63 protein-coding genes, 2 tRNA genes and 1 pseudogene (1 of these 66 running past the window's edge) are annotated in these 56,876 nt (G+C 43.7%); 14 read left to right on the forward strand and 52 right to left on the reverse strand.

The genetic code is table 11. The features are described 5' to 3' along the window. Positions 1-1,332, reverse strand: a pseudogene (locus ICN48_RS13875) (DUF4158 domain-containing protein); the annotation flags it as partial. A 190-nt stretch (positions 1,333-1,522) separates the two neighbouring features. Between ICN48_RS13875 and ICN48_RS08710 the strand changes: the two are divergent. The 3 genes from ICN48_RS08710 to ICN48_RS08720 all read left to right on the forward strand — a co-directional run bounded on the left by ICN48_RS08710 (position 1,523) and on the right by ICN48_RS08720 (position 5,535). Beyond that, positions 1,523-3,232, forward strand: a complete 1,710-nt coding sequence (locus tag ICN48_RS08710; RefSeq protein ID WP_216153317.1) for a phage integrase family protein — start codon at positions 1,523-1,525, stop codon at positions 3,230-3,232. Between the two features lie 128 nt (positions 3,233-3,360). Next, entirely contained in the window at positions 3,361-3,729 is a 369-nt protein-coding gene (locus ICN48_RS08715; protein ID WP_216153318.1) for a hypothetical protein, read from the forward strand. Positions 3,730-4,146: 417 nt separating this feature from the next. Beyond that, positions 4,147-5,535 (forward strand): SEC-C metal-binding domain-containing protein, encoded by a 1,389-nt coding sequence (locus ICN48_RS08720; protein ID WP_216153319.1) that lies wholly within the window; start codon positions 4,147-4,149, stop codon positions 5,533-5,535. Positions 5,536-5,644: 109 nt separating this feature from the next. On the opposite strand, the gene ICN48_RS08725 is transcribed toward ICN48_RS08720, so the two are convergent. From ICN48_RS08725 to ICN48_RS08750, 6 genes are all read right to left on the reverse strand, one after another. Next, positions 5,645-5,968: a DNA-binding transcriptional regulator gene (locus ICN48_RS08725; RefSeq protein WP_216153320.1), complete on the reverse strand. Its 324-nt coding sequence runs from the start codon at positions 5,966-5,968 to the stop codon at positions 5,645-5,647. Beyond that, entirely contained in the window at positions 5,958-6,335 is a 378-nt protein-coding gene (locus tag ICN48_RS08730) for a type II toxin-antitoxin system RelE/ParE family toxin (RefSeq protein ID WP_216153321.1), read from the reverse strand. Before ICN48_RS08730 ends, ICN48_RS08725 begins: the two co-directional genes overlap by 11 nt. A gap of 58 nt (positions 6,336-6,393) precedes the next feature. Continuing rightward, positions 6,394-7,005 (reverse strand): DUF3313 domain-containing protein, encoded by a 612-nt coding sequence (locus ICN48_RS08735; protein ID WP_255539516.1) that lies wholly within the window; start codon positions 7,003-7,005, stop codon positions 6,394-6,396. Positions 7,006-7,085: 80 nt separating this feature from the next. Further along, positions 7,086-7,481, reverse strand: coding sequence for a hypothetical protein (locus tag ICN48_RS08740; RefSeq protein WP_216153322.1), 396 nt, complete (start codon positions 7,479-7,481; stop codon positions 7,086-7,088). A gap of 115 nt (positions 7,482-7,596) precedes the next feature. Beyond that, entirely contained in the window at positions 7,597-7,977 is a 381-nt protein-coding gene (locus tag ICN48_RS08745) for a HEPN domain-containing protein (RefSeq protein WP_216153323.1), read from the reverse strand. Next, on the reverse strand, positions 7,974-8,306 hold the full coding sequence (locus tag ICN48_RS08750; RefSeq protein WP_255539517.1) for a nucleotidyltransferase domain-containing protein: 333 nt from the start codon (positions 8,304-8,306) through the stop codon (positions 7,974-7,976). Before ICN48_RS08750 ends, ICN48_RS08745 begins: the two co-directional genes overlap by 4 nt. A 333-nt stretch (positions 8,307-8,639) precedes the next feature. Between ICN48_RS08750 and ICN48_RS08755 the strand changes: the two genes are divergently transcribed. Beyond that, on the forward strand, positions 8,640-9,302 hold the full coding sequence (locus ICN48_RS08755) for a hypothetical protein (RefSeq protein ID WP_216153325.1): 663 nt from the start codon (positions 8,640-8,642) through the stop codon (positions 9,300-9,302). Here ICN48_RS08755 and ICN48_RS08760 read toward each other — a convergent pair. The 7 genes from ICN48_RS08760 to ICN48_RS08790 form a co-directional block, all read right to left on the reverse strand. Then, complete coding sequence (locus ICN48_RS08760; protein WP_216153326.1) at positions 9,213-9,710, reverse strand: hypothetical protein; 498 nt, start codon at positions 9,708-9,710, stop codon at positions 9,213-9,215. The genes ICN48_RS08755 and ICN48_RS08760 overlap by 90 nt on opposite strands. Positions 9,711-10,015: 305 nt before the next feature. Next, positions 10,016-11,470, reverse strand: a complete 1,455-nt coding sequence (locus tag ICN48_RS08765) for a glycosyltransferase (protein ID WP_216153327.1) — start codon at positions 11,468-11,470, stop codon at positions 10,016-10,018. Continuing rightward, positions 11,467-12,504, reverse strand: a complete 1,038-nt coding sequence (locus ICN48_RS08770) for a HEAT repeat domain-containing protein (RefSeq protein WP_216153328.1) — start codon at positions 12,502-12,504, stop codon at positions 11,467-11,469. Before ICN48_RS08770 ends, ICN48_RS08765 begins: the two co-directional genes overlap by 4 nt. A gap of 54 nt (positions 12,505-12,558) precedes the next feature. Then, positions 12,559-13,545: an NAD(P)-dependent oxidoreductase gene (locus tag ICN48_RS08775; RefSeq protein WP_216153329.1), complete on the reverse strand. Its 987-nt coding sequence runs from the start codon at positions 13,543-13,545 to the stop codon at positions 12,559-12,561. A 6-nt stretch (positions 13,546-13,551) separates the two neighbouring features. Then, the gene (locus ICN48_RS08780; protein ID WP_216153330.1) at positions 13,552-14,469 is read right to left on the reverse strand and encodes a YaiO family outer membrane beta-barrel protein; all 918 of its coding nucleotides are present in this window, start codon (positions 14,467-14,469) and stop codon (positions 13,552-13,554) included. Between the two features lie 45 nt (positions 14,470-14,514). Next, positions 14,515-15,795 (reverse strand): nucleotide sugar dehydrogenase, encoded by a 1,281-nt coding sequence (locus ICN48_RS08785; RefSeq protein ID WP_216153331.1) that lies wholly within the window; start codon positions 15,793-15,795, stop codon positions 14,515-14,517. Positions 15,796-15,966: 171 nt separating this feature from the next. Beyond that, positions 15,967-16,449, reverse strand: a complete 483-nt coding sequence (locus tag ICN48_RS08790; protein WP_216153332.1) for a hypothetical protein — start codon at positions 16,447-16,449, stop codon at positions 15,967-15,969. 121 nt (positions 16,450-16,570) lie between these two features. On the opposite strand from ICN48_RS08790, the gene ICN48_RS08795 reads away from it, so the two are divergent. Then, on the forward strand, positions 16,571-18,142 hold the full coding sequence (locus ICN48_RS08795; RefSeq protein WP_216153333.1) for a diguanylate cyclase domain-containing protein: 1,572 nt from the start codon (positions 16,571-16,573) through the stop codon (positions 18,140-18,142). Between the two features lie 362 nt (positions 18,143-18,504). Here ICN48_RS08795 and ICN48_RS08800 read toward each other — a convergent pair whose 3' ends face one another. The 15 genes from ICN48_RS08800 to urtA form a co-directional block, all read right to left on the reverse strand. Further along, on the reverse strand, positions 18,505-18,861 hold the full coding sequence (locus ICN48_RS08800; protein ID WP_216153334.1) for a DUF86 domain-containing protein: 357 nt from the start codon (positions 18,859-18,861) through the stop codon (positions 18,505-18,507). Beyond that, the gene (locus ICN48_RS08805) at positions 18,858-19,148 is read right to left on the reverse strand and encodes a nucleotidyltransferase family protein (RefSeq protein WP_216153335.1); all 291 of its coding nucleotides are present in this window, start codon (positions 19,146-19,148) and stop codon (positions 18,858-18,860) included. The genes ICN48_RS08800 and ICN48_RS08805 overlap by 4 nt, the downstream gene beginning before the upstream one ends. A gap of 567 nt (positions 19,149-19,715) precedes the next feature. Continuing rightward, a complete protein-coding gene (ureG, locus tag ICN48_RS08810; protein WP_216153336.1) occupies positions 19,716-20,336 on the reverse strand; it encodes an urease accessory protein UreG in 621 nt (206 codons plus the stop codon). A 12-nt stretch (positions 20,337-20,348) separates the two neighbouring features. Further along, complete coding sequence (locus ICN48_RS08815) at positions 20,349-21,041, reverse strand: urease accessory protein UreF (protein ID WP_076024350.1); 693 nt, start codon at positions 21,039-21,041, stop codon at positions 20,349-20,351. After that, positions 21,031-21,627 (reverse strand): urease accessory protein UreE, encoded by a 597-nt coding sequence (gene ureE, locus ICN48_RS08820; protein ID WP_076024339.1) that lies wholly within the window; start codon positions 21,625-21,627, stop codon positions 21,031-21,033. Before ureE ends, ICN48_RS08815 begins: the two co-directional genes overlap by 11 nt. A gap of 8 nt (positions 21,628-21,635) precedes the next feature. Continuing rightward, positions 21,636-23,339 (reverse strand): urease subunit alpha, encoded by a 1,704-nt coding sequence (gene ureC, locus ICN48_RS08825; RefSeq protein WP_216153337.1) that lies wholly within the window; start codon positions 23,337-23,339, stop codon positions 21,636-21,638. Next, positions 23,339-23,677, reverse strand: a complete 339-nt coding sequence (locus ICN48_RS08830) for an urease subunit beta (RefSeq protein WP_216121060.1) — start codon at positions 23,675-23,677, stop codon at positions 23,339-23,341. The genes ureC and ICN48_RS08830 overlap by 1 nt, the downstream gene beginning before the upstream one ends. Continuing rightward, positions 23,674-24,306 carry a HupE/UreJ family protein gene (locus ICN48_RS08835; RefSeq protein WP_216153338.1) on the reverse strand — a complete coding sequence of 211 codons (633 nt, stop codon included), beginning with the start codon at positions 24,304-24,306 and terminating at the stop codon, positions 23,674-23,676. The genes ICN48_RS08830 and ICN48_RS08835 overlap by 4 nt, the downstream gene beginning before the upstream one ends. A gap of 11 nt (positions 24,307-24,317) precedes the next feature. Further along, positions 24,318-24,620 (reverse strand): urease subunit gamma, encoded by a 303-nt coding sequence (locus ICN48_RS08840; RefSeq protein ID WP_076024343.1) that lies wholly within the window; start codon positions 24,618-24,620, stop codon positions 24,318-24,320. Between the two features lie 18 nt (positions 24,621-24,638). Continuing rightward, a complete protein-coding gene (locus tag ICN48_RS08845; RefSeq protein ID WP_216153339.1) occupies positions 24,639-25,544 on the reverse strand; it encodes an urease accessory protein UreD in 906 nt (301 codons plus the stop codon). Between the two features lie 5 nt (positions 25,545-25,549). Next, a complete protein-coding gene (urtE, locus tag ICN48_RS08850; RefSeq protein WP_011903038.1) occupies positions 25,550-26,242 on the reverse strand; it encodes an urea ABC transporter ATP-binding subunit UrtE in 693 nt (230 codons plus the stop codon). Positions 26,243-26,244: 2 nt separating this feature from the next. Further along, positions 26,245-27,042 (reverse strand): urea ABC transporter ATP-binding protein UrtD, encoded by a 798-nt coding sequence (gene urtD, locus ICN48_RS08855; protein WP_215361610.1) that lies wholly within the window; start codon positions 27,040-27,042, stop codon positions 26,245-26,247. Continuing rightward, positions 27,039-28,181: an urea ABC transporter permease subunit UrtC gene (urtC, locus tag ICN48_RS08860; protein ID WP_216153340.1), complete on the reverse strand. Its 1,143-nt coding sequence runs from the start codon at positions 28,179-28,181 to the stop codon at positions 27,039-27,041. Before urtC ends, urtD begins: the two co-directional genes overlap by 4 nt. Before the next feature lies 1 nt (position 28,182). Then, on the reverse strand, positions 28,183-29,766 hold the full coding sequence (urtB, locus tag ICN48_RS08865) for an urea ABC transporter permease subunit UrtB (protein ID WP_216153341.1): 1,584 nt from the start codon (positions 29,764-29,766) through the stop codon (positions 28,183-28,185). Between the two features lie 51 nt (positions 29,767-29,817). Continuing rightward, on the reverse strand, positions 29,818-31,077 hold the full coding sequence (urtA, locus tag ICN48_RS08870) for an urea ABC transporter substrate-binding protein (RefSeq protein ID WP_076024347.1): 1,260 nt from the start codon (positions 31,075-31,077) through the stop codon (positions 29,818-29,820). Between the two features lie 395 nt (positions 31,078-31,472). Between urtA and ICN48_RS08875 the strand changes: the two genes are divergently transcribed. Both ICN48_RS08875 and ICN48_RS14085 read left to right on the forward strand, forming a co-directional pair. Further along, entirely contained in the window at positions 31,473-31,769 is a 297-nt protein-coding gene (locus ICN48_RS08875) for a GIY-YIG nuclease family protein (RefSeq protein WP_216153342.1), read from the forward strand. Position 31,770: 1 nt separating this feature from the next. Beyond that, positions 31,771-32,178, forward strand: a complete 408-nt coding sequence (locus ICN48_RS14085; RefSeq protein WP_370624192.1) for a 4-fold beta flower protein — start codon at positions 31,771-31,773, stop codon at positions 32,176-32,178. Here ICN48_RS14085 and ICN48_RS08880 read toward each other — a convergent pair. From ICN48_RS08880 to ICN48_RS08895, 4 genes are all read right to left on the reverse strand, one after another. Continuing rightward, positions 32,117-32,302, reverse strand: a complete 186-nt coding sequence (locus tag ICN48_RS08880; RefSeq protein ID WP_216153343.1) for a hypothetical protein — start codon at positions 32,300-32,302, stop codon at positions 32,117-32,119. The genes ICN48_RS14085 and ICN48_RS08880 overlap by 62 nt on opposite strands. 2 nt (positions 32,303-32,304) lie before the next feature. Continuing rightward, positions 32,305-32,451 (reverse strand): hypothetical protein, encoded by a 147-nt coding sequence (locus ICN48_RS08885; protein WP_216153344.1) that lies wholly within the window; start codon positions 32,449-32,451, stop codon positions 32,305-32,307. A 62-nt stretch (positions 32,452-32,513) separates the two neighbouring features. Next, entirely contained in the window at positions 32,514-33,083 is a 570-nt protein-coding gene (locus tag ICN48_RS08890; protein WP_216153345.1) for an MltR family transcriptional regulator, read from the reverse strand. A gap of 74 nt (positions 33,084-33,157) precedes the next feature. Continuing rightward, positions 33,158-33,598, reverse strand: a complete 441-nt coding sequence (locus tag ICN48_RS08895; RefSeq protein ID WP_216153346.1) for a DUF6641 family protein — start codon at positions 33,596-33,598, stop codon at positions 33,158-33,160. A gap of 343 nt (positions 33,599-33,941) precedes the next feature. On the opposite strand from ICN48_RS08895, the gene ICN48_RS08900 reads away from it, so the two are divergent. Both ICN48_RS08900 and ICN48_RS08905 read left to right on the forward strand, forming a co-directional pair. Further along, positions 33,942-34,475, forward strand: coding sequence for a hypothetical protein (locus ICN48_RS08900; RefSeq protein WP_216153347.1), 534 nt, complete (start codon positions 33,942-33,944; stop codon positions 34,473-34,475). Between the two features lie 241 nt (positions 34,476-34,716). Further along, positions 34,717-35,283, forward strand: a complete 567-nt coding sequence (locus ICN48_RS08905; protein ID WP_216153348.1) for a site-specific integrase — start codon at positions 34,717-34,719, stop codon at positions 35,281-35,283. 14 nt (positions 35,284-35,297) lie between these two features. Here the strand turns inward: ICN48_RS08905 and ICN48_RS08910 are convergent, their stop codons facing one another. Continuing rightward, positions 35,298-35,831: a DUF6036 family nucleotidyltransferase gene (locus ICN48_RS08910; protein WP_216153349.1), complete on the reverse strand. Its 534-nt coding sequence runs from the start codon at positions 35,829-35,831 to the stop codon at positions 35,298-35,300. After that, complete coding sequence (locus tag ICN48_RS08915; protein WP_216153350.1) at positions 35,828-36,160, reverse strand: hypothetical protein; 333 nt, start codon at positions 36,158-36,160, stop codon at positions 35,828-35,830. Before ICN48_RS08915 ends, ICN48_RS08910 begins: the two co-directional genes overlap by 4 nt. A 500-nt stretch (positions 36,161-36,660) precedes the next feature. On the opposite strand from ICN48_RS08915, the gene ICN48_RS08920 reads away from it, so the two are divergent. Both ICN48_RS08920 and ICN48_RS08925 read left to right on the forward strand, forming a co-directional pair. Beyond that, positions 36,661-37,437 (forward strand): hypothetical protein, encoded by a 777-nt coding sequence (locus ICN48_RS08920; RefSeq protein WP_216153351.1) that lies wholly within the window; start codon positions 36,661-36,663, stop codon positions 37,435-37,437. Between the two features lie 76 nt (positions 37,438-37,513). Beyond that, positions 37,514-38,227 (forward strand): AAA family ATPase, encoded by a 714-nt coding sequence (locus tag ICN48_RS08925; protein ID WP_216153352.1) that lies wholly within the window; start codon positions 37,514-37,516, stop codon positions 38,225-38,227. Here the strand turns inward: ICN48_RS08925 and ICN48_RS08930 are convergent. The 6 genes from ICN48_RS08930 to ICN48_RS13880 all read right to left on the reverse strand — a co-directional run bounded on the left by ICN48_RS08930 (position 38,224) and on the right by ICN48_RS13880 (position 44,711). Further along, entirely contained in the window at positions 38,224-39,432 is a 1,209-nt protein-coding gene (locus ICN48_RS08930; RefSeq protein WP_216153353.1) for an integrase, read from the reverse strand. The genes ICN48_RS08925 and ICN48_RS08930 overlap by 4 nt on opposite strands. 218 nt (positions 39,433-39,650) lie before the next feature. Continuing rightward, entirely contained in the window at positions 39,651-40,802 is a 1,152-nt protein-coding gene (locus ICN48_RS08935; protein WP_216153354.1) for an HD domain-containing phosphohydrolase, read from the reverse strand. A 3-nt stretch (positions 40,803-40,805) separates the two neighbouring features. Beyond that, positions 40,806-41,153 (reverse strand): circadian clock KaiB family protein, encoded by a 348-nt coding sequence (locus tag ICN48_RS08940; RefSeq protein WP_216153355.1) that lies wholly within the window; start codon positions 41,151-41,153, stop codon positions 40,806-40,808. Next, complete coding sequence (locus ICN48_RS08945; RefSeq protein ID WP_370624193.1) at positions 41,150-41,464, reverse strand: circadian clock KaiB family protein; 315 nt, start codon at positions 41,462-41,464, stop codon at positions 41,150-41,152. Before ICN48_RS08945 ends, ICN48_RS08940 begins: the two co-directional genes overlap by 4 nt. After that, a complete protein-coding gene (gene kaiC / locus ICN48_RS08950) occupies positions 41,461-43,248 on the reverse strand; it encodes a circadian clock protein KaiC (RefSeq protein ID WP_216153356.1) in 1,788 nt (595 codons plus the stop codon). Before kaiC ends, ICN48_RS08945 begins: the two co-directional genes overlap by 4 nt. Positions 43,249-43,478: 230 nt before the next feature. Continuing rightward, on the reverse strand, positions 43,479-44,711 hold the full coding sequence (locus ICN48_RS13880) for an HD-GYP domain-containing protein (protein ID WP_255539518.1): 1,233 nt from the start codon (positions 44,709-44,711) through the stop codon (positions 43,479-43,481). A gap of 241 nt (positions 44,712-44,952) precedes the next feature. On the opposite strand from ICN48_RS13880, the gene ICN48_RS08960 reads away from it, so the two are divergent. Then, positions 44,953-45,684 carry a GGDEF domain-containing protein gene (locus tag ICN48_RS08960; protein ID WP_216153357.1) on the forward strand — a complete coding sequence of 244 codons (732 nt, stop codon included), beginning with the start codon at positions 44,953-44,955 and terminating at the stop codon, positions 45,682-45,684. Between the two features lie 8 nt (positions 45,685-45,692). Here the strand turns inward: ICN48_RS08960 and ICN48_RS08965 are convergent, their stop codons facing one another. The 3 genes from ICN48_RS08965 to ICN48_RS08975 form a co-directional block, all read right to left on the reverse strand. Then, on the reverse strand, positions 45,693-45,941 hold the full coding sequence (locus tag ICN48_RS08965; protein ID WP_216153358.1) for a hypothetical protein: 249 nt from the start codon (positions 45,939-45,941) through the stop codon (positions 45,693-45,695). A gap of 313 nt (positions 45,942-46,254) precedes the next feature. Then, a tRNA-Arg gene (locus tag ICN48_RS08970) sits at positions 46,255-46,331 on the reverse strand. Between the two features lie 35 nt (positions 46,332-46,366). After that, positions 46,367-46,443: transfer RNA gene (locus ICN48_RS08975), tRNA-Pro, on the reverse strand. A gap of 490 nt (positions 46,444-46,933) precedes the next feature. Between ICN48_RS08975 and ICN48_RS08980 the strand changes: the two genes are divergently transcribed. Further along, entirely contained in the window at positions 46,934-49,030 is a 2,097-nt protein-coding gene (locus ICN48_RS08980) for a TonB-dependent receptor (RefSeq protein WP_255539519.1), read from the forward strand. Positions 49,031-49,042: 12 nt separating this feature from the next. Here ICN48_RS08980 and ICN48_RS08985 read toward each other — a convergent pair whose 3' ends face one another. The 7 genes from ICN48_RS08985 to ICN48_RS09015 all read right to left on the reverse strand — a co-directional run bounded on the left by ICN48_RS08985 (position 49,043) and on the right by ICN48_RS09015 (position 55,994). Next, positions 49,043-49,567, reverse strand: coding sequence for a chromate transporter (locus ICN48_RS08985; protein ID WP_216153359.1), 525 nt, complete (start codon positions 49,565-49,567; stop codon positions 49,043-49,045). Beyond that, positions 49,564-50,130, reverse strand: coding sequence for a chromate transporter (locus ICN48_RS08990; RefSeq protein ID WP_216153360.1), 567 nt, complete (start codon positions 50,128-50,130; stop codon positions 49,564-49,566). Before ICN48_RS08990 ends, ICN48_RS08985 begins: the two co-directional genes overlap by 4 nt. After that, a complete protein-coding gene (locus tag ICN48_RS08995; protein ID WP_216153361.1) occupies positions 50,127-50,954 on the reverse strand; it encodes a hypothetical protein in 828 nt (275 codons plus the stop codon). Before ICN48_RS08995 ends, ICN48_RS08990 begins: the two co-directional genes overlap by 4 nt. Before the next feature lie 83 nt (positions 50,955-51,037). Continuing rightward, positions 51,038-52,381, reverse strand: coding sequence for a phosphoglucosamine mutase (gene glmM / locus ICN48_RS09000; RefSeq protein WP_216153362.1), 1,344 nt, complete (start codon positions 52,379-52,381; stop codon positions 51,038-51,040). 29 nt (positions 52,382-52,410) lie between these two features. After that, positions 52,411-53,256: a dihydropteroate synthase gene (gene folP, locus ICN48_RS09005; protein ID WP_370624194.1), complete on the reverse strand. Its 846-nt coding sequence runs from the start codon at positions 53,254-53,256 to the stop codon at positions 52,411-52,413. 41 nt (positions 53,257-53,297) lie between these two features. Further along, positions 53,298-55,175: an ATP-dependent zinc metalloprotease FtsH gene (gene ftsH / locus ICN48_RS09010; RefSeq protein WP_216153363.1), complete on the reverse strand. Its 1,878-nt coding sequence runs from the start codon at positions 55,173-55,175 to the stop codon at positions 53,298-53,300. Between the two features lie 144 nt (positions 55,176-55,319). After that, positions 55,320-55,994, reverse strand: coding sequence for an RlmE family RNA methyltransferase (locus ICN48_RS09015; protein ID WP_216153364.1), 675 nt, complete (start codon positions 55,992-55,994; stop codon positions 55,320-55,322). Between the two features lie 126 nt (positions 55,995-56,120). Between ICN48_RS09015 and ICN48_RS14090 the strand changes: the two genes are divergently transcribed. Then, a complete protein-coding gene (locus ICN48_RS14090; protein ID WP_216153365.1) occupies positions 56,121-56,747 on the forward strand; it encodes a YhbY family RNA-binding protein in 627 nt (208 codons plus the stop codon). A 39-nt stretch (positions 56,748-56,786) separates the two neighbouring features. On the opposite strand, the gene ICN48_RS09025 is transcribed toward ICN48_RS14090, so the two are convergent. Continuing rightward, positions 56,787-56,876: the final stretch of a DUF4149 domain-containing protein gene (locus ICN48_RS09025; RefSeq protein ID WP_216153366.1), read on the reverse strand. It continues 384 nt past the right edge of the window; 90 of the gene's 474 nt are visible here — the last part of the coding sequence; the start codon falls outside the window, past its right edge — the gene reads right to left on this strand; the stop codon is at positions 56,787-56,789.

Raw genomic sequence — 56,876 nt, forward strand, 5'->3', positions numbered from 1 at the left:
CCAGCGACGCTTCACAAAACCTAGAGGCGCCTTATTGGAGATTTTGCGTATGCTATCTCGATTTAATGTACGCATTAGGTCAATGCCTTTCATGACCTCTTTAGCTGCCGGCGCCGCTTTAAACTGCAACACCTGCAAGAACTCAGGGGTATAGCGCCTTAACATGGCATAGCTATCGTTAACGCGGTGCAGAAAATCAAAATCATCAGGTTGGGCCAGTTGCTGCGCTTCCTGCACGCTACACACAAAATCATCTCAATTGATGATTGATTCAATTGCTTTAAATGGATCTTGTTTCTGCTCTCGGGCATCGACCAGGGCCTTGCCAATGCGACCATAAAGTTGAACCTTCTTATTTATTGCTCTACCTGATTCTTGAAACTGCTGGTGGTGCTTATTTTTTGCCGCATTAAAAATACGTCCTAAGATCTTGTCATGCAAATCAATGATTTCATCAATCACGGTTGCCGTGCTTTCAATGGCGATAGCTACCAAGGTGGCATAACGTCTGGCAGGTTCAAATTTTGCTAAATCGGCTGAACTCATTTGACCGCCTTCGCGCGCTATCTTGAGCAACCTATTTTGATGCACCTGCTTTTCAATTCCCTCGGGAAGACCCAGAAACTGCCAGGCATGCAAGCGCTCAATATGCTATATCATCTGACGCGAATTGCTTCTTCCTGGCGATTGGCGCATCCACGTGAGCCAAGTGACAGTTGATTGGGTGCGACGCTCTAGAAGATGGTCAAGGCGTTCTTTGTGGGTAGCGGTGAGAGAGGAATGTAAGACCTTGAAAATTTGACGATTAGCCTGCGTTAGGGCTTGAGCGCAGGCCCTCTCAATGACATCAATATTTGGAACAATAATGCTGTTATTTCTCAGGTGGGTTACTGCATATTCTGCCAATACAATGCCTTTATCAGATTGACTGGCAAGATTTGTTAGCGCCAAGACTAACTGTCGGCGCTCACTGATCCCAAATGCCGCAATCTTCAAATAAGCTCTTAAGACAAGTAAATGTTCGCGCCTAGTTTCCGACCTTAAAGCGTAACCGTCCCATTGGTCTGGATCAATATTAAGTTGCTTGGCAACCCAAGTTACCAATTCATTGGGGACTTGGGTGGGTGAATTTGGCAATAAACCCTGCCCAGGGTATAGCAATAAGCAAATTTGAATTGCCATTCCCAATCTATTTTGATCGCCACGTCTTTGATTCACCCAGGAAATATCTTTCTCACACAATGTGTAGCGCTCAATTAGGCCTTCCTTGTCAATGGGGATTGCTATTAACCCCTCTTTTTCTACTGCGGATAATATTGAGCGACGTGGCATCGAAGTTTTCCTTTAGAGAAATAGCCTGCTTTTATGCTTGCAATGAAACTACTTTTGCATATTAAGTTGAAAAATATTTAAAACTAATTCTATAATCGTTATTATGGACATAACTATAAAATAATCATAAACTCACTTTTATGAAAACATCTTTAACAACCATTCACCTCCTTTGGCAACCTTCGAATCTATGACCGATTTCCCCAATGAACCGCAATTAGCTGCTTTGCGGGCATGGTACGCTGGTGTAAGCTCACGGGAAGCGGTAGAGCGCTATCTCCCAGAGCAAAAGCAAAGGGGGCAATCAGCCAGAGGGATGATTGGGCAAATCCGCGCGCAACTGATTGCCATCGCCAAAGAAAAACACCAGGCTGCTTTGCTGATAGTCATCGCCCATCCAGAAAAAGACAAGCGCAAGATGGCCGGTAAGGTGATAAATGCCATTGATCAGCTGAAGATTGCCGTAGTGCCGCAGCCCTTAATCAGTGATGCGATTGGGATGTGGTTTTCGCAGCGAATTGCCAGAACTCTCAAGGAGCATGGCATTGCTACCTTGGCGGATTTAACGGTGCGCATCCCAAGACGCAAACGCTGGTGGCTTGCGTTGCCAGGATTGGGCGCAGCCAGCGCTAAAAAGATTGAAGCTTTTTTTGCCAACCATCCCCAGCTCACCGCCAAGGCTAGAGCGCTAATCATACAAACTAGTCCAGAGATTGTTCCTTGGGAAAATCTACCGACCATGGTGTTGCCTGGCGACCTTAATGGTGCACGCGGCACCTTTAGAGCGCCTCGTGCGCACTGCACTTTAGATGCCGGTAATGACTATGAAGCGGTGCAAGCTTGGTTGTCCTTACATGAAAACAAAGTCACGCACGACTCGTACCGCAAGGAAGTAGAGCGCCTGATTCTGTGGTCTATTAAAGAACGGGGGCGGGCTTTATCGTCTTTGACCACGGAAGATGCCGTCGCTTATCGACAGTTCCTGCGCCATCCCTCGCCAAGATCACGCTGGATTGGTCCAGCGCGTCCCAGGTTGTCATCTGAATGGAAACCTTTTGTAGGCCCGCTATCCCCTAGATCGGTTGCCTACGCTTTGACCGTGATTACCGGTTTATTTCGCTGGCTCATGGATAAGGGCTACATGCTATCAAACCCCTTTTCTGGAATCAAAGTCAAAGGTGCAAACAGAGCCAATGCCATGGAAATTAGCCACACTTTTACATCCGGGGAGTGGCAACTCATTCGCTCGATTGCCGATGGCTTGGAATGGTCTTATGGTTGGCAAGAAAAAGCGGCTCAGAGATTGCGATTTATTTTGGATTTTTCTTATGCCACCGGATTGCGGGCCAGTGAATTGGTTGGCGCCATACTAGGCGCCATTGAAAAAGATAGTCGTGGAGATTATTGGCTCCATGTGATGGGTAAGGGTCAAAAGATCGGCAAGGTGGCACTGCCACCGATGGCTAAGTTAGCTCTAGAGCAATACTTGGTCGCTAGAGAATTGCCCACCACCCCGCGATATTGGAAAGCGGATGCGCCGCTCATTGGCTCGCTTCAAAAGAATCAATCCAATACGAGTGAAAATAAAAATGAGGGTAAAGACCAGAGCAAACATGTCGCGGGGATTACTTCTGCACGCCTGCGCAAGCTCTTAGGGCGCTTTTTTGAAACCGTTGCCACTACTGTTGAAAGCGAGCAGCCCGCATTAGCAGCAAAGGTGCGTCTTGCCACCCCCCATTGGATGCGCCACACCCACGCCACCCACTCATTAGCCAAAGGCGTCGATCTGACAACTGTGCGAGATAATCTGCGCCATGCCTCAATTGCCACTACCTCCATCTATCTACATGGAGATGATATTAAGCGGGCCAAGCAGATGCGGGAGGCTTTTAGGACTTAGCCTGGATTAGGCGCTATGGGAAGCCAATTTAATCCTCAAGCCCCAATGTCATTACTGATAACATCAAAAACTCGATAAAATTGACTTTAAATAATGCAATGAAGATGCTTAGCCACCCTAAACAATCCATGTCACATTACCGACAAGCCATGAAAGAGCGAAAGAAAAAAGAGATTACTTCTTTATTGGCCGTTGCTGGTCCCATGGAGGCAAAATCGATCATCGAGATGATTGAAGATATCAGTGAAGTCACCGCCCATCGCTATCTAGATGAGTTACTTGCTGCTGGTCATATCCGCAAGGTGCGGGCACAAGGCAAGCGAAAAAATATTCGTGCCTATGAGTTTTTAAGCGAGTATGGCGCAAAAACAGATATGGTCAGTCGTGCGCTGTCCCATCCACTGCATCAACTTACCCTGTCTTTTGCCAGAAAAGATAAGTCACCCCCAAGAAATCGCTCAATAAGGGTGGATGCTGACAAATCTCATGAGCCATGATTAGCATCATGAAAATCAAATCCCGCATATGAAAATCGATATTGATCAACTTTCCGAAATTGAGCTTACTCATCTAAACCGGCGCATTGTGCAACGTTTGCAGTTTTTACAAAAGGTGCGAACCCATCACACATGCTGCAATTTTCGATCGGGCAATCCGTTTCATTTGAGCCTTCTGGCTATCCTAGGCTCTTTGGCATCATCGCTAAATACAATCAAAAACAATTACCGTAATTACCCAAGATGGACAGCATTGGAATGTTTCTCCTGCCTTGCTGCGAGAGGTCAAAGACTGCGACGCTCATGGCAATGACCATCGTCATGGCGCTGCTGTCGACAGAAAGCGTTTACCAAGGTAGGTAATTCTGAGTCCATTTAAAATTTACCGAACCATATTTATCCGACTGGAAAACTTGCATGCCTATTCCTAAAAATGCCTTATGTCCTTGTGGCAGTGGTAAACAATATGAGTACTGCTGCTCGACTGCTTTGAATCTTTTGATGACCCAATCGCACCCCAAGAATCATGAGGGCGCAGCGTCCAAAGCACTTGCCTGGTTATTTGATCGTCACCGCAAAGGGATGCGAGTTGCGCGCGAAAAATTGCTAAGTGAAGTCCTCGCTCCCGAAGAAATCAAAGCCCTCGATAAATTACATGCCGATACCTACACTGGCGTTGATATTAATTTAACTGAGTGGCTGTTGGCGCAAGGCAGTATTTTAGTCAAAGGCTCTTTACGCAATATTGCTGATCATGTCCTGGGCGAAGGTGGCCCCACGCTTACCCTGGGGCAGCGAGCCTGGATTGCACAGCTCTCTAGGCAGCCGCTACGCTTATACGATGTGACCGATGTTGTTCCGGGAGCGCAAGCAACACTGTGTGATGCAGTCGATTTGCAAGCGCCCCCAATCGTAGTGCGCGAACGCTCGGGGACACGTAACCTTGAGCCAGGCATGCGCCTGGGATGTCGCGTCATGACCGTGCAAGATCATTTCGAATTATCGGGCTGCGCCTATCCCTTCTCGAGAATAGTGGGTCATATGGTTACACAGGTCTATGAAACCTATCTTGAGGAATTTAGCAAAGATCGCAAAAAAGCCAAACAAGAAGAGCTCAGCCTCATTATTCTGTCTCAGTGGCTCAAACAATTTGTAGCGCCTTTGCCAATGCCACAAATGATCGATGCCTTTAGTGGCGATCCGATGTTATTTATTACAGATCACTACTTGGTTCACAGTTGGAAGTTGCTCGCGCAGCGCCTAGAAAACGAATTGGATGTTGAAGGCAATATCACGGATGGCTGGGCTCGCCATCTTGAATGCACTGACGGGCAAATACGTCCGACTGTCAGTATTGAGCCTGATACTACAAGCAATCAAGTCGCTGTTTTTAATAAAACGCAGCGCTATGCCGATCAAGGCCGTATTTGGTTTGATGCGCTAGCAGGCGATGCAGTCAAGTTTCAAACACGCGAAATGATCGACCAAGCGACCCCTATTTCAAAGCAAAAGCCCAGCGCAGCCAAAAAGAAATCTCCAAGCATCCAAGACGACATCAGCTCAGTCGAAATTACCAAGGTAATTGAATCAGCGTTGCATCGGATGTATGCCAACTGGGCAGATGAGCCTATCCCCATACTTGAGAATCAAACTCCAAGGCAAGCCATGACGACCCCTGCAGGGCTAGAGCGCGTTAAAGGTTTAATTCGAAGTTATGAAGCTTCAGAGCAATTATCGGCAAAAGAGCAACAACGCGAACCAGTTTCATATGACTTTTTGTGGGAGGCATTAGGCCTTACGTATTGATTTGTCGCCCTTTAGTGTTGCTATGGGACTACTCCATCTTTCAGTTGCTCAAACGAATATTTGGGTTGGACAAATTCCGCTGGTTTAGGCTTAGAATCCCAATAGAGCCTCAAAGGACCGCTTCTAAGCCTTTACGCTCTAGTAGGCTAAGTAACTTTAGCGATGGTCCACTAGGATGCTTGTCCCCAACCTCCCATTTGCGCACCGTTGATAAGCTTGTATTGAGCACGGCTGCCAGAACAGCTTGACTCAATTGAAGGTGATCGCGCAGGGCTCGAATCTTTCCGCTGTCATATTCTGGAATTGGATCAAGACATAGAGCGTCGAACTTATTCATCTTTCGCTTATCAATAAATCCCAGGCGATGTAGATCACTGGCTGTTTCATGAACAGCTTCAAATATTAGGCTTTTAGCCTTGGTTTTAATTGCCATTGCAAATCTCCTGTAATGAACCATCTTCAACCGCTGCATTGAGTTGCTGCCCCGTTCTGGCTAACAGCTGTGTTGCGATATCCTTTAACGCTTCTAACTCATCGTCTGCAATATTGGCCCGATCACTTTTCTCGAACCCGTAGACGAAAAACCATCTATTGCCTTTATTGGTCGCAACTAATGTTCGAGCGCCACCACGTTTGCCTCTACCGGCAAGACCAATGCGCTTTTTAACGACTCCGTTACCAAGATCGACATCAATTAGGCCATGCGACATCTCTGCCACAGCCTGACATAACGCGCTCTCAGTTAAATTTGTCTTGCGCAACCACCGACTAAAGTAACGGGTTTTAAATACTCGCTTCATTTGTTTATTATGCCACTAAGTGGCATATATTGTCTAGCCGTTGTTTAGAGGGGATTTGCTAAAAGGGTCTTAACGTACGATTTGTTCCGTTTTCTGTGGCGACCCCACCTTGAACAGTAATGAGGCCCTCACCTAGCAATTTTTTTGATTGGCTGTCTGTAATCTTACTTTCCACTAAAAGCGCTGGCGTTTTTGAGTTCACACCACCTGCATAAGCGGCTGCGTTCATAGCTAAACCAATTGGAGTGAAATTCCAGGGCTGCAAGCTGTCTGCAGAGCTTTCAGCACCAGTAATGCCAACCGATACGCGTGCAACTCCAGGGCCGGGCTGAGTCACGATTCTGATGGTTCCACGTGCATTGACTGCCTCAACCATGGATGCCTGTAACGCAGCTTTCGCCTTATTAATCACGTCGATACTCACATCTTTAGTTGCACTTTGATTGAGATAAATCGGATCAAGAATGACAGATGTATAAGCGCCAGGATTTACGCCAGAGATGCGATATCTCCAAATACGGACATCCTTATCATTGGTTGCCATTGGAACCAAAAGATTGTAGTCAGGCAAGAATCCCGATCTAGGCATAGATTCTGTTGCTAATTTTGGCGCATTGCTACACGCTACCAAAGTAATTGCGGCAACTAAAGAGGCCAGCAATAAGTTCATTTTTTTCATCATCAGTCCGAGTGTTTGGTTGTAATAGTTATAAGACTAAATGTATTAGAGATCATCATACCCACATCTGATTAATCTGGTGCCGGGCACGGTAATGTTCCGCCAGTCTTTTTATGGATTTGAGGCTTGCAATCAGCCTGCGATGGAGTCGATTTAGCTGCACTGGTTGCTGCTGGTATTGCAGTATTTGATGTGGAAGTAACGACAGATGTTGCGCCCACAGCAACAGGAGCAGCAGAAGAAGTATTTATTGTTGGAGTAGGCTTAGCCGGCGCAAGGCCTACTTCTCTGTAAAACGCTTTATCTGAACCAGGACATGGCATTAAAGTGCCAGTTTTTGGGTTCACAACATCTTTACATTGGGGGTTGGCCTCAAGACGGGCCTCTAATTTGGCAACCGAGCAGGCAGAAGATAGAAATAGAGTGCCAAGCACTAGGAAAGCAATATTAATTAATCTGATATTCATTGGATCATTCTAAGGCAAAGAAGTAGATGAAAATAAGTATGCAGCTATAAATTGGGGCGCACCAAAGAGAAAGACTTTGGCCTGCCCAGCACGATTCGAACGTGCGACCTACGCCTTAGCTAAAAGTAGTACGTAAGGTCTCAACAAATATATCCGCCTGATTAACTGCCCAAGCGGCATCTTCTTCTGAAACAGCATCACCTTTGTAATCCGCCATTAAACGAAGATCCTCAACCTTGTTAAGGGACTTGCCAAGCTCTAAAGAAACTTGATCAGATTTAACAAGCTCAAGACTGAATTTTGATATGAGGCCACTATGGGTCTTTGTATTAACTGTTGACTCATCGATACCAGATGCCAAAAGAGCTGCCCTAGCAGCATCAAACATAGCGTAATAAGCACGGTTACAAGCACCATCAACATCCCCAGCATTTAACAAAATTCGAGCTGAAGCTGCTGCAGTTTGAGCTTTAGCAAACAGTTCTTTTGCTTTCAAAGAACAATGCCTTCATTTTGAATATTTCTTAAAAGACTGGGGTTGGAATAATTCTCTGGGTGATCCCACTCTTCCTGCCAAATAGGCAAAGGTTGAATGCGAATGCCGGAATCCAACAGAACGTCATAGGCCAAATCATCCATCGCAAATTTAGTAGCCATAAAGCGGCTCGGTTTGCCTCGCAATAAAATAGCAATATCTGCATCACTCTCGCTTTGGTGTGTATTGCGGGCACGACTACCAAACAGGAAGGCCTTACTTACATCATATTGACGCGCAATTTTCTCCATAAATGCATGAGCTGCATTTTGGGTGGCTATGTCAATCATGGCTGAATTCATATGACGTAATTATGCTAAGAAATAGGTATCTGAGCAACAGATACACAGTAAATAGTGGTACTAGTTGAAGTTTTTCGCCTGCCCAGCACGATTCGAACGTGCGACCTACGCCTTAGAAGCTGTAAAAATGAGCTAAAACAACAGCAGAAACAATGGCATAAGCCTAGCTAAAAAAGGTGTCCAGTACGCACCGAGATCACTGGAATCATATGGAATTCAATGGTTTTGATATGGCATTGACAGATGTAGGGTTGGTTAAAGCGTCACTACATGGTGTCGCGTTACGTGACACAGCATAAAGAATTGGTCTAGCATCAGCCCATGTCCTCCAAAAAACCTACGGGTCAAATTGGTCCAGTAAGCCTTACCCAGGCGAAGTATCCGTCCATCACATGGGAGCAGATTAACTTCCCTAAGGCGAAAGATCAAATTGAAGCAAAAATAGTTAATTATTTTGTTGCAGCTGGAACAGCCGTAGGTTTCAGGGTTTTAGAGGTAACTCAAAATATTGAAAATGATATTGATTACTCCCTAACACTTCCAGGCGGTAGGATTGACCTAGAGCTAAGTGAAATTATTTACTCAGCTGAACCCGGAAACCCGTATATTTCAGGGTCAATGCCTATAAAGTGCAGGGACTTTTCTCGTCAAATTATTGATCTTGTAATGAAGAAGTCTTCGAAATATTCCCCACTGAATGCGAATCCCATTCATCTTCTTCTATACATAACGCATTGGAGTTTTTTGCCAAACGAACTGGTAATAAGATTAATTCAACATGAGCTGAACATTGCAAAGCATATCTTCGAAAATATTTTTCTTCTTATTCCACTGGATTCCAAAAACGCAAATCTTCGAGTTCTTTACCCCTCAAAAAACCCGCTTGAGAAGTATTCACCACAAGAATTTTATGACTCCACGTATATAGGTCTTGGGATTCTTGCCCATCCGAGATATGCGCCAAGCCACGTAGTCATCCACTAGCTCTTGGGTAATGTCATTGACCTGGTAGCCACCAAAGAATGGGATCAAGTACTTGGTGTAGATGTGTATGTAATCAACATGAGTACGTTTATTGGGATTGGCCTGGACTACTCGGGCAGCCATAGCCAGCTCTTGCGTGGCTAATTGCCGAAAAGTCCGAGTCTTAATGGCTAGATCACTGGCTAGCTTGACCTTGACTGTTTCATAGATGGCAATGGCTTGGGTTGTGGCTTCGGCCACCTGATCTGAGCCAGTACTTGTGGAATGCCAAGCCCCCGTAGCAAGCTTAAAGCGGCATTGCCAATGGTGACTCGTAGGCCTCTTATAGAGAGTGAGAACTCCACCAAGAAGCTTGATAGGCTCAGTCTCGGCGGCAGTACTGGAAAATAAGAGCGATAAATTATTCATTACAAGTGTCTCGTTACACGACACTTGTAAGCTTAATTTCAGATTTGCGTTTGGGCGACCTGAATTATTTACTGTCGGTTAAACCGACAATGCAGCGTCAAGGCCACGATAGACTGTTGCTGATCACAAAGCAGACCTTCGCCATACTTAAGGATGGCAGGCTCAAAACGACCCATAGCAGACATCGGCATTAAAAAGGAATAATCAATTCTTCCATTAAATATCTATAGAAATAGTAAGGGCCAAGAAATCCTGCCATCTTGCCATAACCTGCCCGAGTCTTAAAGAAGCAATCATTGTCATACTCAGTCTTTTATTTTGATTTTGTCAAGAGGTGATAAATATCCAGTACGCACTCGATAGCCATATGCAATCTTCCCCTTAATAAGAAGGTCGTAGATCCCCATAATCCGGCTATATGTATGAAATTGGTGATAACCAAATTGTTCGAAAAACCCTGTCATCAGAAGACGTATCAGGCTGCTTGTTTTATCTTGCCGAAAGCGTGAAAACTCCTGCAATAAAACAGCACTTACCGAGACCACTACTCCTAGCACTACGCCAAATATAAAAAATAAGGCAATGTCTGTAAGACTTGCAAGGCCTACAAAATAGGCAAATGGGGCTAGCAGCATAGTCAAGCCCTCCACTAAAGCAGAAAGAGCCTCAAAGATAAAGAAAAAAGGAACGCCGAACATACCTACCATGCGATAACGGGGGTTAAACATCATGTCGCGATTCCAAATGAGGGATTGTAAGATTGCCCTCTGCCAAAAGTTTCTTTGAGAATTCAGCGCCTTCCAAGTTTCTGGCACTTCTGAGTAACAACCAGGATCTGGTATGTAGGCAATCCTTAAAGGGCCTAACTCTTTATGATTTTGGATATACCGATGAATACTCACGGTCAATTCAAAATCGTCCACTACTGCATTCAGATTAGCGCCACCAACTTTCAAAAAAATATCCTTACGGACTAAAGTGTATGCACCAGACATGCAAAGCATGCTATTTAACTTTGATAAACCTGCCCGGGCCCACTGAAACGCCCTGAGATACTCAACATACTGGAACATTGGCAGCCAATTTTTTGGCAGTCCACGACTAATGATTTTTCCTTCATGGACTATGAGTCCATTTGAGGGTCGAATCATCCCTGTTGCCGCTACAACATATTGATCATCCAAAAATGGATGAATCATTCTTAGCAATGCATCCTCTTCTAGAACGCAATCAGCATCAATCTGACAAATAATAGGATAGCGTGCATGCTCTACTCCTGCATTATTGGCATCAGCTCTACGACCATTTTCCTTATCAACTACTAGTAAGTTAGGATATTTTTCGGAAAGATATACACCATGCACTAGCTTTGTCTGTAATTTTTTACTAAAGACGTGCTTAGTAGGAAACATTTTGAAACGCTCTATCAGCAGTCTCAAGGTAGCGTCCTCTGAGCCATCGTTTACGACGATTACTTCAAATCGAGGGTAGCGCAGTAAAAGACTATTCAGAACAGTTTCAATAATCATCTTTTCTTCGTTATACGCAGAAATAACAATTGAAATAGGTAGTGTCAAGCTTGATTCACTGATGCGTTTGAACTCTCCAAAATGAATCCCTTGGTGATATTTTCTTTGTTCCCAGGCGCCTAGAATAATTAATAAGAAATAGATACCATGCATTAACAGGAAATACACCAAAATCGCTTCAATTAAAAATTTTGCTAATGTAATAAGCGCTGGATCAAACGCAATACTCATACGCTTACCTCTGAATGACTTCGATCCAAAATCATTTGGGATATTTCTCGAGCAAATCGATCAGGGCTTTTTAGACTTTGAAGCAAGGCCTCTTTTCCATCGACGCCTAGATCCCCTAAAGATGAAGCGCAATTGAATCTGACCCACCAAACCCTATCGGTTAATCCCCGCTGAAGTGCGCTAATACTTACAGCCCCGGGGAAATATCCTAAGGCTTTAGCAGATGCTGATCTTATTTCCCACCGATCATCAAGCATGCCGCCCAAAATCATTGGAAAAGCGCTAGCATCTTCAATTGACCCCAAAGCGCCATAGGTCTCGATTCTGATTTCCAGATTAATATGCGATGTCAATTGAGTCAATGTAGAAATACTTGAGCTTGCTTTCTTATAGCCTAAAACTGCAATGGCGACTTGTATACCCGATTCGCTTGCCGCAGGATCCTTTAAGTACTGAACCAATATTGGAATAGCGCGATCATCAAAACGCAGAATAATTTCAATTAAGCGTTTTATAGGCCACGAACCTTGTAGAGCTAAACTAGCAAGAATAGGCCTGATTGATGACGGGTCATCGAGCTCAGAAAGAGATTGTGCTGCTGCTATACGGACATCTAAATACTCATCACCAAGGCCATGGAGCAGTGGTTGAGTCGCAATCTCGGCGGAAGTAATGAATGGCAAATAAGTCATTACATTGAATCTATCAAGCCAACTAGTCGACTTTAGCCTATATAGTTCTTTGCTAATAATGAATTCACAATGACATTCGGGAATGACCGACAGTAATCTTGCTCGATATACTGGATTTGCTGACTCACCCATTTGCGCTAACACTCCAACGAGTTCAGCATTTTGAGAATGAATCAGTTTTTGTAACGCATTAGCCGATAGATTGCCATGCAGGTAAGACTCAATACAGTTTTTTAACCACTCTCTGCTCAGAGCAATCCTCTTTTGCCTATAGTTCGCATACAGGTTATAAAAGATCACCGCCACTGAAAGAATACTTACTATCGCCAATAGAACTAACACACCATAAGCAAAATAAATAAGGAAGAATGGGGTGTTAAATTAATAAGAGCCTCGCTACGTCAATTCAATTGAGTTTTTATCGGTACTCAGAGCAATTAATTGATCAATCGTTGCATCCAAGGTCCATTGTGATTTGAATCCAGTGAGCGCCAGAAGCTTTTTGAGCACTGGGCGTCGATGAGTAATATCCTCAAATTCCAATCCATAAGCTTCTTCGTAACTGATATATTCGATGCTTGCTTGCTTACCAGAGCGTTCAATAATGCGCCTTGCTAAATCTCCAATAGAAATTTCTTCATCGCTACCAACATTCACAATCTCACCATTTGCGGCAGGATTTGATGCAAGAAGATCTAAAGCTCGAACCGTATCGGCCACATTGCAAAATGAACGAGTTTGTGTACCGTCGCCAAATACTGTTAACCCTCTTCCTTCCATGGCCTGTTTGATGAAATTCGGAAAGACCATTCCATACTTTCCGCTTTGATGGGGGCCAACAGTATTAAATAACCTAGCAATGACTACTCTGATATTCGATTTCTTCATAAATGCGTAGGCTAGATACTCATCGGATAACTTTGTCACTGCATAGCACCACCGCAATCTACCTGCTGAGCGCAAGACAATATCATCGGTTTCTTTGAACGCAAGTTTTGTATTAAATCCATACACTTCAGAGCTTGAAGCCACTACCACTTGAGATAATGGGTTTACTTCAGCAACCGATCTAAATACCCGTTCTGTGCCGGCGATATTGGTAGCCATCACAGCGCGCGGATCTTCAAGCACTTTCTTTACACCAACAATTGCTGCCATATGGTATATACGATTGGACCAACGTACTTCAGCTTTTAAACCATCCCAGGTCAGTATATTGGCTTCTTGAAACTGAAATTTTGGATTTTGAAATAGAACTCCAATATTGCTAATTTGCCCAGTGGATAAGTCATCTACTACATGAACCACATCATTCTTAGCTAAGTGATAGGCCGCTAAATGTGAACCAATAAATCCTGCTCCGCCAGTAATCAATATATTCATATCTTCCTAAAAAGTGACTCGTAAGCCAAGTTGTCCACCATTACGCTGGTAGTAAGAGCCCTCTTTACCATGCCATAGCGCTGTAGTAACACCGATAGTTTTTGTAATCCAGTACAGACTATCGATTTGCACATACTGAAATTGAATACTTGCTAGATTATTAAGCGCCACTACTGCAGGCTCCATCCCTTGTGCGTATGTAAGGCCTAAGCGGTTTTCGCTAGACCCGATCCATTGCCCTTGAACCTTCGAAGCAAAAGATCCTTGATTACGATTAATAGAGGAAACCATACCAACATAGGCAAATCTAAACTCACCAATATATTTTTCTAGCCCTAAGCTATACATATTGGTTGCAGCATTGGCATAGGATTCAGAGTACTGTTTTTGGTTTGCAGCAACTATATAACCAAAACCCTCAGGAAGTTTTCCGTTCCACCCTATTCCAAAAGATGTCTGAGGTAGAAAATTAGGGTTCGCTGAATATCCTCCATCTAGATTAATCACTCCAAGTTTTGTTGGATATGCATAAGTAACATTGAGATCTTGGTCGACCATACTAAAACGTTGGACATTTTGAGCTTGGACATTGACTAAGCCATTTTCTTTAAGAGGCAGAGAAAGATTAAGGTACTGTGCACTCCAGGATGCATAGTTATTAGTTAACTGATCATAGTTCGACCCAATTTCTATATACGGCGCAGCATCAAATACTGCTGGCCTCCCCGCATTATCAGGTAGAAGCTCATCTAAAGCTGAAGCCCCAATCTGTACATTGAGGGCTTCTTGCGCTGGAGTCGATCGGTTGCTGACTAAGAACAAAATAGGAATTATGCATTTTGCATAATTTATTAATAGATTGCGAAGGGCTATGCGCATCACAACTACAGAGCGCTTAGGGGTAAGCAGCGAGGTCGTATACAAGGAAATAGCAGACTTATCATGACATCTTTAATGCCGCCTGATTATTCATAACCGCCATACTGAAAATCCAGCATTCTCAAGAGCAGTTCTGGAAATTGCGCTTTGAACATCAATAAAACAACCATGGGAACGTAGTTTGCTAGTTAATTTCTCTATCGACATTGCCATAAATTCATCATGACTTATAGCAAAAATGATGGCATTAACAATTGGCAAGTCATCCCACTGAATCAATTCAACCCCATAAACTGAATAAGCCATCTGCGGCTTTACCACTGGGTCGTAAACTATTACTTCAACTCCAAATGACTCGAGCTCTTTAACTGTGTCAATAATCTTAGAATTACTAAGATCCTGAACGTTTTCCTTAAACGCCAATCCAAAAATACAAACCTTAGCTCCATTAATAACAATTCCTGCAGCGATCATCTGTTTCACCGTCTGATCGGCGATGTATTTACCCATACCATCATTAATTCTTCTGCCTGCCAAAATAACATCTGGGTGGTACCCCAACATTTCTGCTTTGTAGGTCAGGTAGTAAGGAACTACTCCAATACAGTGACCGCCTACTAAGCCAGGTCGTATTGGGATAAAATTCCACTTCGTAGATGCGGCATCAATAACTTCCTTTGTATCAATGCCTACCAAGTTTGAAATAATAGCGACTTCATTCATTAAACCGATATTCAAATCGCGCTGCGTGTTTTCTACTACCTTTGCAGCTTCGGCAACTTTAATGCAAGAAGTGCGATATACACCTGCTTTAATAATCTTTTCATAAAGAGTTGCAACACTCTCTAAAGTTTCTAATGTATCACCAGAAACAATTTTTATGATGTCTACTAAGGTATGTTTTTTATCGCCAGGGTTGACTCTCTCCGGGGAATAACCCACATGAAAATCTATTTTCCATTTCAGGCCAGATGCAGCCTCCAATGCAGGAATGCATACCTCTTCAGTGGCACCGGGATAGACAGTTGATTCATATACAACCGTTACCCCCGGCTTCATATACTTTCCAACCATCTTACTTGCCGTGACCAGAGGATTTAAATCAGGTTGATGCATTGCGTTAACTAGAGTTGGAACTGCCAAAATAATAAAATCTGCAGCAGCCAAACAATGAGGATCATCGGAAAAGGTGAGATTTGGAGAATCGGCTAGTTCCTTTGATTCGACCTCGCCTCCTGGCGCATGGTGCGCTTGGAGGAGCGCCACTTTCTCCGCAGAAATATCAAAACCAACTGTTGGGAAATGTTTGCCGAACTCTACAGCAAGCGGTATACCTACGTACCCCAGCCCAACTATTGCAACAGATGTCATGGCCTTACCCCGCAAGGATTAAATTAACTTTAAAATCTAGGGCGATAGGATTAGCAGGATGCTAATTCAGTTCAGAGGTTCACATCTTCAGCATATATTAGATATTTAAGTGTCTTTTGATCTAGATCAATCAACACCCGTCTATCTTATCATCATTTACTTCTTGGTTTATTAAGCTTTGCCTCGAATTAAATCAGCAACTTCTCTTGCTTGATTGGAAAGCTTGACTGCTTCAGCCGCTGAATCGGCTGCCATCCTCGAGGCATTAGCGGCTTCAGACGAAGCTTTTAATAGAGACTCTTCTGCTTGATGGGCTACTGCTGATGCTGCTGCGGCTGTGGCTGACTCCACTGCGGCCAACGCTGCTGCTACTGCGGCTGTTACTGCAGACTCAACTACGGCCATTAGGGCGGGATTTCCAGATGCCTCTTTAGCTGCCAACATCGCATTCATTGCGGCAATTCGGGATTGCTCGGTGGATTTGGCTGCTCGTTTTGCCGCTTCAGATGAATGCAGAGTTAAATCATTTAAGGTATTTAGAGCAATAGCGTAACTCCTGCTGACACCCTTATAAGTAGACCTGAGATCATCAAGATTCGTTTTAAGTGCTGCTATTTGAATATAGACTTGCTCTAGTTCTCGTGTTTGTGTCATGACTTCCTATAGTTTGACTACTCTTTTGAGGATACTCGCTATTCCAATGCAGAAGTAATGTATTTAACTTGCTTTGTGACAGTTAAAAGCCCTTTTATTAAAGTATTGAGCGCATACTGAAATGATGCCATCAAAATCTAGCTCTATTACGTCTGAACATATGCGTCTGTCTGACCTAATTCAGCAATTGGATTTAATGCGCAATGAGATTAACAAAGACCGTGAATCCTTAAAGTCTATCAATACCCCGATATCTCTCATGATCGTTCGTGCAGAGACTGCAGAAGCTGCTCTCATTAATAGCGATATAGCTTTAAAAGCTCTAAAGCTACTCCTGGCGAATAGCCTTGCAATTATTCATTCTGGTAAAATCGTCATTGCATCCATGCAAGCCACTATCAAAGAAAATGATGAAGATAAAGCCATCAAACTGCTTGCTTTGGCTGAGCTATCTAAGATTATTGAAAAGAATAAGGAATCGCTCAAAGCAAGTGCTGAGGCACTTTCTGCGGTCAAAGAGCTTGCCTTTACTGATGCTCTAACACGTCTACCCAATCGAAGACTGCTTAATGATCGCCTAAGTCAAATCATTAAATCTAATAAACGCTGGACTTCTTATGGCGCAGCTATTTTTCTAGACTTGGATAAATTCAAAAAAATTAATGACGAGTATGGCCATCAAGCAGGAGATGATTTATTAATTTTAGTAGGAAGTCGACTTAAATTGGCTGTGCGTGAAACTGATACTGTCGCACGGTATGGAGGAGATGAGTTTGTAGTTTTACTAAATCGTCTCAATGGCAATCTAATTGATGCCAGAGTTGAGTCTGAAATCATTGCCAAGAAGATTCTTGCTGCGCTAGAGCCACCCTATACCCTCCATGTCCAAATGCCCGATGGAGTAACGAAGAGGATTGAATGCAGGATTTTTGCCAGTCTAGGCGTGGCAATCTTTAATGGGGACTTGAAAACAGAAAGCGTCATTTTAGACTGGGCAGATGAGGCGATGTATTGGGCTAAAGCTGAAGGCGGTAGAACTATTCGTTTTTATGACGCCAAAAATTCTAGTGACCAAACATTAACCAAGCTGTATCAATTAGCTATTGATAATGACGATGAATCCAGCAATCACGGCATTCGCACTCGAAAATATGTAAAAACTCTAGCGCATCGCGCTCAGCAAATGAATTTGTATCCCAATCAGTTGAGCGATGAGATTATTGAACGATTATTCAAAACCACCCAATTACACGATATAGGCAAGACAGAAGTTCCATATGCCATCCTTCATAAAAAGACAAAATTTACACCACAAGAATGGGAGGTTATGAAAAACCACGCAGCACTTGGCGGCATGCTTCTTGAGGCTGCTAAAAAGCAAAATGTGGAACTTTCTGACCTTCTCAATACGGCAATTGATATTGCAACTAGCCATCATGAAAACTGGGACGGGACAGGCTACCCAAAGGGTCTTGCTGGAAATGCCATCCCTTTAGGTGGACGCTTGATGGGAATTGCGGATGTCTATGATGCATTGATCAGTAAAAGGAGTTACAAAGAGGCTTGGAGCCATGAAGATGTCTGTAAAGAAATCATCTCGCTTTCTGGAACTAAATTTGACCCTTACCTTATAGAAGCGTTTAAGCGCGAAATGGACAATTTCAAACTCATTGCTGAGATCGCAAAAGACTAGCTATATGTCCACTATAGGCCATTCTCTGCCACCACCAATCATCACCCAAATTGAACGTCAGCAAGCCAACCCATAAGAGCCACCTGACCGTCGCGTAACCGGACATCCGATAGTCGGGTCAAACCGACACTAAATGACTAAGGTCAAAAGTGAATTAGCCCTGAGTTTCTATCCACCCCACCCAGTCGCAGGGTCACACATAGTCAAAAGGATCTCCCACGCTAGACCCAAGGCCACTTTTACGCTAGACAAGCTCATCCATGATCAGCCACAATCGAGCCAATACATAAGCCTGAAACAACATTAAATAGTGAAATTTGGCCTGCCCAGCACGATTCGAACGTGCGACCTACGCCTTGTTTTTACTGAGCTTCGATTATTTTTGTTATCTGGGTTTGAAGGTTAGGCAGATTGATCTCGATTGTTTTCCAAACAATTTGCAGATCCACCTTAAAGTAACCATGTGCTAATGCATTGCGCATTTCATAGGCAACCAACAGAGGAAGTTCAGGATGCTTAGCTAAAAATTCAGGAAAATGGCGCTCAATATTCTTGCTGGCCTCGCCAATCACTTCGAAATTCCGAATAACCGCATCTTGAATTAATTGGCTGTTGATAAAACCAAGTTCATCAATATCGGCACAGTAATCCTCTATTCGCTTTATAGCCTCAAGAATATGCTCTAAATAGTCCTGCAAACGCTGTGGATCACGCGTCATATTGGCATTGCGCCTGCAATCACTGAGTTGCGAAACTTTTCCGGCAGAGCATTTGGGGTCAAAACATCCACTGGAACACCCAGTAATTGCTTTAATTTATAGCGGATTGCGCCAATATCAAATAATGTTGTTTCGGGACTAGGATCAATCAAAACATCTAAGTCACTACCATCAGTGTCGGTGCTGTTCGCCACTGAGCCAAAAACGCGTGCATTACTGGCATGATGCGCTTCAATGATTAAGCGAATCTGGGCACGGTTGGCGTTCAGGGCAATCGAAGGTTTCATGTCTCTAGATTATGCAAATATTTGGCCTGAAGATCAACACAAAGGATGTTTTGGCCTGCCCAGCACGATTCGAACGTGCGACCTACGCCTTAGAAGCTTTAAAAATGAGCAAAAACAATAGCAGAAACAATGACTTAAGCCTTACTAGATCAGGCGTGGCATACGCATCGAGATCATTGGAATCATGTGGAATTCAATAGTTTTGATATGGCATCTACAGAAGTGAAGTCAGTTAAACCGACGCTGGATGGTGTCTTGTTACGTGACAGTCAGTTACTCTGCATCGCCCGACCCACCAGTTATACAAAGGGATCGCAGAAATGTGGTCCCTTTTCTTTTGGCTATTTGGAATGTGTTGGCAACTGTGTGGACTCAATAGAAGATCTATTGGACCGTGATGAGCGGGGATGGTCTACGCTGATTGACCGTGAGCGTCTCAAAACGCAACAGATAATAACGCTTGTCGGGTTAACCGACAAACTGGGCAATGCCCCCATTTCGAGTTACTCAAAGCAACATCAATCTATCTTAAGCAGATATTCAAGAGTGATGAGGTTCTGGAAAGACTTAACTTGATAACAAACCTTTTTTCTCAATAAACTCAATAATTCCTTTAAGCCCATCGCCTGACTTTATGCTACCCATGATAAATGGTCGATCACCACGCATCTTTTTGGCGTCTGACTCCATTATGGGTAAGGAGGCTCCAACATAAGGTGCAAGATCGGTCTTATTGATTACCAATAAATCAGAGCGTGTAATTCCAGGCCCGCCTTTACGAGGAATCTTTTCCCCTCCAGCTACATCAATCACATAAATCGTCAAGTCAGAAAGCTCTGGGCTGAAAGTTGCCGCTAAATTATCACCACCAGACTCAATAAAAATAATATCTACATCTGGATACTGATTCTGCATACGGTCAACGGCTTCTAAATTGATAGAGGCATCCTCTCTAATGGCGGTATGAGGGCAACCACCTGTCTCAACCCCCATGATTCGCTCTGGATCTAAAGCGCCTGCAACAGTAAGTAAACGCTGATCTTCTTTAGTGTATATATCGTTGGTAATCACTACCAAGTCATACTGATCACGCATTGCTTTACAAAGCATCTCGAGCAAAGTTGTCTTGCCTGAACCTACAGGGCCACCAATACCAACTCTTAAAGGGGGATTTTTTTTAGTTCTCATTATTTCTTTTGTCTATGAACGGAATAATCGGGAATACTGAGTCTCGTGCCTGGAAGAAAGGATAGCCAACATTGGTGAAAAATTGTCAACCATCGATAAACCAGATTTAGCTCTTTGTTCAGCCTGCTCAACCATTTCAGGAACAAGCAAGCGAAGCTTTGTTAAGGCATGCTGCCCTGCTACTTGACCCAGCGGTATAGCTTTTAAAGAAGCTGCTACTTGGTTTTCTATCCATGAGAATGCATAAGCTGCAAGCCCATTCTTTGACTGTATATTTAGATGAAAACAGGCATAGCTATGGGCCGTCAATAATGACAAAGGTTTGATTGCGGATAATTTAGTAAGGTATTCGCTACCCCAACCCAAAGACTGAGCAATTTGCAATAAAGACCAACCCATCTGCTCAGTTTCTGATCTGAGCTCTGAGGTTTCGCGACTGGCTAAAAAATAGTCGTTCAGACTTTGGGCGGAATCAATATCATTTTTTGCCCATGCCTCATAACTGAGAAGCCAAAGTGGGGCTTCAGATCTGACAAAGACGCCTAAAAATACATCTTTTATCCATGCTTCTGCAGTAAGAGCATCGTTTACCAAGCCAGAATCAATGGCAGCTTCTAAGCCCTGAGAATAGCTATATCCACCGATTGGCAATGCTGGTGATGCCAACTGCATCAATGCAGTGATTTCGTTTAGATCAATGCTCATGTGAATGATCATGATCGCCGTGATGATGGTGAGAGCATCCAGGCCCATGAACATGTGGCTTCTCATGTTCGGCATACACTTTTTGAGCTAAGGCATAGTCACTATCAAATGTCTCAGCATGACTATGGCGATGTCCACCTCCATACGCACCTGTTTCAGGCTCAAACGGGGCAAATTCATGCTTAGACTCCAACCCCAATTGATGAATCATGCCCTCTAACACTGAGTCAGGCTCAATCCTCAAGAATCCCAAGCCCACCTGAACAGGAATATGTCGATTACCTAAGTGGTAAGCAGCCCTCATCAGCTGATGTGCGTCGGTAGAGGCAATTGTTATTACCTCTTGATCCGCCGCGGAGATTCGAATCATGGATCCATCATCTGCAATCAAAATATCATCACTTGCCAGCACATTACCTCTTGGCAGAAAAAAGTGTGCCTCGCGACCATCGGAAAGTATTTCTGAAAAACGGCTTTTATTGCGTACCTCAAATGGCAACTTTAGTTCGAGCGCTCTAGCAATAACTGCTTTGGCTAAGCCCTGTCCTTTGGGGATGATTTTCTCAACGCGAATTGGTTCTGACATAATTTTTCCTAGAACAAGAAATATCGTTGAGCCATTGGTAATACTTTTGCTGGCTCACAAGTTAATAGTTCGCCATTTGCTATCACTTGGTAGGTTTCTGGATCTACGGAGATATTTGGCTGCCAATCGTTGTGGACCATATCTGCCTTGGTGATAGATCGACAATTCTTTACCACCTCAACTTGCTTCTCTAATCCATAAGCATCGCGAATATTGGCATTCATAGCCGATTGAGAAATGAAAGTTAACGAGCTATGACGTATCCCTTGGCCAATACCCGCAAACATATTTCGGTAATGAACGGGCTGCGGCGTTGGAATAGATGCGTTTGGATCGCCCATAGCCGCTGCCGCAATAGACCCACCCTTTAATATTAATGAAGGCTTGACGCCGAAGAAGGCAGGCTTCCAAAATACTAAATCCGCATACTTACCCACCTCAATAGACCCAACAACATGAGAAATGCCATGGGTAATGGCAGGATTAATGGTGTACTTAGAGATGTAACGCTTGACTCGGAAGTTATCGTGACGATTTGCATCACCCGGAAGCAAACCACGCTGTACTTTCATCTTGTCAGCAGTTTGCCAGGTACGAATAATTACCTCACCCACACGACCCATCGCTTGAGAATCTGATGAAAGCATCGAGAATGCGCCTAAGTCATGCAAGATATCCTCAGCAGCGATTGTTTCACGACGAATGCGCGATTCTGCAAAGGCAATATCTTCAGCGATAGATGCATCAAGATGATGGCACACCATCAGCATATCCAAATGCTCATCTAATGTATTAACCGTAAATGGTCTGGTGGGGTTAGTTGAGGATGGCAATACATTTGACTCGCCACACGCACGAATAATGTCGGGGGCATGACCGCCGCCAGCGCCCTCGGTGTGATAAGTGTGAATAGTGCGCCCCTTAAATGCAGCTAAGGTAGTTTCAACAAATCCAGACTCATTTAAAGTGTCGGTATGAATTGCCACCTGAGTATCAGTTTCATCAGCAACACCCAAACAACAATCAATCGCTGCTGACGTAGTCCCCCAGTCTTCATGCAACTTCAATCCAATTGCGCCTGCATCAACTTGCTCTCGTAATCCAGCTGGCAAGCTAGCATTGCCTTTACCCAATAGGCCAATATTCATAGGATATGCGTCAACCGATTGCAACATTCTTTGAATATGCCAAGGACCAGGCGTGCAAGTAGTTGCAAAAGTACCAGTTGCTGGGCCCGTACCGCCACCAATCATGGTGGTTACCCCAGACATTAAAGCCTCTTCAATTTGCTGCGGACAAATAAAGTGGATATGAGTATCAATACCACCCGCCGTCACTATCATTCCTTCGCCAGCAATAATTTCGGTACCAGGGCCAATGACAGAAGTAATCCCCGGTTGAATATCTGGGTTACCAGCCTTACCAATATTAGATATTCTGCCATTTTTAATAGAGATATCAGCTTTGATAATGCCCCAGTGATCAATGATTACCGCATTGGTAATAACAGTATCGGCACAGTCCTTTGACTCGCGTTGACTTTGGCCCATACCATCACGAATGACTTTACCACCGCCAAATTTGACTTCTTCGCCATAAATAGTGAGGTCCTTTTCAACCTCAATCATGAGGCCGGTATCCGCTAGTCTTAAACGATCACCTACAGTAGGGCCAAACATTTCAGCATAGGCTTGACGACCAATCTTAGCCATTAGAGGCCCCCCATAACGCGGCCAGCAAAGCCATAAATCTTCTTCTCACCAGCCACCTCTACAAGCTCAATAGTGCGCTTTTGGCCTGGCTCAAAACGCACAGCAGTTCCTGCAACAATATTTAATCGCATGCCCTTCGTTTTATCGCGATCAAATAACAGGGCATCATTTACTTCAAAGAAGTGAAAATGAGAACCAATTTGAATAGGACGATCACCACTATTAGAGACTTCAATTGAAAGTGTTTTTCGGCCAACATTCAATTCAATATCCCCAGGCTCCACAAACATCTGCCCCGGAATAAAGCGTTGGCTATTTGCACTTGATGGTGTACTCATGTCGAAGCTCCACCAAGCAGCGCAAAGGAAAGTTGACTGATTAATACCCAGCCATATATCACACTAGCAAACCCAGTCACTCTTGCAAAGATCGCTGTCTTGTCCCTAAGGAGCTTGACCAATAGAGCGCCTGATAGATGCAAGATCCCTGTCGCCAAAATCAAGCCAGCCATATCTTGCGCTACCAAGGAGGCTCCAAGGGATCCATTTGAAAATAATGCAGCGTGGGCAAACCCATGAAATATTCCAAAACAACCAATTAAGGCAAGGATTGGATTATTGGAGTACTGGCGCTGTACAAGCAACAATAATCCCATTGCAATTACAGAAGCAGCGATTCCAAATTCAAAGATATGAAGAGGTAAATTACTTAGGCCAGCAAATACCCCAAGACACATGCCTAATATAAAAACACAAGGCCCAAGCCAGATTTTTTTCTGCATGAAAGCACTCCAAAATCCTACGAGCACAATGACTAAAAAATGATCAAAGCCACTAAATGGATGCATCAGACCCGATAGAAAACTAACCGAAGTTTCATGTCCTGGGTGGGCATAAACCAAATTTGAAGATAGAACTCCGATCAATCCAACAAAAGCTAACAATATTTTTTTTATATGAAGACTCATTTGTATTGCTCCTAAACAATCGGGTTATGAACTGTGACTAATTTTGTTCCATCAGGGAATGTTGCCTCAATCTGAATATCTGGAATCATTTCTGGAACCCCTTCCATGACATCTTCGCGACCTAGTATCGCTTGCCCTTCGTGCATCAGTTGTGCGACCGTTTTGCCATCACGCGCACCCTCCATAATCGCAGCGCTAATTAAAGCGACTGATTCCGGATAGTTCAACTTGAGGCCTCGAGCCTTTCTGCGCTCCGCTAAGAGTGCCGCTGTGAATATTAGTAATTTATCTTTTTCGCGTGGAGTTAATTCCATATCTCACCTATAACAATCCTAAGAAGCCCAAAGCCGTAATGGCTGAGCTGGCACACCATGAACTATCGGTCTTAATTTAGACCATACATCAATCATAAAATTTCTAGCTATCTCCATATCACTAGAGACTGCCCTCACCAAAAAGACGCCTTGTGGCATCAACGTCACCCCAGCCCGTAATGAATCAGTCCAAGTCATCATCTCAGCAAAGGTTTCAACTAAATTAGCTGAGCACCTTGGTCCTACGGCCCATAGAGTTGCACAAACAGGCCAAGACCCTAGTTGAGGTAAAGATCTGGAGTATTGATCTTCGGCATCTATATGCCCGTTCTCCATCCAAATTAACTTTCCATCACGCCTTATTTCATTGAGCATATGAATGTGGCCACTAGACCATTCCTCGCCAGAGGCATGGCGTCCTAACATCAGGGCGTCCCAACCAATAAATGAAGCATTCGATGAAAGGCTCATCCTGGTAATAACGTTAGAGTTTGCGCCTTTAAAAAAAAGATTCTCTTGAGGTAGCCAATCTAATTTTGCATTCTCACCCAGCTCAAATTGAATATTTTGAGTAGCAGGATTTTTAAATGATTTGTACCATTTAGTGGCACTTGGAGTAGATAGAACCACATGACTACCCTTGCCAACAGCAACCTGGATATCTAAGGTATCTCCGCCTGCGATACCTGCTGGCGGGTGAATAATGACAGTGTGGCAAATATCATCACCTTCGGGATATAAAGCTTTTTGAACTCGCAGTGGCCCCTCATGCAAACTTTTCTTTAGTACAGTGCCAATTACAGTGCGCTCATAAGATAGGCTCAGTTTGGCTAGCCAACTAGGACTTAGAGACCTAAATAGCTGTTTTACTGCGTTATCTGGAGCCAAAAACATGTGGGTAAACCATTTCAGTGAATTCAGCATCCACTTTAAACCGAAATCATCTCCTGAACACCATTGAGATCCATATCAGCACCTTTGCCTTGCGCGACGACTTCACCGCGGCGCATCACGATATAGTTATCTGAGAGCTCTTTTGCAAAGTCGTAATACTGCTCTACTAATAAAACAGTGATGCCCATCTCATCGACTAATTTACGAAGACAGCGCCCAATGTCCTGAATGATAGATGGCTGGATACCCTCGGTAGGCTCATCCAAAATGATCAACTCTGGCTGAGACATCAATGCACGCCCAATTGCTAACTGCTGTTGTTGGCCACCTGACAAATCACCGCCCCGACGCGCCTTCATATCCGACAGAATTGGAAATAGCTCGTAAATATATCCTGGGATATTTTTTGGGCTTGAGAATTTTGCCGCTCCAATGAGCAAGTTTTCTTCGACTGTGAGTCTTGGGAAAATTTCTCGACCCTGAGGAACATAGGCAAATCCACCGTCCACCCGAGACCACGGGGGTAGATTGGCCAATTCTTTTCCATCCCAAGCAATCGAGCCAGTCTTTACTTTCACCACACCCATGAGCGATTTGAGCAAAGTGGTTTTGCCAACGCCATTTCGCCCAAGCAAACTGGTTAATTGACCTTTGGGGACTTCAAAATTCACATTACGCAAAATATGGCTTCCGCCATAATATTGATTGAGATCTTTGACGATAAGCATGATTAACGCCCTAAATACGATTCGATTACGCGTTCATCACGCTTTACTTCATCCAAAGTGCCCTCGGCTAGAACTGAACCTTCAGCCAATACAGTCACCTTACCTTTTGGGCCCGCTAAAGCAGCAACAAATTCCATATCATGCTCAACTACCATCATCGAGCATTGACCACGTAATGAATTTAGAAGCTCAGCTAAGCGCATTGTTTCTTCGTCCGTCATCCCTGCAACGGGCTCATCAAGCAATAACAGCTTGGGCTGCTGCATTAGAAGCATACCAATCTCTAAGCGTTGCTTTTGACCGTGAGAAAGAAGGCCAGCTTCACGATAAGCTTCTGACTCTAACTGTGTAAGGGCAAGCACTGATTCCATCAAACGACGGCCCTCTAGATCTACTTTAGCAATCAAGGAGTGATGCCATGATTTATCTCCAGCCATTGCCAATTCAAGATTTTCCCAAACAGGGTGATGCTCAAATACCGTGGGCTTTTGAAATTTACGGCCAACGCCAATTTGGGCAATTTGTGGCTCGTTCATGGTCATAAGATCAATGGTCGAACCTAAATAAACGGAGCCATCAATATCGGCAATGTTAGAGCGAGTTTTACCGGTAATGACATCCATTAAGGTAGTCTTACCAGCGCCATTGGGCCCAATCACACAGCGCAGTTCGCCGACATCAATCGTCAATGACAATTTATTAATGGCCTGAAAACCGTCAAAATTGACCGATAGATCATCCACATAGAGGATTCCAGTATGAGAAGTATCGATTCCCTTCTCAAGAAAGTGAGCGCTCATTTTGACCCACCCTTCTTAACAACGAATTTGTGATAGATACCCAGCAATCCATTCGGTAGAAACAAGGTCACCAATACAAACATCATTCCTAAGAAAAACAGCCAATATTCTGCAAAGTTAGTGGTAAAAAAACTCTTAGCCCCGCTCACCGCAAATGCGCCAATAATTGGACCTAGCAAGGTGCCGCGGCCACCTACTGCTACCCAGATCGCCATCTCAATCGAGTTTGTTGGAGACATCTCTCCAGGATTAATGATGCCCACCTGCGGAACGAATAAAGCTCCAGCAATGGCGCATAGGATGGCAGATAGAACCCAAATAAAGAGTTTGTAACCTAAGGGGTTGTACCCACAAAACATCAAACGAGATTCTGCATCCCGTACCGCTGTAATCACCCTTCCCATTTTTGAGGTCACCAGGGCTCGGCAAAGAATAAAACTGCCCAACAGGACTAAGAAGGTAACAATGAAAAGTGTGACGCGAGTACTTGGCGCGCTGATGGAGTAACCCAATATCCGCTTAAAGTCCGTGAAACCATTGTTGCCACCAAAGCCCGTTTCATTCCTAAAGAAAAGAAGCATAGCGGCATATGTTAAGGCTTGGGTAATGATGGAGAAGTAAACCCCTTTAATTCTGGAGCGAAAAGCAAAGTATCCAAACACCCAAGAAATCGCTCCAGGAACCAGAATCAACATCAAAAGCATCCACCAGAAATGATCGCTCCCTTTCCAAAACCAAGGTAACTCTTTCCAGTCTAAGAAAACCATGAAGTCAGGTAATTCGCTTTTGTATACACCTTCAGTTCCTATCTGGCGCATGAGATACATGCCCATGATGTAACCGCCAATAGCAAAGAACAATCCATGCCCCAAACTCAATATTCCGCAATAACCCCAAACCAAATCAAGCGCTAAGGCCGCAATTGCAAAGCACATAATTTTGCCAATTAAACTAAGCGCATAAGCAGACATGTAGAATATACTAGTCTCGGGAACCAGCAAAGAAAATATTGGCACACCAATTAATACGCACAGTGTCAATGCTGCTAAGGCAATATAGGCACGCTTGCTGAGTATGGATTCACGCTCAGGAATTGCCAAACTAAAGCTAGATGAAGGAGCAAGCTTTCTAATATCCATATTAATCAACGCTCCTGCCTTTCAGTGCGAAGAGGCCTTGAGGACGTCTTTGGATAAAAATAATAATGAACACTAAGATAGCAATCTTGGCCAATACGGCACCAATAAATGGCTCTAATAATTTGCTGGTGATACCAAGTCCAAATGCACCATAAATAGTGCCTGCAAGCTGACCTACTCCACCGAGTACCACCACCATGAAGGAATCAACAATATAGCTTTGACCAAGATCGGGACCTACGTTACCAATCTGTGAGAGGGCTACACCACCAAGACCGGCAATGCCTGCGCCAAATGCAAAGGCATACATATCCACGCGCACTGTTTTGACACCCACGCATGCAGCCATAGTCCGGTTTTGAGTAACCGCCCTGACGAAAAGCCCTAGACGAGTTTTGTTTAATACTAGCCAAGTCACGATTACTACCGCAATCGCAAAAGCAAAAATAATGATCCGGTTATAGGGCACAACCAAGTTAGGTAGTACCTGCATGGCACCAGACATCCACGTTGGATTAGCCACCTCGACATTTTGAGCGCCAAAAATAGCTCTGGTCATCTGAATCATCAGCAAACTGACGCCAAAGGTGGCTAATAAGGTTTCTAGCGGACGACCATATAAAAATTTAATGACCGTTCTTTCGATCAAAATACCCACTAAGGCGGCGGCAATAAAAGCAACCGGCAAAGCGAATAACAAATACCAATCTAAATAGCCAGGAGCATATTGCCTGAAAAATCCCTGCACAACATAAGTTGCATAGGCACCAACCATCAGGAACTCGCCATGCGCCATATTGATGACGCCAATCAAGCCATAAGTAATCGCCAAGCCCAAAGCGCAAAGTAACAAAATACTTCCATAACTAAACCCAGCGATCACATTACCCAGGATTTCGCCGCTAAACTCAGACTTCTTAATTTTGGCTAAAGCCTTTTCAGCCGCCTCTTGCACTGGGCCACCCTCTTTTGCCAAAGGCGCCAGCAATGCAGCAACTTGTGGATCACCACTATCGCCTAAGAGTTCAATTGCCTTTAGTTTTGATTCTTGATTGTCAGATTGCAAAGCAAGGAGCGCCCAGAGCTTCTGTACTTTTGGCTTGAGCGCAGGATCCTTTTCGGTAGCCAGTAAGTTTTCAACCAATGGGAAGGTGTCTGGCTCGGGATCCTTGATTAAAGAGTCGACTGCCTTAGCGCGAATCTGTGGATCTGCAGAAGCTAGCTGTAAACCTAGCAAGGCATTATCAACTTTACCGCGCAGTTGATTATTCAGAATAACGTCTTGCAGTTCATCCGGCTTGACTGAAACACTTAGTCCGGTTAAGGGATCTAAATATTGATCGCCCTTTTGAACTACAACACCTTGGGGCGACAAGAAAAGGCTTTCTGCACTGAGAGCCTGAAGAATTTCTAAGGCTTCGGGACTACCTTCTTTAGATAAATTTTGGACCACTTTAACTTTGGCATCAAAGTTATCACTAAACAGGGGCTTTAAATCTGCAACATTAATTTTTGCAAAAGTAATCCCACATGCCAATACACAAGCAGCAGAAAGGATTAGTTTTGAAAAGATTGGAAATTTCATGGTGATTGTGAAAACCCTCCCCCAATTGAGGGAGGGTATTTCTATTGAAAATTACTGTACTGAATCAGGCTTGCCTGCATTACCGTCGATATACTGACTCCATGGTTTGGCTGGAATAGCTGTTGGAGTTTTGTAGATTACGTTGAATTGTCCGTCTGCCTTGATTTCACCAATCATGACCGGCTTAGATAAATGGTGATTAGCACCCATCACCTCAAGATAACCACTTGGAGTGTTAAGTTTTTGACCAATCATTGCCTTACGAACAGCATCAACATCGGTTGTGCCCGCTTTCTCAACAGCCGCTTTCCACATCAAGATACCGGTACGACTAGCCTCCATTGGGTCATCTGTCAAAGGCTTGCTAGCCCCTGGCAACTTTTTCTCTACAGAGTAAGCAGCCCACTGTTTTTTCCACTCGTCATTAACTGGGTTCTTAACTGACATGAAGTAATTCCATGCAGCCAATTGACCTACCAACGGCTTGGTATCAACGCCACGCAATTCCTCTTCACCAACAGAGAATGCCACTACTGGAACATCTTTCGCTTTCAAGCCTGCATTACCCAATTCTTTATAGAAAGGAACGTTTGAGTCGCCGTTAATAGTAGAAACAACTGCTGTCTTGCCGCCTTGAGAGAACTTCTTGATATTGGCAACAATAGTTTGATAGTCTGAGTGACCAAATGGTGTGTATGTTTCTTGAATATCATCATCTTTAACACCTTTAGACTTCAAGAATGCACGCAAGATCTTATTGGTTGTGCGTGGATATACATAGTCAGTACCCAAAAGCACCCAACGCTTAGCCCCGCCACCTTCTTTACTCATCAAGTACTCAACCGCTGGAATAGCCTGTTGATTTGGCGCTGCGCCAGTGTAGAAAACGTTACGAGACATTTCTTCGCCTTCGTACTGCACGGGGTAAAATAGTAAGCCATTGAGCTCTTCAAAAACTGGCAGTACAGATTTACGTGATACGGAAGTCCAGCAGCCAAAAACAACCGAAACCTTATCTTTAGTTAAAAGCTGTCGAGCCTTTTCAGCAAATAATGGCCAATTGGAAGCTGGATCAACTACTACTGGCTCTAATTTACGACCCAATACGCCGCCGCTTTTATTAATCTGGTCAATCACCATCAAATCCATATCTTTAAGTGATGTTTCGGAGATTGCCATTGTTCCGGATAGTGAATGCAAAATACCAACCTTAATTGGCTCCTTGCTTTGAGCCATCGCCAAATGACTTAAACCTGTAAAACTCAAAGCCGCAGCCAAAGCTGACAACTTCAAAATTGATCTACGCTTCATGTCTCACCTCTTGAGTAAATTAATCAGTTGGGCACATATAACCACTGCCTTCATTGATTAGAGGATGTTTCATGTTGGTGCCAATTCAAATAATCACCAAAACAGAGCGCCTGCACCAAAAAAAAGCGTCATCAAATTAAGAATTGCACTAAGAATAGGAATTTATGCAATTACAAAGGGGATGCCCTATTTTCCACTTTGTCATTTTTGATGGAACCATGGACACTTGAACTAGGACAACTTTTTGTCGGTTATGGGATTGATAGTCTAGCCCTGTTTATGGGGGTTAAATGACTTGTAAGTGTCGCGAAACGCGACACTTAGCCAATAAGGGTCGGGCCTATTGTTTAAATAGCACTTTCCTGACAAGATTATAAAAAACGTAAGGAATTAATATGGCTACCAAAAAAACCACGCCCCTCACAAAAGCTGGTATCAGGAAGATATCAAGCGAAAAACCAGGAGTTTACGATATCAAAAATCAACAAGGTGATTCGGAATACGTCGGCATGGCAAAAAAGGGGCGGATGCAAGGACGAGTGGAAGAGCATTTGCCAACGAGCGCAAAAGATCCAGTAAAAAATGGTAGTAAGGTAAAAATTACAAATACAAAAACTAAAGAAGCGGCCTTAAAGAAGGAAAAGCAGCTCATCAAATCAAAGCAGCCGCCGCAAAATAAAAAAGGTAAATGAAATGAGCGCGATAATCTACGATTTAAATGATGTACCCGTAGCCGTATTTAATGGCAATGACATCTATACATATGATGGTCATGCAGCAGCATATGTAGAGGGACAAGTTGTGGTGGGATGGAATGGGCATGAAATATGCATATTCAAAGATGGGGTCTTTTATGACAGAAATGAAATAAAGGTTGGGTCAATTACTCCCCAAAAACATAATCCCAATTCTCCACCCAGAAGACCATTGTGCCGCCACAGCCCTCAAACTAAGGTTCCTTATCCACCAGCGAGAAAATCTCAGGTAGCAAACCCTATCTCAGACCCACAATCCCTTGATCAAATAATTAGAAGTGGAGCTATTTCAAAGTTACCGCCTCCATCGCAGCAGCTTGTCCCAACTCCGCCTGCCCAGCCTTAATCTTCTGTCTAGCCCTTTCAGCTTTAACGGCTTGCTGATCACGCTTTACACGATCCTTCATTGATTTAAGTCTTGCCTGTTCGGGGCTTAATGGCTTTTGCGGGGCAATTTCATCGAATCTCATGGTTAACCAATCTGCAATGGTTGATGTGGCACGTTATTAGCACCAAAGATAGCTTGAAACAGTTTGTATGCTTGAGCTTGATTTTGGGCATAGAGAATGGTTTCCACCCACACCCCCGCCGCATTGACTGTCGCTTTATATCTTTTCATATAGATATTTAGCAAACATCTCTTTTCTGTATGAAGATCAGCATTTAAATTGACTACAAATACTATTTCGATATGGGCGGCTTTGTAAATAAATGGGCTGCCACCACTGGCACAGTACGTTTGCCAGAGCCAAGAGTGCTCAATAGATGCTGGATCTCTACCAAAACACAGGTAATTGAGAAATGAAATTTACTTTGTAGCGTCTTTGGTTCATCAGGGTGAAACCGACTAGGATTCATCTCCAAAACCCAATTCTTAATTTTCTCCGCCTCAAAGTTACAGCCTTCCCAGTTATGGGCAAATTCATTTCGTATTTTTTTCAATAGCTCAAGATCTGCCATCTGCTCGCTAGACAGTAAACCCATGGCGTAAGCGGCTTTGATTCGAGCTGAAAACGTGCCTAGAGGAGCATTGAATCCCTCTATAAGGTCATTCGCTGGTTTTCCAGGCCTTAGATATCCATGCAATAAGCGACTGAGACACTCCTCAGAAAAAGCCGCCATCGATAAAACTAGCCCTCTCTCGTCTTCTTCCGCGGTCAAACTTAGAAGCCTATTAAATTGACCAAAAACTTCATCTTTTTCCGAGTCATGCTCAGGTGCAACTTGCTTTGATTTGTATGATTCAGCCATAGTAACCTTGAGTTCAATTAAATACTCTTCATCATGTTACATGGACTGAACCTGTCAAATGGATGATCACATAATCACCTCTTAAACCCACTCCTCAAGCCTGCACTAGCAACCTCAATCTGCGCATCTAAATCCCCTGCTTCCACGGCAACCTTTACCGTTTCTAGCGCCTTGATTAAGTCCTCGGCACTATCCACTTGAATGCTGGGCTTTCCCTTTGCTAGCTCAATCGTCCAGCTCCCATACCTAATAGAAACACAGACTTTGCCCTCCTCGGTCTTAAACCACCAGGGCTTGATCCTCTTAGGAGCCTCTACTTGCTTACGCACCCCTGTGTGAGCATCCTTAATGCTACGGAACTTCATTAATACAAATGGAGTTCCCGATAACTGCCCTTTTGCTAATTGAATCTGCTCCCACAAATGACTAGACAACTTATTCCTACGAATAACAATGGCTGGTTGGTGCATGGGCTTTTTGACTGCTACTAGGTTGAGGCTACTTAATTGACTCATTTACGTCTCCTTGTGGTTAATGGCGTGATTGCCTATATACAAGTTAATTTCAGAGCTTTATAAGGTCGACCTCTTTTTAGATCACAGGCAAATCGGCTCATTTTGGACATAAAAAATACGGTTTTTATTAACAAGGGCTAAATATTTACGAGTCGCGTAATGAGTTGCATTGAGATGCGAAGAAGAAATAAGTTGCAGTAAGAGATGCAGTTAGTTGCTGTATTGGGGGCAAATGAGTAGCTCTGAACAGCAACTCAAGCAACAGCAACTATCTTTTGTCTCTGCTACTCCTTGCATCTCAAAGCAACACCGCGACTCCTTTCAACATTCAAGGAGATTAAAAATGAAAGAAATCACAGCCCGCTTATGGGAAAACAAAATGTACGGAACAACCTTTGGTAAAGGTCAATATCGCAAAGCTATCTACAACGGCACATTAGAGATCCCCAGTCCTTATGCCAAGTATTTAGTAGATTTTGAGGAAGTTGAGGCTTGGTTTCATTTCCCTAAGAGTCCAGTGCATATGGAAATGGCAGGACGCTTAAGCAATATCCCAGCAAATGAAGATGGGGTTTTAATGAGCTGGATCTATCGATATGAAGCTGGGATCAAAAGCGCAGTTAAAGGCTATGCGTCTTTGGATATGAACTACAGTCGTATCACCATTCAAATTGACGATACTGCGCATGGAATCGATGAATACTGGGAGCTACCTGTACGTAGTTGTATTGCCAGAATTCCTGGAAAACCCACGCCTGCACTGATTGCTACTACACAATCCGAGCTAAATTCACCTCAAAAACCGTCTACAAACGGCGTATTTTCTGGGGGACATAAGCAAGCACTTGAGAGCTTACAAAAACACGCTATCAAGTGATTTGAAGCATTAGCTAGGGTCGTCGTCTAAAGACGACAGATCTCAGTAGATTTTGCTAAATACTTATAAGCAAATACTGGTTAAGAAAATAACTATATTCTTAACCCGATTTGTAAGTCATTGATTCTTGGAAGGTCTTTTTGTCCTGTTACACGACACTTAGCAAACAAACTGAGGTCGACCTTTTCCCGTTAAGGAAACATACTTAAAACGCACATTTTATTTATGACAGGAAAACCAAATGGCACAAGCAAAAACCTTATCTCAAGCAGAACTTGATCAAGTTCTTAATTACGTCAGTACCAAAAAATACGCTTTGCGTGACAGAGCAATCATTCTTACCAGTTTCTTAGGCGGCCTTCGTGTCGCCGAAATAGCCTCACTCACCATGGGTGATGTAGTGAACCCCGATGGATCGATTAAGAATGAGATCCGTTTATCAGCGGCACAAACTAAAGGCAAATACCCCCGAACCGTGTTCGTATCACAGCGTTTACAGGGGGAATTGGCCAACTACCTCACAACAAGACATGCCAAAGGCGCTGATATTCCACTCTTTCATACCGATCATCGCTTACGTTTTAGCCCCAATGGCTTATGCGTGTGGTTTCATCAACTTTATAAGAATGTGGGCATTAGCGGCGGAAGTAGCCACTCGGGAAGAAAATTTTTCATAACAACTTTGGCTAATAAAGGCATCGGCGTTCGAATCTTAGCCAGTCTTGCTGGTCACAGATCGATTGCTGTAACGCAAAGATATATCGATGTAAATGATGAACAAAAGAGAAATGCTGTGGAGCTTATCTAATATAAAGTAAGGCATTACTCTAAATTGAGTGATGCCTTATCTTCGGCAACACGTTGCTTAACCGATTTTTCTTCGAAATCATCCAAGAAAGCGGTTTGACGTAAGCGATACTCAATGGTGGGCATTGAAAGTAAATCAGCTTTTAAGCCCTCTTTAATCCAAATGCGATCCCTAATTTCACCCCGAGCATATTTGGAGATTGCAGCGTCATTTAACTCAAGAAATAACGCCCGCACATTGCCAAAGTCGTGAACAACAAAGCGGTCCTCCCAACCATCAGGTAGTGTTGGTAAGTCTGGACTGGCTGCATCTACGTAATAACCGAATTCATCTTCAAACGCACTACCTTGACCAATAATCGCAGCAATCTCACCTGCGCGAGCGGGATCATCTTTTGGATACATATCTACATCAATAGATCTCACCATCTCATCCGGAGGGGGAACTTCAAGACCCAGGGCGGTCAGGCTACCAATAATGACGTAGTCAGTGTGATTGGTAATCTTTTTAGCTTCAGTTAATACGTGATGAATATGATTCAGGTTCAACGAACTTCTTTCATCAGAAAGCTAAATGGGGAATTTTGTGCAAGCGCATGTGCCTGAGGAGCGTCACCACAAACCTCTTGCTCCATTTCAGACGGGTCGGCATTTATCAATCTTCTCCAGGAGTCAATGTAAAAACGACTGCACAACTCCTTTTCCTCCCACATCCGAATACGAACTTCAGCTTGATGTACTACATCATTGCGACGATCAGATCGAAGCAATATCAGAGCGTGACGATGCAACCTACCAAGTTTTTCGTACTTCTCGGCATCAGCTTTGCGTGCTAATGCACGCATGGAGAGGGATGGATTAGGTTTAACGCTTTGCATAGCTTAAGTATATATAGGAGCCAAAAGAAGAGCAAGATCGGCTAAAAGACCTAAAAATCCGCTTGTTTTAGCAAAAATCAAGTTAATTCCGCCAAGTAAAAAATAGTTCACACCTCTATCGTCGATCTTATAAAGCAATGCCTTCTGAGTTCTTAATCGATATTCAAAAAGCCATAATCTCCTAGTAAAAATATTTCTTTAAACTGGCCGCATTTTCGAGCTAATTTGTTGCTGTCTTCTTAGTCAAATTTCAACATCATTTTTATTAAATTTCTTCAAATAGAGTTTTTTGGTGATTTTTTCTCAAAAATAAAATCGCCCTACAAGCCCGTGTTCATGGGGCTTTGATTTTTCGGAATTTTCTGTCAAGGAAATAAAACAACGTCCTGATTTGCGTGAAAAATACGAAAAAAATTAGACTGCTTCCATCAACACAAAAAGTTTCATCAGCATTCTCGCTAAAACGTGTTGGTAATTTTATAACTTGAAGGAGCAACACCATGAGAATCACAGCAAATCAAAAGCATGAAATCGCCAGTGCAACATTAGTAAAACTCGATGCACTAGCAAACCGTCGTCAAGTATGGCAACGGGACTTTTACGACAAATCCAATAAGGGTCTTTATGCCCTTCTCTCAGAATGTCTTGGCATGTATTACGAGATCAAAGGCAGCCCTGCTGAGAAGGTTGTATTAGAAGGCATTAAAGCCAACCTAGAAGGTCGTGGCATTAAAGTGCAAACCAGCACCCCGGTACTGACCTTACTCGTTAAATACGTGTTTAATGCCGAGCGCCGCCGTGCAAGCGCATATTCACGTGCATTACGAGTGGCGGCTAAGGAAGCGGTTTCTGTTGGCAATTTTGCTGAATGGGTAACCAAGGTTGGTGGCATTGAGGAAGTAGCCAGTACCAAAGGTATTACCGATGAGACTATTAAAAAGCGTAGCCAGCTTGATAATAAGGTTGCCGAGGTTAAGCAATTATTAGTTAACCAACTACAACACCCGTTGAGTTTGGTACCAAAAACTGCCTTAGCGCATCCAGCTGATTCTGCCGAATACACCTTACTCATTGGCAAGATGCTAGCTAGCGGTCAAACGCAAGTCTTAAGCGTAGTGCCTGGCTCTACTACTGCCATGATCGAGCAAGCCATTCGCAAGATTGCGCAAGAACTACTCAATAAGGTTGATGAGCATATCAAAGCCCAAGCAGAACTTGCAGCGCAAGCGGCAATTACTGAAGCGGCTAACCAAGCCTACTTCAAAGAGATGGCATAAGCCATTGTTCATTATTTGACAGGGGTTTAGGACTGATCAACCGCCCCTGCTTTTACCCAATTAGAAAGGAAATACCATGAGCTTCGCACTCAAATATGCACCTAAGACTCTCGATGAGGTTGTTCTAGGTAGCATCACTCTCAAAAACAAGCTAGCTGAATACATTAATGGGCGAGACTTAAAGCCATTAATACTTCATGGCGGGGTTGGTACTGGTAAAACCACGATTGCCAATCTATTACCCCACGCCATTGAAGGTAAAAAGGCTGAAGTTACCCGTCTTAAAGCAGTGGAATTTAATTCCATCAACGATGTCATGCAGACTTTTGAAGATCACACGATGTTTTATCAAGTGTTTACGATCAATGATCAAAAGCGTAATTACATCATTTCCAATGAAATTAATTTCACACCTAAAGCAGCGATCGCGTTTAGAGATGTAATCGATGACATGATCGGACATACCCAGTTCATCTTTACAACGAACTACATTGATCAAGTGGACATTGCCTTGCGAGATCGTAGTAGCTGCCTGGTAGTGCCTCCAGTTTCGGCTAAGGATTGGCTACCCAGAGCGCAGTGGATCTTGCAGCAAGAAGGTATTGCCCTGCCAGATGATCAGCTACTCAAAGTCCTCTCAGCACAATTACAAATAAGCTCTAGCAATCGTAAATTATTGGAGCGCCTTGAAGACTTTGTTAGGTCGGTACGAAATCCTCCAAGCAATCCTGGCGGAGTAATTTTAGAAGTGCCAACGCCTGAGCCAATTAACCCGCTCATGGCAGCTTAAGCTAATTTGGCGGCCGCCATCATAGGAGTAAGCTTTGAGTAATGTTTTTCAATCATCAGTGTTGAGGTGCCCATTTGCCTGGCTAAGGTATGTATGTCAATACCTTCAGCTAGAGCAAAGGTGGCATAAGTATGGCGTAGGCTATACAGGGTTCTGTTTTTACCAGTAGCATCCTTTAATAAGTTAGATTCAACCATTAGCCGCTCAAAAACATCATCTAGACTATGCGGAGCATCTCCTTCGGGAAATGCAAATACTTTCTTATCTAATTTGGCCTCAATCACAGCCTCTAGGTTCTTATAAGGTAGCTTTTGCCAAGCAATTAACCGCTCTAAAGCCTCGATCACAAAATGTCTTGCGATTAGGTATCTAGGGCCCGTTTTGCCTGATACCCAAATTCTTAGGTAACGCTGCTCACCAATCCAATGCCACTGCAGAGCTTTCCAGCGAATCGGCATACTCTCCGTTCCCTGCCTAATACCCGTTCCCAGCAAGAACTCTACATAGACCCGGCACAGTCTACGCATATGGTTACTACGTTGATTGCGACCAAAACGCTCCCAGTCCCACATGTATTCCAGCAAGTAATTGACTTCTTGCTGATTAAAAGCAGGCCTAATTTCTGCCCTATCAGCGTTTACCTCCAATAAGGGAATGGTGCGATTTCGATTGATTAGGCCCTGCTCTCTAGCCCTTTCAATTACCCGCTTATAAAGACCAGCATGGCGCCTTTGAGTATAGGTCTTGGGATTCTTGCCCATCTGGGATATGCGCCACGCCACATAGTCATCCACAAGCTCTTGGGTTATGTCATTAATCTGGTAATTACCAAAGAATGGAATCAAGTACTTGGTGTAGATGTGTATGTAATCAACATGAGTGCGCTTATTGGGATTGGCTTGAACTACCCTGGCAGCAGCAGCTAGTTCTTGCGTGGCTAATTGCCGAAAAGTCTTGGTCTTAATGGCTAGATCGCTGGCTAGCTTGACCTTGACTGTTTCATAGATAGCAATGGCTTGGGTTGTGGCTTCGGCCACCTGATCTAAGCCAGTACTTGAGGAATGCCAAGCACCCGTAGATAACTTAAAACGGCATTGCCATTGGTGACTATGGGGTCTTTTATAGAGGGTGATGGCACCATCAAGGAGTTTGATGGGCTCATCATCAGTGATAACGGTAGAAAATAAGAGCGATAAATTATTCATTAAAAGCGTCACTTAACAAGACACTTGTTAGCTTAATTTCAGATTTACGTTTGGGCGACCTGAATTATTTACTGTCGGTTTGACCAGACACTACGGGGTCAGGGCTGGCGATGGACTGTTACCGATTAGAAGGCAGACCTTCAATCCACTTATTGATGGCAGGCTCAAAACGACCCAAAGAAGTCACCCGAGGCAAGTTTGGGTGATACAAGCCTTCCCTAAGAAAAAGAAAACCTTTTCTCTTTAAAAAGTTTTATACAGGCATCAACAGCTTGCGCATCATAAAGGGTGCCTCGATGCTGCTTAATCTCATCAAGCGCTGCATCGATTCCCAAAACAAAGCGATAAGGGCGATGTGTCGACATCGCTTCAATCACATCAGCTACGGCAATAATTCGTGAGCCAAGTAAGATTTCATCACCCTTGAGGCCCTGAGGATAGCCACTACCGTCCATCCGCTCATGATGCTGATAGATCATTTGCGCAATAGGCCATGGAAATTTAATATTCTTAACAATGTCATATCCCGCCTCGGCATGGGTTTGAATCAACATATATTCGACATTACTTAGCTTTCCAGGCTTAGTTAAAATTTCTACAGGAATTGAAATCTTGCCCACATCATGAATAGTTGAGGCTAATTCAATACCGTGGATCATATCTTCTGATAATCCAAGCTCTCTAGCTATTGCCGGGGCTAATTGGCCGACTCGCTTCATGTGGCCGGCGGTATATTCATCACGTGATTCCACTGCATAGGCAATAGACTTAATCGACTCCTCTAAACTTTGCTCAAGTTCTGTAGAGGCCTGCAATGCAGCTAATGCAGTCTTTTTGGCTGAAACCATTTCCTGCAGTTGCTTTTCTTCAGTAAGGTCAGTGGCAACTAAGCAGTAAATATCCGCTTCTCCACCTGAACTTAACTTGCTAACAGAAAGATAGATGGGTACTTGCTCTCCATCTTTGTTTAGCAAATTCAATTCCATACGTCGTTTTTCAGGTAAGCCTACCTTTAGAAAGGCTTCAAGAATCTTGTCATTCTCGGGGTCTACCCATTTATAAATGCCACTGCCAACAATTGTGCTCATTGGTGACTTGACCATCTCCGCAAATCGTTGATTACAAAATAAAATAAGTCCATCTGCTGAAATAGTTAAGGCACCCTCACTCATTTCCTCTAGCAACAATCGGTATGGGTGGTCTGCGTTAACTAGCGTGAAAATTCTTTCGCCAGATTTACCAGCAACCACTAAAGCGTCAACCGCTCCATCGCGTATCGCATCTAGCGTTTGCTGAGCATCAAGCCACTTCCTGCGCAAGTCATCAATTTCTTGCAGGAGTTGTGAATGTGATTTTGAGTCTTCTTTCATTGTTTAATTAGACTTTAAATCTAGACCGACTAAAACTTTTTCTGTATCAGAGAGATCACCAATAATGCGACGCAACGGTGGGGGTAATTCCTTGATAAGGGTCGGTATTGCAATGATTTGATGGCCAGCAGCCAAGAGAGGTTGCTGATAAAGATCGATTACCTCTAAAGTGTATTGACCTGCCAGCTGCTCATCACAAATCTTTTTAATATTGGTAATGGCCGCAACCGAACGTGCCGTCGCACCTGCAACGTAGAGTCGAAGAATATATTTCTTTAACCCAGCCACTTTGACGGGCGAACTCCCTTCTTTTTTGGGATGCACCCGTAAATCAATCGATTTATCAGTCATTTGTTCAAGCCTCCCCCTAAACTGATCTGAGCTAGCACTTCCTCGATATTCGAGAGGTCTCCAACGACTTTTTTAACCGGCTTGGGGTGCTTGCGAACTAAGGTCGGGATTGCTAAGATTTCGTCCTCTTCGGAGAGCTTTGGATTTTCCAATAAATCAACTACCTCGAGCTCATACGGATCACCAATATGAGCATCGCATATTTTTTTGAGATTGCTCAGAGCCATTATCGACTTGGGCGTCTGTCCAGCCACATATAGTCGCAACTTTAAAATCGAAGTTTCGCCGCTTACTGCAGCAGACTTAGTCACTTTGACCTCTTTTTGGCTACTAACGGAGCAATTTCAACATCAGACTTGCGCATTTTTTCCATGGCAGTCTTATCTACACTTAATTGACCTGAGCGAAGTTTCTCCTGTGAGATTAATTTAATATTGGCAGCTTCTTGCGCCGCAAATTCAGCCCGCATTGCTGCAATCTTAGCGTCCAAAACGTTACGTTTATTTTCCAAATCGAAGTGGCGAAGCTCGACTTCTTCTTGCATCTGGATTTCTTGGGCCTTTTCCTTGGCTAGCATGCTAAGACGTGCGCCACCGGTTAAGACACCACCAATACCAGAATAGACGTCGATTAATTCCACGCCATTATTGGTAATTAAGAATTCTCGAACTTGATTGGAATGCGCCATACCGCGCGACTTGAGAATGTACAAACCGCGATTACGCTCCCCATTGCTCTCGATGTCCCTTAATAGAATCCATGAATCAATTAATGAGGAAATTGCGACGTGAGATGACTCAGGCGAGGTTCCGCTGGCAGTTAAGCTGGAGAACATCGCTGTAACTCCTTCGGCCTTTAAAAAGTCCACTAACTTCATCAGGATTCTTTTCACTTGATTTGGATTTCGATTGTCTCCAAAGCTAGTAATAGGGTCCATGATGACCACTTGGGGCTTAAATTCATTCACCATTTTTTGAATCATGATCAGATGCATATCAAGCCCATACTGCGACGGCCTAGTAGACTCGAGCTTGAGCAGACCTTTCTTTATCCAAAAGTCTAAATCCATACCAATAGATTTCATGTTTCTTGCAATCTGACTTGGTGACTCTTCAAAAGCAAAATACAAGACTTTTTCACCCCTTTTACAAGATGCATTAGCAAAATGTGACAAAAAGCTAGTTTTACCAGCACCCGCCGTACCCGAAACCAAAATAGAGCTGCCACGGTAGAAACCTTTATTACCCAACATTGAATCTAGTCGCTCAATACCACTAGAAACTCTGCCTGTTACCGCTTCGTAATTCAGCCTTGCAGAGGTAATTGGTATTAATGAAATTCCATCTTCATCAATTAAAAATGGATATTCATTAGTTCCATGAAGTGATCCGCGATACTTAACGATACGCAATCTTCGCGATGAAACCTGATCGTCAATGACGTTGTCTAATAAAATGACGCAATCAGATACGTACTCCTCTAATCCTTGACGAGAAATAGTATCTACCCCACTTTCGCCAGTGATAATGGCAGTGACCCCCTTGTCTTTTAGCCAGCGGAAAAGACGCCTTATTTCAGCGCGTAATATTGCAGGATTTGGGAGGCTTGAAAAAAGTGACTCAATGGTATCGAGCACAACCCGTTTTGCGCCAATTGCATCAATCGCAGCGCCTAGTCGAATAAAAAGAGCATCTAGGTTATATTCACCCGCCTCGGCTATTTCATCCTTGTCTATATACACATAGTCAATGGCAATTTTTTTACTTTTAATGAGCCCTTGTAGATCAAACCCAAGCGAAGCGACGTTGGCCATTAAGTCTTTGGTTGACTCTTCAAAAGCCATAAAAACACCAGGCTCATTAAATTGAGCAGCCCCCCTAACCAAAAACTCCATTGAAAGCAATGTCTTGCCACAACCAGTATTACCGCACACTAGCGTAGGGCGTCCTTTTGGAATACCCCCATTAGTAATGGTGTCCAAACCCTCAATCCCCGTTAAGACTTTGGGGAGTTGAGTTCGGGTTACCTGCACGAACTTCGGCTTTAAAGTAGTTTTCGGCTTTGTAATTACTTTGCTGGGCTTTGCTTTAGTCATTCTGGCACTCGCTTTGATGAAGACAGTCTAATGAAATTGAAAATAGGACTTACTGATAGGCATTTGACTGCTCAGCAAACCATTTAACTCTTTTTACTTTATAACTTCTATAACTTTTGAGTTTGATCTAAGTCAAATAACGAAGGAATTGAGGATTGCCTAGGGCTAACCCTTATGAAATATATCGGTTGGAAGTGGCCCAATAAAAGGCTACTTAATTAATTTAAAAATCAATCAGTTGCCCCCCCCCCCAAATCTAGACTTTCCTTGCCGTCAAACAGCTTAACGGCTGCAGAGACCACCATGGCGTCTAATTGCTTGCCAGATTCAGCTTTAATTTGAGCGATTGCAGCAGGCAGCCCAAGGGCGGCCCTGTAAGGGCGATGGGTAGACATGGCTTCAAGCGTATCGGCAACTGCCAAAATCTTCGCGCCCGGGAGAATCTGATCCCCTCTTAAACCCAGGGGGTAGCCAGAGCCATCGATACGCTCGTGGTGTTGACGCACCATATCTGCGACCGGCCAGGGAAACTCAATGTCTTTTAAAAGTTCATATCCCTGCTCAGGATGCAGTTGGACCAACTTTTCTTCAAACCCTGATAAGGCTGATGGTTTAGTCAGAATTTCAGCGGGTACAGCAATCTTGCCAATGTCATGAATGAGCCCAGCCATTTTGAGGCCAACAATACTCTCTTCATCTAAACCCATCTCGGCGCCAATAGCTTTAGCCAAATCACCTACATGCTTTTCATGACCAGCGGTATAGGGGTCCCGCAATTCAACCAGAGCCCTAGCTATATCAATTGTTTCCATCAAAGACAATTGTAATTTTTCATGATTGATTGCCTCGAGCTTGGAAATCACCAACTCAGCAACCATCTTGGCTTTTACTTCCATCGCCACCACTAATTCTGCCGCTCGCTTTGCTTTCTCCTCATTGGCGATAATAAGCTCATCAGCTCTCTTGGTTTTTTCTTCATTTGCGACAACTAGCTCAGCTACTCTCTTGGCTTTTTCTTCATTTTGAAAAGCAAGCTCTTCGTTAGCAATAATGAGTTCTGCGGCTCGTTTTGCTTTTTCCGCATTAGCAATCTTGAGCTCATCAACCCGTTTGGCTTTTTCTTGGTTTTGATATGCCAACTCTTCATTGGCAATAATTAGCTCTGCCGCCCGCTTAGCCTTTTCTTCATTGGCAATAACGAGCTCAGCAACTCTTCTTGCCCTCTGTTCATTTTGATGGGCAAGCTCTTCATTCGCTATCACTAAATCTGCGGCTCTTTTGGCTTTCTCTTCATTAGCGATAACCAGCTCTGCTACTCGCTTGGCTTTTTCAATATTAGCAAGAACTAGTTCAGCTACACGCTTAGCTTTCTCTTCATTTTGAAAGAGTAGTTCTTTATTAGCAATAATTAAGTCAGCAGCTCGCTTAGCTATCTCAGCATCAGTCGTTTCTATTTTTTTCATTTAAAAACCGCTTTTTCAGGAACCCTTTATTTGTTCAGTGTATACCCATTAGCTCTTATATCTATAGACTTTTTAACGCTTTATAGGTGTAATGGACTTACTCTACTTTTGAGATACGAGGTACATTTTGTATATAGCTATTAGCCTTTACTGCCTATCGCTGCTATGTCAGGTTCTTGCCTCACTAATTAGCCTTTCGTTATTTCGGCATTCAGCAACCATATATCGCTGGGCATGGCTATTGTTAGCTATCGGCCTTAGCTTAATGGTAGGCAGAAGACTTGTTCCGATAATTCATGTCTATGAGTCTGGTAACTTCGACTTATTAGACGCAATCCTATCGCTACTAATTTCAGGATTCTTATTGCTCGGCGTCCTTGGTCTTAAAAAATTACTTTTCAAGGCTGACAATAATCAACTGACGCTCGAAACTCTTGCTCAGCACGATCCCCTCACCAATAGTTTAAGTCGCACCGAAATACTTTATAGAATCTCGGAAGAAATTAATCGCTCACGCAGAAATAAACATTCTTTTGCTCTACTTGAAATGGACATTGACCATTTTAAAAATGTAAACGATCAATTTGGTCATCATGTTGGTGATACGATTTTAGCCAATCTAGTAAGGCACTCTCAAGAAGCAGTTCGCTCTATTGATATAGTTGGACGAATTGGGGGGGAAGAATTTTTGATACTGTTGCCAGAAACAGCGGCCGAGGGAGCTGCACAAATTGCTGAGCGTTTGCGGGAACATATTGCCAATACAGCAAATGTTACAAGTGCTTCAAAACCAATAAACATCACCATTAGTATTGGAGTTGCGATTTTTAACCCCAAAAAAAATCCCACAATAGAGCGGGGCATACTCTTAAATGAGTTAGTAAATCAGGCTGACCTAGCAATGTATCAAGCAAAAAATGAAGGGCGAAATCGCGTTGCCTTTTGGAGTCTCTCTACCCCCTCCTTTAAATAGCTAGGATCTTAAAACGGAAAGATAAGCTCTTCCATTACATAGCGATAAAAGTAGTTCGGCCCAAGAAATCCTGCCATCTTGCCGTAACCAGCCCGAGTCTTAAAGTAGTAATCGTTTGATGCCACAGGACTGGTTGCCGCTAACTCATAGAGCTGTGTGGTTGTGCTTGGATCTTGATTGACTGTTTGTCGTCCAACGCCTGCTGTACCACTAAGCATCCAGCCATTGATACGCTTACGTGCTCCAAAGGCAATCATAGTCTCGCTATAAGTGGATGGGTTGAAGTAGTTATTGGGAACATTAGTATTGGTATCTCTATATTGGCGATACCTAACCGAATAACAACCGGCAGCTAACAAAGTGTCGCGTTAAGTGACACTGAAAGGTCGGGTCTAACCGACACCACAAGCTCAGCCCCTAAATTTCATTAAAGTCGCAGAGTCACTAATAGTCACACAGGATTCTCCACGCTAGACCCAAGGCTTCCCTTACGCCAGACAAGCTCGCTCATGATCAAGCCACAATCGAGACAATAGATAAGCCTGAAACAACAATAATTAATAGGGTTCGTGGTCTGCCCAGCACGATTCGAACGTGCGACCTACGCCTTAGAAGGGCGTTGCTCTATCCAGCTGAGCTATGGGCAGAATGTGCTGGGTATAACTAGAACAATAAGGGAAAGTGGTCGGAGTACAAGGATTCGAACCTTGGACCCCCTGCTCCCAAAGCAGGTGCGCTACCAGGCTGCGCTACACTCCGACGGAACCGATATTCTACACCGAGAGGGCTGTTACAGGCAAATCCTGTAACATTCGTGCCATGAGTGCCTATTTTTCAAGCAAATTTACGAAGCAAATTCAGACCGCTTTTACAGCGGCATTGCTCGTATTTTGCTTGCTCGGAACCCACTGGATAGGTCTTTCCCACAGCATTTCGCACGCGGGCCTCCAAGGCCAATCCACCGAAATAAGCAAATCATCTGTTGTTGATAAAACCTTTAGTCATACCTCTGATAGTTGTCACCTGTTTGACGCACTTTCGCTTGCCGGATTTATTCCATGCGACCAATCTTCTGCTGTGGCAACTCACCAAGGCGCAATAGATCAACCCAATACAAATAATTCATTTTTAAGAAATTCAATAGCTAGCGTTTATCAATCGCGCGCTCCCCCCACTTTCATCCTTTAAAACATTAGCGCTGCATTGCGCATTCCCGTTTTAATTAATCACCATCAATTGGTGAATTTGGATGAATATGAATTACCGCTCTAAACCATTTTCTTGCTCACCATTATTGGTAGCCATTACATTTTTTCTGAACAACCCTGCTTGGTCACAAAATCAAGCGGAAGCTTTACCTCAGCTTGATGTCACTGGTGTGCACGAAGGTGGTCAAGGGTTTTTATCGCCAAATAAAGTATTGGCTGGGGATGAGTTGCAAAACAAACTATCCGGAACGCTTGGAGCAACTTTAGCAAATGAGCTCGGCGTCTCGGCAACAGGCTATGGTGCAGGCTCATCAAGGCCTGTTATTCGTGGTCTTGAAGGTGCGCGCGTTCAGATTCTGCAAAATGGATTATCCGCCGGCGATGTTTCAAGTATTTCCGCTGATCATGCAATAGCAAGCCCAATGCAAAATACCCATCAGATTGAAATTCTGCGTGGTGCCTCTGCTCTTCAATATGGATCAGGCTCCAGCGGTGGCTTAATAAACGTTGTAAATGATCGAATTGTTACGACGATGCCTGACACTCTATCTGGTGCAGTCAATACCAGCTACGAAACAGTGAACCAAGGTAAAACAGCCAATATAGAGCTCGATGCACCAGCAGGTCCCCTTGCTTTGCATTTTGATTCAGCCATAAGCAATTCGAATAACTATCGTATTCCAGGATTTGCTGAACAAGGCGGACCAAATGCAAATTGGGCTATCAACCCAGGTGAGCCGGTAAATATTCCCTATAGTGGAAAACTACCATTCTCTTTTAGCAATCAGAATAGTTTAGGTTTAGGAGCAAGTTATGTTCGCTCGGATGGATATACAGGCCTCTCTTTAGAGCGCATGAATCATAACTATGGAATACCCACCGCAGAGGGCGGCTTTATTCAACAGTCACAAAATCGTTACGACATTGCCCATCAAACTAACGACCCTTTTGATGGCTTTAGCTCGGTGAAGATTAGCGCTGCTAATACAAATTATCAACATACTGAATTTACCAATAATGGTGTTGCATCAACCAAATGGAATAACACTGCTACTGAAGCTCGATTGGAATTAGCTCATAAAGAGTTGCTGGGATCAAAAGGTATTCTGGGCCTACAAGTCATAGGCTCAACTCTCAATGCAACAGATTTATCGACAAATAATTACGCAATAGCTCCCCAGACAAAATCAAATTCAACTGCCCTCTTCTTGGTTGAAGAAGGTCGATATGGACCATTAAAAACGAGTCTCGGAGCTCGATATAACTACGTAAACCAAAATCCAAATTCTGGAACCCAGTTTCCTAGCGCTAGCAGTCAAGAATTTATTCCAACGTCTTATGGCCCTCCTGCACTTCAAAATCGCCAATTTAATTTAATGTCTTATTCAGCAGGAGGCCTGCTAGATGTTGCCAAAGGTTATGGGATAGGTCTTGCCTATACAGTTTCTCAAAGATCACCCAGTGCTCAAGAGCTCTATTCATATGGGCCGCACGATTCAACGGCAACATTTGATATTGGAAACTCAAATTTAGGCGTTGAAACTTCACACAATCTTGAGCTTAGTTTTCAAAAGACTCTGGGCTTGATCCGCAGTAAAGCCAGTATTTATAAAAACCAGTTTAATAATTTCATATATGGTTACTACACCGGTGCCTATAGTCAAGCTAATGAAAATTTTTCAGTTGTGCAGGCTTCTCAAGCAAATGCATCAATTCAAGGGGCGGAAGCAGAACTTACCTATAACTGGAATGAAACTGGCGTTGGTGGACGAATATTTGGTGATGTCTCTCAAGGCACCTTTACTTCCGGCGGAAATCTTCCTTTGCAGCCAGCGCCACGTCTAGGGACCGAATTAGGATACCAACGCAATGGGTGGTTAGCAGGCGCAACTTACATCTATAGCTATCAACAAAATAAATTAGCTAGCTGGGAAATCGGGCCAACGCCAAGCTATAACCTTGTCAATGCTAACTTGTCTTATACAGAGCGGATTGGAAAGGTAAATTGGGCTGGGTACTTAATTCTCAAGAACTTACTGAATGAAGAGATTCGTTATGCAACCTCACCTATGGCTGTGAGGCTGTATGCGCCGCAACCGGGAAGAAGCGTGATGGTCGGCGTACGGGCTGCGTTTTGATGCGACTAAGCCCTAAAGATATTTCAGTAGAAAATATCCAAGCAATCCAGACCCTAGAATTACAAACACCGGATTGATTTTTGTTCTCAAAATAAGATAAAGAGAAATTAAGGCTAATCCAAGGGTTATTGGGCTAACGATAGAAGATTTGGCTACAGCATAGACACCGGAAGCCATTAAGCCGATTGAAATGGGCTCTAAAGCATTCTGGATACTCCGTCTCCAAGGGCTTTCGCCAAAGTTATCCCATATGCGTCCGGCATAGAAGCACAAAATACTGGATGGCAAGAAAAAAGAAAGGAGAACAACTCCAGCGCCTACTAAGCCTGCAACCTGAAACCCGATCACCAATACCATCAACATATTAGGGCCTGGTGCAATTTGACCAATACTATAAATATGTACAAAACGCAGATGATCAATACCAAATTGATGTGCCAATAGGGTTTGCATCTCCGGTAATACGGCAGTGCCGCCTCCAACTGCCAGAAGTGACAGCATGCTAAAGCTGAGTGCTAATGACAGTAAGTGATTCATGAGCTCACTTTTGGGCGGTAAATGTAAATTGCAATCGGGGCCATTATTAAGAGAACGATCGGCAGACTGAGTTTTACAAAACTCATCAAAACAAAGGTCGGAACGATTATGAAAAGCGACTTGAGATGCTTCCAGTGATCATCCCCTATTCGATAAGTAATTGCTGCTAACAAGCCGCATGCAGCAGCTGCCACTCCTGACAAAATTAAGTTTGCCAATGGGTGATCAGTATTAGTGGTGTAGGCAATACCAATGATCAATACAAATAGTGATCCAGGAAGAATTAAGCCGATTGTTGCTACAAAAGCGCCTAAAGCGCCACGCAAATGATCTCCTGTAAGCACCGCTAAGTTCACTGAATTTAAGCCCGGCATAGTTTGGCTAATCGCGAGATAGCCCATAAATTCGTCGGCTGTAAGCCAGCGTCTTTTTTCAATCAGAAGAATGCGCTCATAGGCAATGATGCCGCCACCAAAGCTTACGGCGCCAATGAGCAAAAACTGAAAAAAGAGGTCAAATAAACTAACCGGAGCGCTCTCATCAGTAGAGCTTTGGATGCTCATTCGGGTTTTCCATAAATTAATGCTGTTTTTGTACTGCCAATTTCTAACCAATCAGCCAATTCAATTTGTAGCTTTTTGAAAAATTTATCTGCCCTCTTATGTGCCTTAACTTGCGCGCGATTTTCATCGTTTACCCGATAAGAAAATGCGAGTTCACCTACGATAGGATCGCCGGCAGTCCTCATCCAAATGGCAATCTCACAATGGGCTTGTACGCCATCACCAAAGACTAGGTTACCTAGCGGTAAACACGCTTCAAGAATCTTGTTTTTAGGTCCACCAACAATATTCACAGGGGTTTTTTTATCAATCGAAAGATTAGCCATTCCTGGGAAATACTTGCAAATTGCACTTATGGATCTGTCAAATAAACTATCAATTGGAACGGCATCCAATATTGCATTATTTGAGAATATTTGACGTTTAGACCCCAAGGCATCGCCACGTAAGATTTCCTCCTTAAAACGTGATCTTGCTTTAATTTTCTTCTGTGGAGTTGGATTGAACTTCGAGGCATTCTCCATGTCATGAGTTCGACACTTGAGCGTTACCTCTGCATAGTCATCTACCCACACATTCTGACGTGACTCCCGAACACGCAAAATAATGTTATTAAGACGAAAATCCTCACCAGGGGTATCGTAAAAGTAAATATTTCGTAATCCTGTGTCTGCATTATCAAGATGAAAGAAATCAACTTTATTTTTCTTACAAAACTTTACGATTTGCTCACTAAGAAGCAAAATTCTTCCGCGACGATCAAGACCTTTGGGCTTGATTAGCAGTTTAAATTCTCTATTGGTAATTGATGGGTGTAATTTCATACGTTAAATCCTGCTTTCAAGAATTTAAATTAAATGATGAGGTGATGCATGGTTTAGAAAAACGCTTAAGACTGCTTATATAGTTATGCGGTTGGCACTAAATCAGCAATACTTTTGGCTGCACGCATAGCTGTATCAGCTTCTTTAGCCTCTACCATTACGCGCAATAAAGGCTCTGTGCCAGAGGCTCGTATTAATAATCTGCCACTATTTTTTAGCTCAGCCTCAACCCTAGCAATTTGTTTTTTTAGATTTTCGTCTGACTTCCAGTCATAACCAGGTTTAAATTTCACATTTAAAAGAACCTGTGGGTAAAGCTTAACTGAATCTAGTAGTTGTGCAAGGCTCTTCTTATTTTGACTCATGGCTGCCAACACTTGAAGAGCGGCGATCGTCCCATCTCCAGTAGAGTGTTGATCGAGGCAAATTATGTGGCCAGAGCCCTCACCACCAATAATCCAGCCATTCTCTTTGAGTGATTCCAAAACATAGCGATCACCAACGTTGGCGCGCTCAAAACCAATTCCGAGTGCTTTGATGGCATTTTCAACGGCAAGATTGGTCATGAGCGTGCCCACTGCGCCACCAAGCAGCTGTCCACGATCTAAGCGATCTTTAATCAACACATATAGCAGTTCATCGCCGTTAAAAAGACGGCCTGAAGCATCAACCATTTGTAAGCGATCAGCATCTCCATCTAAGGCAATGCCTAAATCCGCCCCTACCTCTTTAACTTTAGCAATTAAAGCTGCTGGAGCTGTTGCACCACAGCCTTCATTGATATTTCGACCATCGGGACTCACGCCAATAGGGATAACCTCGGCTCCTAGTTCATGAAAAACATGAGGTGCGATGTGATACGCAGCTCCATTCGCACAATCAACGACAAGCTTTAAACCCTTAAGATTGAGTTCCCCTGGGAATGTGGATTTACAAAATTCAATATAGCGTCCTGCAGCATCATCTAATCGATATACCTTGCCCAGTTCTTTTGAATTAACACAGCCCATAGGCTTAGCCAATTCAGCCTCAATATCAAGCTCGAATTGATCGGATAGCTTGTCACCTTTGGCTGAGAAAAACTTAATGCCGTTATCTTGATACGGATTATGTGAGGCAGAGATCACTAGGCCTGCTGATAGTCGCAAAGCTTTTGTGAGGTAGGCGACACCAGGAGTCGGAATGGGCCCACAAAGCATGACATCTACTCCGGCGGCAGCAAAACCTGCTTCCAAAGCAGCCTCCAACAGATAGCCAGAAACCCGTGTATCTTTGCCGATCAAAATTTTGCAGCGCTCACCAGGTTTAGCGTCACGAGTCAATACTTTGCCAGCCGCATAACCTAAGCGCGTCATAAATTCCGGGACAATCGGAAATTGCCCTACTTCGCCTCGAATGCCGTCAGTACCAAAATATTGTTTTTTCATGGATCTCATTATAAAACTTAGATACTTCGCTAAGAATTTACCGCCTCCCAAAGTTTAAGAGCATCTACGGTCTGGGCTACATCATGAACCCGAATAATTTTAGCGCCCCGATCGGCTGCCATAATGGCCGCGGCAATACTGGCTGCAACGCGCTCATTGGTATCTTTACCTGTGATTTTTCCTAGCATCGACTTTCGGGATAGGCCTGCTAATACCGGAAGACCCAAGCTTGAGAACTGTGCAAGGTTTGCCAGCATCCTAAGGTTGTGCTCTAGGTTTTTACCAAATCCAAAGCCAGGATCAATGGCAATGCGATCTCCGCTGATGCCTTTAGCAATCAATAACTCAACCCGTGCCTTTAAGAACTGTTTAACATCAACAATGACATCGTGATAATCAGGATTAAATTGCATGGTGAGGGGGTCACGCTGCATATGCATGAGAACAATGCCGCAATCCTTACTTGCTAAAATAGCATTTACTGAACCATCTTGTCGAAGGGCCCAAATATCATTTACGCAATCTACGCCAAGATGCAATGCTTGACGCATAGTTTCAGATTTGTAGGTATCAATAGATAGAGGTACTCCACAGTCTTTCAGCGCTTCTATTACTGGAAGGACCCTATCTAACTCTTCTTGCAATTGCACGGGCTCTGCGCCGGGTCTTGTAGATTCACCGCCAATATCAATGAGATCAACGCCATTGGCAATCATGTGCTCTGCCTGGGCGACAGCGTCTTTTAGGGTTCTGAATTGTCCACCATCAGAAAATGAGTCTGGTGTTGCATTGAGAATGCCCATAACAATTGGGCGTTTACGTTTGTTGAAGTCAAAAAGAAAACGCCCACAACGCCAAGTTGTGGGCATATCCATGTGACCTTGATTCAGAATCAAAGCGAAGCCATCAAGCGCGCTTATGCAGTAGCAGGAGCGCTACCAGTCGCTGGGCCGGGTGTTCCAGCAGAGTTGCCAAACTGCGTTGCAGATGAAGTTTTTGGCGCCCTTGGTGGTCGACCTTCCATGATGTCAGTAATTTGCTCAGCATCAATAGTTTCCCATTCAAGCAAAGCAGTCACCATCGCTTCAACCTTATCGCGATTTTGCTCCAAGATTGATTTAGCCAAAGCGTACTGACTATCCACCAATGCACGAATCTCTGCGTCAACTTTTTGTTGAGTTAACTCAGAAACTGTTTTAGTGCTGTTGCGACCAAAAATGCTTTCTGACTCAGTGTCAACATAAACCATCGTACCAAGGCTATCACTCATACCGTAGCGAGTAACCATATCGCGAGCCATCTTGGTGGCACGCTCAAAGTCATTAGAAGCGCCTGTACTTGAAGAATGTAAAAACACTTCTTCCGCAGCTCGACCGCCAAACAGAATGGCCAACTCTTCCATCATGCGATCTTTATACAAGTTCACACGATCAAACTCTGGCAACTGCCAAGTCACACCCAATGCCATACCTCGCGGCATGATGGTGACCTTATGGACAGGATCAGCCTTAGGAAGTACCTTGGCAACCACTGCATGTCCAGACTCGTGATATGCCGTATTACGACGCTCTTCTTCGCGCATCACAGCAGACTTACGCTCAGGACCCATATAGATCTTGTCTTTTGCATCCTCAAAATCCTTCATATCTACTGCACGCTTATTACGACGTGCCGCAAACAATGCGGACTCGTTTACGAGGTTCGCCAAATCTGCACCTGAGAAACCTGGAGTACCACGAGCCAAAACAGCAGCATTTACATCAGGATCAATAGGAACTTTGCGCATATGCACTTGCAAGATTTGCTCACGACCCCGGATATCAGGCAAGCCTACGTGAACTTGACGGTCAAAACGTCCTGGACGCAATAAAGCCTTATCCAATACATCGGAACGGTTGGTCGCGGCAACTACGATCACGCCGCTGTTGCTTTCAAAACCATCCATCTCAACCAACATTTGATTGAGAGTTTGTTCGCGCTCATCATTACCGCCGCCCATACCAGCACCGCGGTGACGACCAACAGCATCGATCTCATCAATAAAGATGATGCAAGGGGAATTTTTCTTAGCATTCTCAAACATATCGCGTACGCGAGATGCGCCAACACCAACAAACATCTCAACGAAGTCAGAGCCGGAGATTGAAAAGAACGGAACCTTCGCCTCACCTGCAATAGCACGTGCTAAAAGGGTTTTACCAGTACCTGGAGGGCCCACAAGTAATACGCCATGTGGGATACGGCCACCGAGCTTTTGAAACTTTTGTGGATCCTTCAAGAAGTCAACGATCTCAAAGACCTCTTCTTTTGCTTCATCACATCCAGCGACATCGGCAAAGGTAACTGTGTTGCTATTCTCATCAATTAAACGGGCTTTAGATTTTCCAAAAGAGAATGCCCCGCCTTTTCCACCGCCTTGCATCTGACGCATCATGAAAAACCAAAAACCAATAATCAATAGTGTTGGCCCAAGATAGTACAAAGCAGAAACCAGCATATTAGGCTCATCATCAGCCTTACCGGTAACTTGAACTCCGTATTTCATGAGATCGCCAACCATCCAGATATCTCCGGGAGAAATAATGGAATATTTAGCGCCATCAGCAGGTGTGACTTGTAATGTGCGACCTTGCACATCTACTCGCTTAACTTTGCCAGCCTTGGCATCGTCCATAAATTGAGAATAGGTAACTTGTGTTTGGTCCTTGGGCTTATCGAACTGTTTAAAGACAGTAAAAAGCACCAAGCCCACAATGAGCCACACACCGATTTTTTGGAACATATTGCTGTTCAAAATGAGTCCTTTTCTGGATTGATCCAGGAGTTAAAGCGAATCGCTACCTTAGTATTTGATTCTACTACCAGCCTTTTTCAAGAGCGAATGGCATATTTATTTAAAAAGCCCTACTATTTTTGGGTCAATTAGCCTTTTAGGGGCTTATTTTGTAGGTTTTAGGTTTTTACCCAGCAGAAAGATCTCTGAAGACTTTGCCCTTGATGCCTTAGGCTTACGGGAGGCAACTGTTTTGAAGACCTTTTTAAAGGATTCCACAATCTGGCTATAGCCACTTCCGTTAAAGCACTTAATCAACAGCGCACCTTCAGGCTTGAGATGGGCAGTGGCAAAGTCTAATGCTATCTCAGCTAAAAAAGCCATCCTGGCGGCATCAGCTACGCCAACTCCAGATAGATTGGGCGCCATATCGGATAGAACCAAATCCACCTTGCCTTCAGCCTCTTTAGGAAGTAATGCCTCAAGCGCAGCAAGACCCTCATCTTCACGGAAGTCTCCTTGAATAAAGCTCACATCAGCAATATCTTCCATCGGCAGAATATCAATCGCAATAATCTGTCCATCAGGTTTGCCAGACTCAATCTTAGGATTCGTTTTACCAAGCTCCGTTAGGCGATTGCGGACGTATTGAGACCAGCTCCCAGGGGCGCTACCCAAGTCCACAATAGTCATACCCGCTTTGATGAGGTGATCTTGCTCGTCAATCTCACTGAGCTTATAAACCGCCCTCGCACGATAACCCTCTTTTTGAGCCATCTTTACGTAGGGATCCGTTAGGTGATCCTGCAACCAACTTTTATTAAATTTATTCTTTGCCACAACTTACCCACTTTCGGCATCTATTTTCCTATTTTCCGCCCCCTAAAGCAAAAGGAATTAAGCAATATATTGTTAAATTTGCTGTAATGAGCTGAATTACACGTTGAATGCTCTATCATCAAGCTCATGACTGCACTAATCCTTACCCCCACTCAACGTAAATCCCTCAAAGCCGACGCTCATGACTTAAGTCCTGTTGTGATGGTTGGTGGTGATGGTTTAACTCCTGCTGTAGTTAAAGAAGCTAAATTAGCAATTCATCACCATGGCCTAATCAAGATTCGTGTTTTTGGAGATGACCGCGAAGCTCGCACAGCTATTTATGAAGAGCTCTGCGATAAGTTAGATGCCGCTCCTGTTCAGCACATTGGCAAATTGCTGGTGCTATGGAGACCAAAAGATGCTGTTGAGGAAGCATTTAGCAATCTCGGACGCTCAAGCAAGCAGACTAAAAAGTCACTGCAAGCACCACGTACCAAACGCCAGCCTAATCGCACGGATACTAAAGCAGGTGTACGAACATGTACTTCAGAAAGATCTGATCGTCGCTCTGTCTCTAACAAGTCCCCTTTTGAGCGAGTTGCAGCAGTGAAGTCGGCAATCCCCAAGAAACGGGTATTGCGTTCAGAAGCGGCTGAATCAAAAATTGGCTGGTCTTCACCTGGCTACAGAAAAGCTACAGCCGCACCAGCACCAATTAAGAAACGTAAAGTAAGAATGAGCAGCACCAAGAAAAAATTATTAGGCTCTTAATAGGTTCTTAATAGACTCTAGATTCAAAGAAAAACGCTGCTAGTCGGCGTTTTTTGTTGCCCGCCAAACAAGTGCAAGCCCAAGCAAGGCTTGGATCATAAATAAAATACTAGAGGCGCCATGCAGGCG

Source organism: Polynucleobacter sp. JS-Safj-400b-B2 (assembly GCF_018881975.1).
GTDB lineage: Bacteria > Pseudomonadota > Gammaproteobacteria > Burkholderiales > Burkholderiaceae > Polynucleobacter.

Coding starts and splice junctions, on each gene's coding strand:
- ICN48_RS08710 (WP_216153317.1), top strand. CDS start 1,523: ATGACCGATTTCCCCAATGAACCGCAATTAGCTGCTTTGCGGGCATGG.
- ICN48_RS08715 (WP_216153318.1), top strand. CDS start 3,361: ATGTCACATTACCGACAAGCCATGAAAGAGCGAAAGAAAAAAGAGATT.
- ICN48_RS08720 (WP_216153319.1), top strand. CDS start 4,147: ATGCCTATTCCTAAAAATGCCTTATGTCCTTGTGGCAGTGGTAAACAA.
- ICN48_RS08725 (WP_216153320.1), bottom strand. CDS start 5,968: ATGGCAATTAAAACCAAGGCTAAAAGCCTAATATTTGAAGCTGTTCAT.
- ICN48_RS08730 (WP_216153321.1), bottom strand. CDS start 6,335: ATGAAGCGAGTATTTAAAACCCGTTACTTTAGTCGGTGGTTGCGCAAG.
- ICN48_RS08735 (WP_255539516.1), bottom strand. CDS start 7,005: ATGAACTTATTGCTGGCCTCTTTAGTTGCCGCAATTACTTTGGTAGCG.
- ICN48_RS08740 (WP_216153322.1), bottom strand. CDS start 7,481: ATGAATATCAGATTAATTAATATTGCTTTCCTAGTGCTTGGCACTCTA.
- ICN48_RS08750 (WP_255539517.1), bottom strand. CDS start 8,306: ATGATTGACATAGCCACCCAAAATGCAGCTCATGCATTTATGGAGAAA.
- ICN48_RS08755 (WP_216153325.1), top strand. CDS start 8,640: ATGTCCTCCAAAAAACCTACGGGTCAAATTGGTCCAGTAAGCCTTACC.
- ICN48_RS08760 (WP_216153326.1), bottom strand. CDS start 9,710: ATGAATAATTTATCGCTCTTATTTTCCAGTACTGCCGCCGAGACTGAG.
- ICN48_RS08765 (WP_216153327.1), bottom strand. CDS start 11,470: ATGAGTATTGCGTTTGATCCAGCGCTTATTACATTAGCAAAATTTTTA.
- ICN48_RS08775 (WP_216153329.1), bottom strand. CDS start 13,545: ATGAATATATTGATTACTGGCGGAGCAGGATTTATTGGTTCACATTTA.
- ICN48_RS08785 (WP_216153331.1), bottom strand. CDS start 15,795: ATGACATCTGTTGCAATAGTTGGGCTGGGGTACGTAGGTATACCGCTT.
- ICN48_RS08790 (WP_216153332.1), bottom strand. CDS start 16,449: ATGACACAAACACGAGAACTAGAGCAAGTCTATATTCAAATAGCAGCA.
- ICN48_RS08795 (WP_216153333.1), top strand. CDS start 16,571: ATGATGCCATCAAAATCTAGCTCTATTACGTCTGAACATATGCGTCTG.
- ICN48_RS08800 (WP_216153334.1), bottom strand. CDS start 18,861: ATGACGCGTGATCCACAGCGTTTGCAGGACTATTTAGAGCATATTCTT.
- ICN48_RS08805 (WP_216153335.1), bottom strand. CDS start 19,148: ATGAAACCTTCGATTGCCCTGAACGCCAACCGTGCCCAGATTCGCTTA.
- ureG (WP_216153336.1), bottom strand. CDS start 20,336: ATGAGAACTAAAAAAAATCCCCCTTTAAGAGTTGGTATTGGTGGCCCT.
- ICN48_RS08815 (WP_076024350.1), bottom strand. CDS start 21,041: ATGAGCATTGATCTAAACGAAATCACTGCATTGATGCAGTTGGCATCA.
- ureE (WP_076024339.1), bottom strand. CDS start 21,627: ATGTCAGAACCAATTCGCGTTGAGAAAATCATCCCCAAAGGACAGGGC.
- ureC (WP_216153337.1), bottom strand. CDS start 23,339: ATGGCTAAGATTGGTCGTCAAGCCTATGCTGAAATGTTTGGCCCTACT.
- ICN48_RS08830 (WP_216121060.1), bottom strand. CDS start 23,677: ATGAGTACACCATCAAGTGCAAATAGCCAACGCTTTATTCCGGGGCAG.
- ICN48_RS08835 (WP_216153338.1), bottom strand. CDS start 24,306: ATGAGTCTTCATATAAAAAAAATATTGTTAGCTTTTGTTGGATTGATC.
- ICN48_RS08840 (WP_076024343.1), bottom strand. CDS start 24,620: ATGGAATTAACTCCACGCGAAAAAGATAAATTACTAATATTCACAGCG.
- ICN48_RS08845 (WP_216153339.1), bottom strand. CDS start 25,544: ATGCTGAATTCACTGAAATGGTTTACCCACATGTTTTTGGCTCCAGAT.
- urtE (WP_011903038.1), bottom strand. CDS start 26,242: ATGCTTATCGTCAAAGATCTCAATCAATATTATGGCGGAAGCCATATT.
- urtD (WP_215361610.1), bottom strand. CDS start 27,042: ATGAGCGCTCACTTTCTTGAGAAGGGAATCGATACTTCTCATACTGGA.
- urtC (WP_216153340.1), bottom strand. CDS start 28,181: ATGGATATTAGAAAGCTTGCTCCTTCATCTAGCTTTAGTTTGGCAATT.
- urtB (WP_216153341.1), bottom strand. CDS start 29,766: ATGAAATTTCCAATCTTTTCAAAACTAATCCTTTCTGCTGCTTGTGTA.
- urtA (WP_076024347.1), bottom strand. CDS start 31,077: ATGAAGCGTAGATCAATTTTGAAGTTGTCAGCTTTGGCTGCGGCTTTG.
- ICN48_RS08875 (WP_216153342.1), top strand. CDS start 31,473: ATGGCTACCAAAAAAACCACGCCCCTCACAAAAGCTGGTATCAGGAAG.
- ICN48_RS14085 (WP_370624192.1), top strand. CDS start 31,771: ATGAGCGCGATAATCTACGATTTAAATGATGTACCCGTAGCCGTATTT.
- ICN48_RS08880 (WP_216153343.1), bottom strand. CDS start 32,302: ATGAGATTCGATGAAATTGCCCCGCAAAAGCCATTAAGCCCCGAACAG.
- ICN48_RS08885 (WP_216153344.1), bottom strand. CDS start 32,451: ATGAAAAGATATAAAGCGACAGTCAATGCGGCGGGGGTGTGGGTGGAA.
- ICN48_RS08890 (WP_216153345.1), bottom strand. CDS start 33,083: ATGGCTGAATCATACAAATCAAAGCAAGTTGCACCTGAGCATGACTCG.
- ICN48_RS08895 (WP_216153346.1), bottom strand. CDS start 33,598: ATGAGTCAATTAAGTAGCCTCAACCTAGTAGCAGTCAAAAAGCCCATG.
- ICN48_RS08900 (WP_216153347.1), top strand. CDS start 33,942: ATGAAAGAAATCACAGCCCGCTTATGGGAAAACAAAATGTACGGAACA.
- ICN48_RS08905 (WP_216153348.1), top strand. CDS start 34,717: ATGGCACAAGCAAAAACCTTATCTCAAGCAGAACTTGATCAAGTTCTT.
- ICN48_RS08915 (WP_216153350.1), bottom strand. CDS start 36,160: ATGCAAAGCGTTAAACCTAATCCATCCCTCTCCATGCGTGCATTAGCA.
- ICN48_RS08920 (WP_216153351.1), top strand. CDS start 36,661: ATGAGAATCACAGCAAATCAAAAGCATGAAATCGCCAGTGCAACATTA.
- ICN48_RS08925 (WP_216153352.1), top strand. CDS start 37,514: ATGAGCTTCGCACTCAAATATGCACCTAAGACTCTCGATGAGGTTGTT.
- ICN48_RS08930 (WP_216153353.1), bottom strand. CDS start 39,432: ATGAATAATTTATCGCTCTTATTTTCTACCGTTATCACTGATGATGAG.
- ICN48_RS08935 (WP_216153354.1), bottom strand. CDS start 40,802: ATGAAAGAAGACTCAAAATCACATTCACAACTCCTGCAAGAAATTGAT.
- ICN48_RS08940 (WP_216153355.1), bottom strand. CDS start 41,153: ATGACTGATAAATCGATTGATTTACGGGTGCATCCCAAAAAAGAAGGG.
- kaiC (WP_216153356.1), bottom strand. CDS start 43,248: ATGACTAAAGCAAAGCCCAGCAAAGTAATTACAAAGCCGAAAACTACT.
- ICN48_RS13880 (WP_255539518.1), bottom strand. CDS start 44,711: ATGAAAAAAATAGAAACGACTGATGCTGAGATAGCTAAGCGAGCTGCT.
- ICN48_RS08965 (WP_216153358.1), bottom strand. CDS start 45,941: ATGATTGCCTTTGGAGCACGTAAGCGTATCAATGGCTGGATGCTTAGT.
- ICN48_RS08980 (WP_255539519.1), top strand. CDS start 46,934: ATGAATATGAATTACCGCTCTAAACCATTTTCTTGCTCACCATTATTG.
- ICN48_RS08985 (WP_216153359.1), bottom strand. CDS start 49,567: ATGAATCACTTACTGTCATTAGCACTCAGCTTTAGCATGCTGTCACTT.
- ICN48_RS08990 (WP_216153360.1), bottom strand. CDS start 50,130: ATGAGCATCCAAAGCTCTACTGATGAGAGCGCTCCGGTTAGTTTATTT.
- ICN48_RS08995 (WP_216153361.1), bottom strand. CDS start 50,954: ATGAAATTACACCCATCAATTACCAATAGAGAATTTAAACTGCTAATC.
- glmM (WP_216153362.1), bottom strand. CDS start 52,381: ATGAAAAAACAATATTTTGGTACTGACGGCATTCGAGGCGAAGTAGGG.
- folP (WP_370624194.1), bottom strand. CDS start 53,256: ATGGATATGCCCACAACTTGGCGTTGTGGGCGTTTTCTTTTTGACTTC.
- ICN48_RS14090 (WP_216153365.1), top strand. CDS start 56,121: ATGACTGCACTAATCCTTACCCCCACTCAACGTAAATCCCTCAAAGCC.